Genomic DNA, 54,449 nt, shown 5'->3' with positions numbered 1-54,449 from the left:
TCGGCTGCGTCGATCCCGCTCGCCATGGAGAAGATGCTGCGCACCGGTCAGGTTCAGCCCGGCGCGACCGCGCTGCTGCTCGGATTCGGCGCCGGCCTGTCCTACGCAGGCCAGGTCGTCAAGATGCCTGCGCTGGCCGAGAGCTGATCGAGGCGGGGGATGCCCCCCGCACCCGGCCGAGGGGCATCCTCGCGCGAATCCGCGCTGGGGTGCCCCCTCACGGTTTGCCGGTCAGTTGCCGGTGGTCAGGACCATGCGGAAGCGGGCCTTGCCGGTGAGCATCCGGTCGAAGGCCTGTCCGGCCTCGGCGAGGGGGGCCTCCTCGATCCAGGCCCGCACCCCGGTCTGCGCGGCGAAGCGCATGGTCGCCTCGGTGTCGAGCGCGGTTCCGGATGCGTGACCATAGATCCGCTTGGTACCCGTGATGAACTGCAGCCCACTGATCCGCAGGACGTCCGCCGTCGCCCCCGCGACGATGAGCTCACCCCTGCGTCCCAACCCGTCGACGGTGGCGGTCATGGCGTCACCGTTCGTTACCGTGGCCAGCACGACCTTCGCGCCGCCGAGCGCCCGCAGTCCCCGTGCGACCTCCTCGGCGGTGCTGTCGATGTAGTGATCGGCCCCCAGTTCGCTTGCCAATGACGCCTTTTCCGAACCACGGGCGATCCCGACGGTGACAAAGCCCATCGCGGCGGCGAACTGGACCGCCAGATGGCCCAATCCGCCGAGCCCGAGGATCGCGACCACGTCGCCGGGCCTGGCGGCGCTCCGACGGAGGGCGTTGAACACGGTCACGCCGGCACACGCGAGAGGGGCGGCATCGACCGCCGCGAGCTCGTCGGGAATCGCCGCGAGGGCGACGGCGGGGACGACGAGCGAATCCGCATATCCGCCCTGGTACGCGACGCCGGGAATCTGCAACTGCGGGCAGTTGACCCCGTCGCCGTCGCGGCACGCGTCGCAGAACCCGCAGCTGCCGCCGTACCAGCCGACCGCCACCCGCTGGCCGACGCGCCACCCGGCCACGCCGTCGCCGACGGATTCGATCCGGCCCGCGATCTCGTGGCCGGTGGTGAGGGGGAACGTGGTTCCTGGCAGGTGCCCCCCGGTGACCAACGCGTCGGAATGGCAGACCCCGCACGCCTCGACCACGACGCGCACGTGACCGGGGCCGGGTTCCGCGGTGGCGATCATGGACTGAACGAAGGGTCCGCCCGGCTCACTGACCTGCATCGCCCGGATGGTTGAGGAAGTCATGACGTGTCCTAGGTCAGGGCGCGAACTTCCCGACGGCATCGAGGTTGGCGAACACCTCACCGGCGCTGACGAGGTTGGCGCCGGCAGCCTCGTTGAAGGTCTGCGCGAAATACGGGGAGAATCGGAACGGCCAATACGTTGGGCCGATCCCGCCACCGTGCGGCGTCATGAGCGTCGGCATCATCTCATTGATGTTGTAGGTGGCGACCATTCTCTCGCCCTGGGCGACCCCGTTGATCTTCACCGTCCCGTATGCGCCGTCCATCCGCAGCCAGATGTTCTCGACCGAAACAGAGTTCCCGGTCTTGCTGATGAATCTCGGTCCGCCCGGGTAGTACACGCCCATGCACGCGTCGATGTGGTTGGTATGAGAGCCGATTGGCAGATAGAGACCGGTCTTCGCGGCCTTGGCCTGGAACGGCGTGATGCCTTCGACCGCGATCTCGTTTTGGTTCAGCACCCCGACGAATCGCGGTGGGAAATCGAAGTTGGCATACCCGAACGGCGTGAAGTACGGCATTCTCATGCACTCGGCCTGGGCGGTCGCAAACGGCGCCTGAAGAGTTAGCGCCAGAACCAGGACGATCGCCCCGGCGACCGCTCCTACAAACGCACGAAAGATACGCATCTCTGCTCCAATCTTCGTGATTGTTCGGCGTGGCGCCGGGCGACAAATAGCGACAACTAGCGCCAAAAGCCTCACATGATAGGTTACGCGCCCCACATCTGGCATCAAATCGCCATTTTTCTCCAGACCGGCGCATCGGCCGGATCGCGAACAGGCCCGCAGGACGAGAAACGGCGGGTGCGTCACCGGAAGGCGACGCACCCGCCGTGGGGCGAGCGGTTCGATCAGGAGCCGAAGATGCTGCCCGCCGAGCCGCTACCGCCGCCGGGAGTGCCCACTGCGGTCACGTTGACCACGTGGGCGTCCGAGGTGGAGCCGAGGAAGCCCGCCGCGCCGCTGTAGACGGCGGTGATGCCGTGCGCGCCGACGGTGCCGAACGCGTGCGACAGCGTCGCGGTGCCGTTGGACACCGGCACCGGGGTGCCGATCGCGGTGATGCCGTCGAAGAACTGCACGGTGCCACCGGCCTGGCTCGGCGCCACGGTGGCGGTGAGCGTCACGGCCTGGTTCTGGGTGGCCGGGGTCGGGGCGTCCAGCGTGGTGGTGGTGGCCGCCTCGTTCGGCGCAGGCACGGAGACCGTGACGGTCTTGGCCGCCGCCGTCGAGGGAGCCGAGCCGGGTGCCCCGCTGAACGACGCGGTGATCGAGTGGCTGCCCGCGGAGTCGAAGGTGTGTGCCAGGGTGGCCACACCGCCTGAGACGGTCACCGGTGCGCCGATCGGGGCACCGCCGTCGAGGAACTGCACAGTGCCGCCGTTCGGCGCGGGTGCGACGGTCGCAGCCAGGCCGACCGACACCCCGGTCTTCGCGTGGCTCGGGGTGGTCAGCACCGTGGTCGTGTCGACGGTGGCGACGCTGACCTCGACCGAACGCGGCGCCGAGGTCGAGCCCGCGAACCCGGGTGCGCCGCTGTAGACCGCGGTGATGGCGTGCGCGCCCGCGGTGGCGAAGGCGTGGCTCAGCGTGGCAGTGGCGCCGCTGAGGGCGACCGGTCCGCCGATGTTGTCGTCGCCGTCCTTGAACTGGACAGTGCCGCCAGCGGGGGCGGGGCTGACGGTGGCCGTGAGGTCAACGGCCGCACCGGTGTTCGCGGTCGCAGGCGCGGCGACCGTGGTGGTGGTCGTCGCGTCCGGCGGGGCGGTCACGTTGATCGTGGCCAGCGGGCCCGCGCCCGCGTTGAGCGGGACGCCGCTGCCGGGGTCGGTGCCGTTCTTCGGCACGCACCGGGTAGCGGACCAGTAGGACACCGAGAACACCGGGTCCTTCTCGCGGACAAGAGAGGTGAAGAAGTTCTCGTCGGCCTTGTAGTTCGCGGCCGCGCCGGAGGTACGAACCTTCGGGGTGACCACGGATCCGGCCGGACCTGCCACTGCCGTCACCTCGATCGCCGGCAGTCGGTACGAGGTGTCACCGGAGCCGGCGGCGTTCACGACGATGCCGCCCTCGGCGCCGTCATTGGTGCTCGGGCCGTTGCCGACGGTCTCGTTGTTGCCGGACAGGCGCAGGATCGTGCCGGTGCCGGAGGGGCTGCCGTTCTCGGCCACCCGGGTGACCGTCGGCGCCGATCCGCCGAGGTTGACCCCGGTGCCGGGAACCACGGTGGCCGAGACGAACTGGGCGCCCGTGGGGATCTCGTAGTCGAACTTGATCCGGGACACACTCGAACGGATGCGGAGGTTCTCTCCGCTGCGCGCCAGCGTCATCGTCTCGGGCTGGAGGCGGTAGGTGAAGGTCTCGCCGGTGACGACACTGGCGGGGGCCTCGACGGTCACGCCGGTGCCGATCGACTTGTGGGTGTTGTCCAGCAGGCTCTTGAACTTGCCCCAGCACGCGGCATCGAAGCCGGTGGTGGTGGGCGCTGCGGAGGCCGGTGCGGCCAGTAGCAGTGCGCCCGCGGTCAATCCGGCGGCCGCGAGGGCCGCCGCGCCGCGGCGCAAGGGGGTGCGGGATGTCAAAACAACTCCTGAGGGGGTGGGTCTAGGGGGGTGTGATCAGGAACCGAACGGGCTGCCGGCCGATCCGCTGCCGCCAGGGGTTCCTGCGGCCGAGGCGGTCACCGCGAAGGTCGAGGACGTGGAGGCCACGAATCCCGGGGCTCCGCTGTAGACGGCGGTGATGCCGTGCTCGCCGGCCGCGGTGAAGGTGTGCGGCAGGATCGCGGTCCCGTTCACCACGGTGACCGGTCCGCCGATCGCGGTGGTGCCGTCCATGAACTGGACGGTGCCGCCCGCCGGGGAGGGCGTGACCGTCGCGGAGAGGTCGATCGGGGTGTTGAGGGTGGCCGTGCTCAGCGCGGTCACCTTGGTCACCGTTGCCACGTCGGTGGGAGCGGAGGCGTTGACATCGATGGTCTGCGAGGCGGAGTTCGACGCCAGGAATCCGGCGCTGCCGGAGTAGGAGGCGCTGATGTTGCGGTGTCCGGTGGTGGTGAAGGTGTGCGCCAGGGTGGCCACGCCGCCCACGACCTCGACGGGCGCGCCGATCGGGGTGTTGTCGTCCTTGAACTGGACGGTGCCGCCGGTCGGGGCGGGCGCGATCGTCGCGGACAGGCCGACAGCGGAGCCCGTGGTCGCGGTGGCGGGGACGGTCAGGGTGGCGGCGGTTGCGACGTCGACGGGGGGCGGGCCCTGGACGTCGACGGTCGCGGCCGCGGAGGTGGAACCGGTGAAGCCGGTCGCGCCGCTGTAGACCGCGGTGATGGCATGGGCGCCCGCGGTCGCGAAGGTGTGGCTGCGGGTGGCGGTGCCGCCGGTGAGGTTGACCGGTGCGCCGATGTTGGTGTCGCCGTCCTTGAACTGGACGGTGCCGCCGGTCGGGGCGGGCGCGACGGCCGCGGTGAGGTCGATCGCGGTGCCGGTGGTCGCGGTGGCGGGCGCGGTCAGGGTGGTGGCGGTGGCCACGGCGGCCGCGACGATGTTGACGGTGGCCAGCGGCCCGCCGCCGGCGTTGAGCGCTCCGCCGCTGCTGTCCTTGGGCACGCAGCGGGTGGGCGCCCACACGGTGCCGACGATCGGCGCGCTCGCCTTCGCCAGGGAGGTGCTGTAGTTCTCGTCGCTGTTGTAGCCGGCCGCGTTCCCGCCCACCCGAAGCTTCGGGGTGATGGTGCCCGCCGAACCGGCGACCACGGTGACGTCGACGGCGGGCAGCTGGAAGACGCTGTTGCCGCCGGAGTTGCTCGAGCCGTCGAGGTTCTTCTTGAGCTTGGGGGCGCGGATGCCGCCCTCGCTGCTGCCGCTGGTGGTCGGGCTGTTCCCGATCACCTCGTTGTTGCCCGACAGGCGCAGCAGCGAACCGTTCGCGTCGACGCTGCCGGAGGTATTGATCCGCAGCACGTTGGGCGGCACGTTGTCGAGGTTCGCGCCGGTGCCCGGCACGACGGTCGCGTTCACGAACGTCGAGTTCGCGGGGATCTCGAAGTCGAACTTGATTCGCGAGAGGTTCGTCGTGGTGCCGCCGGACTGCGAGTCCGGGTACGAGCCGGGGCCCGGCTGAATGCGGTACGTGAAGGTATCGCCGGGCGCGACCGTCGCGGGTGCGGTGACGGTGGCGGAGGCCGCGGCGACCTGGTGCTGCGGCCCGGCGAACTTGGACGGCGTGGCCTGGCAGGCAGTCTGGAAGTTGACGGTGCCTGCGTGCGCGGGCCCGCCGATGAGGGCGAGCCCGGCGGTCAGGGCGAGGACGCCGACGGGCGCCACGGAGCGGCGCAGGGTTGAGCGAGGCATGGTGACCCGGTCTTTCGGAGAGGGGGGTGAGCCAAAGATCCGAGTAGAGCACAGCCGGGGTGGTGAGGTTACGGGAATGGGGGAATTGACTGAACGCTTGTATTAGTCTCCAGATCGGGGATAGCGCCTGGTCGGGGCCTTTTCCGGAAACGCCGAAGGGCGCCTCCGTAAACGGAGACGCCCTTCGGAAGGTCTGACGGGTCGCGCCGTGTGGCGCGCGCCCGGAGACTAAGTCGCTTTAGACGGTGCGAACGCCGGTGGCCTGGGGGCCCTTCTGGCCCTGGCCGATCTCGAACTCCACGCGCTGGCCCTCGTCGAGGGACTTGAAGCCGCTGCCCTGGATCTCGGAGTAGTGAACGAACACGTCGGGTCCGTCACCGTCCTGCTCGATGAAGCCGAAACCCTTTTCGCCGTTGAACCACTTCACGGTGCCCTGTGCCACGTTATTACTCCTGTTACTGCGAGCCGGATCCTCAGGTCGAGAACCCTGGTCTCAGGGTAAGGATGCCACCTCGATGCCGTTGCGTCCACAGCGGGCTGTACTTTGTGGGGTTCAGGACGCTCCTAACGGGGTGCAGGACGCCTGCTTCCCACGAACTCCAGGGCCTCCCTGGCCAGCGAGAGCCACGTCAGGTCGTCGTCCACGATGACCGTCAGCCATTCCTTCATCGGCCGCCCCTTGCCTGCCTCGAACGTCCCGCCCATTCCGCTCCCGACCAGGGACTCGACCCGGGTCCTCGGCAGCTTCACCACCAGTCGACCGCCCGTGAGCATGGCGAAGATCGAGCCGTTGACCTTGAGTGCGCCCGATCCGAAGCCCCGCCGGGTGCACTGTTCGGGCACCGTTACGCCCGCGAGGCCGGCGAACTCGTCGACCAGCGAGGTGAAGCGCTCCTCGGGGTCCACGAATCAATTCGACCGCGTTCGGGTGTCCGGCGCAACCCTGCCCGGCGATGGCCGATTCGAGTAGTCGGCTACTCATGTGATATCGGTCGCCCGCCGGAAGACTGGGTGGTGAGCCCGCATGATCGAGGGCTGCTCCACACCGGAGACCCGCCGCTGCCAGGACAGGTTGTCCCTGGCGGGCAGGCGATGGCCGAGCTCCTGCCCCTCGAATCGTCACGTTGGGGTGCGAGCGAAAGGAATCGTGATGACCATCGTCACTCCTCGGCCCCGGGGAGAGCAGGACCGCGGCGCCGCCGCCGGATATACGGGGACATTCGACTGGGAACGGCAGCGACAAGCCGAGGCCGCCGCGCGGCGTGCGCGGGAGCGGGCCCCGCAACGGGGCGAGCACGTGAGCGTGCTCTCCGGGCCGGGCGGTGTCGCCGCGGCGGACACCCCCGAGCGCATCGCGAAGCGGCTGGATCGGCTGAGCCGGTACTACGCCGGTGAGGAGCCGTCCGCGCCACCGACGGCGGACCCGCCGGAGACCGTGGTCGAGGAGGCGCTGAACCGGATCAGTGACGTCGCCGACGTCGACGGCAGTCCCGAGATCGTGCTCGAAAAGATCATCAACACAGCGGATTTCGTCGGTGTGCGGTATCTCGACGCCGGTGTGGCGGCGTCACGCGCCGTCTGTCGGGTGGTGATTCGCGATGGGCGCGGGATCGACCAGGGCTTCGGGACCGGGTCGCTCGTGTCGCCCGCACTGATGCTGACCAATCATCACGTGCTGCCGAACGCGGACACGGCCCGCAACAGTGTGATCGAGTTCAACTTTCAGGACGGCATCGACGGCAAGGAACTGCCGAGGCAGACCTTCCCGCTCGACCCGGGAGCCTTCTTCGTCGCGGATCGGGAGCGGGACTTCGCCCTCGTCGCGGTTCGCGGCCTGCCCGAGTTGCTCGCACCGTTCGGCTTCAACCGGTTGATCGAGTCGGAGGGCAAGGCGATCATCGGTGACTTCGTCACGATCGTTCAGCACCCCGGCGGAGCCAAGAAGCAGATCGCCCTGCGTGAGAACCGGATCGTCGACATTCCGGAGCGGTTCCTGCACTACTCGGCGGATACGGAACCGGGATCGTCCGGATCGCCCGTCTTCAACGACCAGTGGGAAGTCGTCGCCCTGCATCACGCCAGCGTGCCGGCACCCGCACACGCCGAGCTCGGTGGGGTACTGAACGAGGGGGTTCGGGTCAGCCGGATCCTCCAGCACCTCCGCGGTCTGGAGCTGCCGCCCGCGTGGCGTCGACTCGCGGACGAGGTCTTCGCCGCCGAACAGGTGGAGCGGGTGACCCCGGCGGTGGACCGGCCCGCGCCCGACACCACGGGGCGGGCGCAGGAATCACGCGGGGGCGAGGTGACCGTGCAGATTCCGCTCGAGATCACGGTGCGCGTGGGCACATCCACGGGCGGCTCGCCGCTGTCCGTGACGGGTGGCGCGCCGCCGAGCGCCGTTGGTGACCGGCCGCCGGAGGTCGTGGCCGGCCCGCCGCAGGCAGCCGGAGCCGAGCCGGAGGCGATCTCCATCGACCCGGACTACCGGAACCGCGGCGGTTACGACGCGGGGTTCCTCGGCGTGCCGCTGCCGCTGCCGGAACACGGCGGGGCGTTGGAGGCGGTCGCATCCGCGGAGCTGCGCTATCACCATTTCAGCGTCGTCATGCATCGGACCAGGGCACTCGCCCTGTTCACCGCGGTGAACATCGACGGCAGGCAGTCGCAGGATCTGCGCCGCGAGAGCGATCGCTGGATCCTCGATCCCCGGTTGCCCGCGAACCAACAGACCGGTGAGGCGGTCTACCGAGACAATCCCCTCGACCGCGGGCACCTGGTGCGCCGGCTCGACCCGGCCTGGGGTCCGGCCGCGAAGGCCGCGAACGACGACACCTTCCATTTCACCAATTGCACTCCGCAGCATCACGATTTCAACGCGGGAAGCACGCTGTGGCTGGGGCTGGAGGACTACATCCTGAACAACTCCGACAATGCCGAGCTCGCGGTCACCGTCGTCACGGGCCCGGTGCTGGCGGCCGACGACCCTCGGTACCGCGGGGTGGCGCTGCCACGGCAGTTCTGGAAGACGGTGGCCATGGTCAAGCAGGACGGTGAGCTGTCCGTCACCGGGTACCTGCTCAGCCAGGCGGCGCTGCTCGACGAGTTCGCGGAGGGGGAGGAGTCGTTCTCCTTCGGCGCGTATCGCACCTACCAGGTCCCGGTCCGGCGGATCGCGGCGTTGACCGGGCTCGGCATGGGCACCTATTTCGCGGCCGACCCGCTCGAGCGCATCGAGGCCAGCGGCCTGGCCCGCGAACTGGTGCGTCCCCAGGACCTCATTCTCTGAAGATATACGGCTGCAAAGGAGTTCATCGCCATGACCAGCAACGACGCAAGCGTCGCGTTGCCGACTCGTCGCAAGTGCGGAGCGATGGAGGTGCACCGCCGGTTGCTGACCGAGTCGGAGTCCTACCGCATCGCGCGCTCCGAGATCGAGAATCAGACGATCGAGTTGGAATCGACCGGCGCGGCAGCGGCCCGCGGCCTCGCACGGATCCCGGTCGTCGTGCACGTGGTGGCGCACACGCAGGAGCAGAACATCTCCGATGCGCAGATCGCGAGCCAGATCGAGGTGCTCAACCGGGATTTCCGCGCCGTCAACGACGACCTGTCGACGGTGCCCGGCGTCTTCGAGGAGCTTATCGGTGACGCACAGCTCGAGTTCTTCCTCGCCACCGCCGATCCGCTGGGGCGGCCGTCGAACGGCATCACCCGGACGTCGACGAACGTCGCCGCCTTCGACCAGGGCGACGGCGTCAAGTTCGTCGAGAGCGGCGGGGCCACCGCGTGGCCCGCCGAGCGGTACCTGAACATCTGGGTCTGCCAGCTCTCCGGCGGGCTGCTCGGCTACGCGCAGTTCCCCGGCGGACCGGTCGCCACCGACGGGGTCGTCATCACGCATACCGGCTTCGGGACAGTCGGCACCGCCGCGGCCCCGTTCGACCTCGGCCGGACCACCACCCACGAGATCGGTCACTACCTCAACCTCTTCCACATCTGGGGTGACGACGGCACCGGCTGCCGAGGCAGCGACGAGGTCGACGACACGCCCAACCAGGCCGGTTCCAACGGCGGTGTCCCGGCCTTCCCCAGGATCACCTGCAACAACGGACCCAACGGGGACCTGTTCATGGACTACATGGACTACACCAACGACGCGGGGATGGTGATGTTCACCAAGGGGCAGGTCGCCCGGATGACGGCGTGCCTGGACGGCGTCCGCAGGCAGCTGTGGACCGAGCGGCACGCGCCCGAACCCGCGGTTCCCCGGGTGGAAGCCCCGCCTGCCATCGCCGGGGCCCCTGCGGTGGCAGGCGCGGTGTCCGTCATCGGTCAGCCGACCGTGGTCTCAACGGATTCCGGACGCATGGACGTGTTCGTGACGGGGGCGGACGGCGCCGTGCACCACAAGTGGTGGGACGGCTCAGGATGGCGCCCATCTCAGGAGGCCTGGGAATCGCTCGGCCGACCCGAAACCGCGGCACGCACCGAGTGGCACGCGGGCGACGGCGAGGTGGCGGCAACGCCGTCGGAAATGTCGGCCTCCGCGTAGATGCGGCGGAGCGCGGCGTGACGAAACTCTATGGGCGCTGGGGCCATTCGTTCGAGGAGGACCACGACGGAGTCCGGGTGTACCGGCCCGCCGGGTTCGACTTCCCGCGGGCGCGTGGTCGGGACGGGATCGAGTTCCGCCCGGACGGCTCCTACGTGGACTGGGCGACAGGCCGGGGCGACGCCAACGAAGCCCGCGACGGCACCTGGGTGTCGAGTGCTGAGAACGAGAGCCTCGAGTTGACCTCGGCGGCGGGCGAGCACCGCGTCGTTCGAGCGGTCCGGGTCGACAGGGACCGACTGGAGCTGGACATCGGTGATGCACGGTGATCGGGGCGGTTCGTGGAGGCAGCGGGACGCCTCGCCCCCCGCCGATCCGGTCCGTGACTGCCCTTGCGCCCGGCAGGGGCCGGGCGAAGGATTGAACCCGTAGTGGCCGCCACGCGGGCCGGGTGGTGCCCGCCGATCGGTGGACCGCGTCGGTCGGTCACCGTGATCCGTTGGGCCGGGGCCATGCTCCGGCTCGAGGAGGCAGAGATGTTCATCCAAGTCGTCCAAGGAAAGGTGTCCGACGAGGAGGGTCTACGCCGGTGCATGGACCGGTGGGCGGAAGAGCTGCAGCCGGGGGCGACCGGCTTTCTCGGGTCGACCCGCGGAATGTCCGAGGACGGGACGTTCATCGTGGTGGCACGGTTCGAGTCCGAGGAGGCGGCACGCCGCAACAGCGAGCGCCCGGAGCAGGGCGCATGGTGGGCCGAGACCGAGCGCTGCTTCGACGGTCCGGTCTCCTTCATGGACTGCCCCGAGGTGACCGAGTGGCTCGGTGGCGGCTCGGACGATGCCGGATTCGTGCAGATCATGGAGGGCCACACCAGCGACGCGGCCCGGATGCGCGAGGTGCTGACGCAGGCAGGCGACCAGGTGCACCAGCTGCGTCCGGAGATCGTCGGCGGAACCCTCGCCACCGATGGTGGTGGCGGGTACGTCGAGACCGTCTACTTCACGTCCGAGGCGGAGGCACGCGCCCACGAGAAGGTCGAGATCCCCGACGACCTGCGCTCGCTGTTCGAGGAAGAGGGTCGACTGATGGGGGAGGTGTCGTACTTCGACCTGCACGAACCGATGCTCGTCAGCGCGCGCCGGAACTGACGAATCCGAACCGCAGCGAAGCCTCCGGATCTGCCGGGGGCTTTCGTCTGAACCCGACCCGGCCGACCGGGAAAGCTGATACGGTCCTGTATTCGATGCACAAACGTATCGAATGACGCTGTCGGGAAGGAGCGGCCGATGCGAGCTGGCGGTCAGGCCGACCCCGCAGCGCCGAAGCGGGTGACGAAGCGCCGCATCCAGACGCGGGAGCGGCTGCTCGACGCCGCGCTGCTCGTCTTCGCCGAAGAGGGCTTCGGGCGCTCGACGGTGGAGCAGATCTGCGACCGCGCCGGCTACACCAGGGGCGCCTTCTACTCGAACTTTGCCTCCCTCGACGAGCTGTTCCTGGCGATGTGGGAGCAGCGATCGGCGCAGATGCTCGCCGACCTCCGCGAAGCGGTGTCGGGCGAGTACGCCGGGGAGCCGGGTGAGCTCGGTGTGGTGGAGTCCACCGCGCGGATTCTCGACGCGATCCCGATCGACGACCAGTGGTACCGGATCACCGCGGAATTCACGGCGCACGCCCTGCGAAATCCGTCGCTCAAGCGGGTGATGGCCGCAAGGGAAGAGGCCATCCTCGCCACGATCCTGCCGATCGTCGAAGCGGCACTGGCGCGGGCCGGGCGGCGGGCCACGGACCCGCAGGCCCTCGGCCGGGCGTTGGTGGCCGTGCACGACGGGACCACCGTCCAATGCCTGATGGAACCAGAAAGTGACACCGTCCGGCGGGCGCGCACGAACCTGTTCGTGAGCGTGCTGCGCAACTACAGCGAGGAAGTGTGAATGTGAACGCCGATGTCATCGTGGTGGGGGCGGGCCTGGCCGGACTGGTGGCCACCCATGAGCTCGTGAAGGCCGGACGCCGGGTGTTGGTGATCGACCAGGAGAATCGCAACAACCTTGGTGGGCAGGCCTTCTGGTCGCTCGGCGGCCTGTTCTTCGTCGATTCCCCCGAGCAGCGCAGGCTTGGGATCAAGGATTCCCACGAGCTGGCGCTGGCGGACTGGATGGGATCGGCCGGATTCGACCGCGAGCGCGAGGACCACTGGCCGCGCCAGTGGGCGCGCGCCTACGTCGACTTCGCCGCCACCGAGAAGCGGGAGTACCTGCGTGAGCTCGGGCTCAAGGTCGTGCCGACCGTCGGGTGGGCCGAGCGTGGCGGCGGAAGCGCGGCCGGGCACGGCAACTCGGTGCCCCGGTTCCACCTCACCTGGGGCACCGGGCCGGAGGTCGTGCGCATCTTCGCCGAGCCGGTTCTCGAGGGCGAGAAGCGGGGCCTGGTCAACTTCGAGTTCCGGCATCAGGTCGACGATCTGATCGTCGAGGACGGCGCGGTCGTCGGTGTCCGGGGAACCGTTCTGGAGCCGACGGATCTCGAGCGGGGCAAGGCGTCCTCGCGAACCGCCGTGGGCGAGTTCGAGTTCCGTGCCAAGGCGGTGATCGTCACGTCCGGTGGGATCGGCGGCAACCACGACCTGGTGCGCAAGAACTGGCCGACCGAGCGCGTCGGCCCGGCACCGGAGACGATGATCTCGGGCGTGCCCGCGCACGTGGACGGCCGGATGCTGGCCATCACCGAGAACGCGGGCGGCAACATCGTCAACCGAGATCGGATGTGGCACTACACCGAGGGCATCGTCAACTGGGACCCGATCTGGCCGAACCACGCCATCCGCATCATCCCGGGCCCGTCGTCGCTGTGGCTCGACGCCACCGGGCACCGGCTACCCGCGCCGAACTTCCCCGGCTTCGACACGAACCAGACGATGAAGGCGATCCTGGCGACCGGGCACGACTACTCCTGGTACATCCTCACCCAGTCGATCATCGAGAAGGAGTTCGCGCTGTCGGGCTCCGAGCAGAATCCCGACGTCACCGGCAAGGACGTCAAGCTGCTGCTGCGCAGCAGGCTGGCCAAGGGGGCGCCGGGCCCGGTGGAGGCCTTCAAGCAGCACGGCGTCGACTTCGTGGTGGCGGACAACCTGCGCGAGCTGGTGGACGGGATGAACAAGATCGCCCGCGGCCCCCAGCTCGAGTTCGATCAGGTCGAGGGTGAGGTCCTGGCCCGAGATCGCCAGTTCGACAACAAGTTCGGCAAGGACTTGCAGCGGATGGCGATCACCAACGCGCGGCAGTACCGCAGCGACAAGCTCACCAGGGTCGCCAAGCCGCACCGGCTTCTCGACCCCGAGCACGGACCGCTGATCGCGGTGCGACTGAACATCCTCACCCGCAAGACCCTCGGTGGGCTCGAGACCAACCTGGACTCGCAGGTGATCCGCGCGGACGGCGAGGCCTTCGAGGGGCTGTACGCGGCGGGCGAGGTCGCCGGGTTCGGCGGCGGCGGGGTGCACGGCTACAACGCCCTCGAGGGGACCTTCCTCGGCGGCTGCATCTTCTCCGGCCGCGCGGCGGGCCGGGCGCTGGCGCGGGAGCTCGCGTGACCGGTACGCGCACCGCACTGGTGACCGGGGCGTCCTCCGGCATCGGTGCGGCGGTGGCGAAAACTCTTGTCGGCCGGGGATACCGGGTGTTCGGCACCAGCAGGAACCCATCGTCGATCGGCGATCCCATCCCCGGCGTCGAGTACCTGGCCCTCGACCTGACCGACCCGGCGAGCATCGAGGCGTGCGCGGCCGCGGCGGGCGAGGTGGACGTCCTGGTCAACAACGCAGGGGAGAGTCAGAGCGGGCCGATCGAGGAGCTTCCGATGGAGGCGGTCGAGCGGCTCTTCCAGACCAACGTCTTCGGCGCGGTCCGGCTGACCCAGCTCGTGCTGCCTGGCATGCGTGCGCGCGGGTACGGGCGGGTCGTCATGGTCGGGTCGATGCTCGCGAGTTTCCCGCTGGCCTACCGGTCGTCCTATGTCGCCACGAAGGCGGCGATCAAGGGCTTCGCGACCGCGGCCAGGCGGGAGGTCGCGCCCTACGGCGTTGGCGTGACGACGGTGGAGCCGGGATCGATCAGCACCGGCATCGGCGAGCGCCGCACCCACTACCTCGACGAGGGTTCGCCGTACACGGACGAGTACCGGACCATGATCGCCGCTCTCGACGCCAACGAGCGCGCGGGCATCTCCGGGCAGAAGGTGGCCGAGACCGTCGTCAAGGCGATCGAGGCCGACCGTCCCAAGCAGCTCTACGCGGTGGGCAGCAACGCCCCGCTGACCTTCGCGCTGCGCCGGGCGCTCCCGCGGACGATGGTCGAGAAGCTGGTGGCGCGCCGCCACGGATTGCGCTGAGCCGCACACCGTCACGGCGGTTCGGCCGCCGTGACGGTGTGAGCGACGGTCCTAGCCCCGGACGTCGAGGATCGGCGCGGCCAGTTCGCGGGCGGAGGCCGCGGGGTCGGTGCCGGGCCGGGTGACCCCGGCCGCCAGCGTGCCGTCGACGAGCAGCGCGAACTGATCGGCCGCGTGTGCGGGCCGAGGGTGCCCGAGGGCGGCGAACTCCGCTTCGAGGAGCCGGTGCACGCGCTCGCGGTAGGCGCGGGTGACGGCATGCCCGGGATGGTCGGGGTCGGCCAGTGCGAGGTCGGCGGCGAGGTAGCGGCAGCCGCGGAATCCGGGCTGGGCGATGACCTCGGCGAGCCTGTCGAGGACGGCCAGCAGGCGATCGCGTGGGTTGTCACCCGCGGCGCGCATCGTCCGTTCGTAGTCGGCCTCGTCCTCTGCGGTGCTGCGCTCGAGCACCGCAGCGATCAGTCCGTCCTTGCCGCCGAAGTGCTCGTAGAGCGAACGCCGCGCCACGCTCGCCGCCTTGAGGAGCGTGTCGACGCCGACGCCCATGCCCTGGCTGTAGGTCAGCTCCTGGGCGGCGTCCAGCAGGCGCTCTCGTGGCCCGGGCATGGTGCGGGTGCTCATGGGGCCAGCCTTCCAGGTGTTGACGGGTAGATCAACCGTTCTATATATTTCGAGGAGACCGAACGTTCTATCTACTGATGGGATTGTCACCATGTCGCTCCGCACCACCACCGATGTCATCGACCTCTTCAACCGAGCCTTCACCGACGCCGACGCCGGCCTGCTCACCGATCTGATCGGCGAGGACTGTGTGATGGAGTCCGTCCAGCCTGCCCCGACCGGGGAGCGCGTCGAGGGCCGCGCGGCCTGCCTGGCCTGGTGGGGCGCGCTCGTGGCGGACCGCGCCACCCAGTTCCGTCCCCAGGAGGTGGTGGTGGCGGGGGACCGGGCGACGATCCGCTGGCGGTACCGCTTCGGCGACGGCCCGGCCGACTGGGTGGAGGGGGTGAACCTCATGCGGGTCCGGGACGGACTGATCGTCGAGGCCCTCGGCTACAGCAAGACCGCGGGCGAGGTTCCGCTGGCCACCGACGCCGACAGCGACACCGCGGCCGGAATCCGAAGGGAGAACGCCGATGCGTAGCTATCACGTCGACGAGGGCGCCGGGATCGACGGCCTGAGGATCCGGCAGCACGAGGTCCCGGTTCCCGGCCAGGGGCAGGTCCTGGTCGCGGTGCGCGCCGTCTCGCTCAGCTACCGCGAGCTGTTGGTGCTGCGCGGCACGTATGTGCTGCCCGTGAAGCCGGACGTGGTGCCGGTGTCGGACGGGGCGGGCGAGATCGTCGCGGTCGGGCCGGGGGTCCGCTCGGCCAGGATCGGCGACCGCGTGGCGGCCACCCTGTTCCCGAGCTGGCAGGACGGGCCGTTCGGGGCCGAACACCTGCCGCAGCGGGGCGGCTCGCTGGACGGCATGCTCACCGAGTTCGTGGTGCTCGGCGAGGACGAGTTCGTTCCGATCCCCGATCACCTGTCCTTCGAGGAGGCGGCGACACTGCCCTGCGTCGCGGTCACCGCATGGAACGCCCTGACCGGCGACGGGATCGGCCTGCGTGCCGGGGAGACCGTGGTCGTGCAGGGATCGGGCGGGGTGTCGCTGTTCGCGCTCCAGTTCGCGAAGGCGCTCGGCGCCAGGGTGATCGCCACCACCAGCAGCCCGGCCAAGGCCGCCCGCCTGGCCGAGTTCGGTGCCGACGCGGTCATCGACTACCGGGCAACGCCCGACTGGGCGAGCGAGGTCAGGGACCTGACCGACGGGCGAGGCGCCGACCGCGTCGTCGACGTGACCGGGTTCCTGGAGCAGTCACTCATGGCGGTGGCGACCGCGGGCCACGTCGCCTGCGTGGGCTTCGTCTCCGACAACGCACCGCCGCCCATCGACGCCAGGGTGTTGTTCGCCTCCGGTGCCACGGTGCGCGCCGTCGCGGTGGGCAGCCGCGCGCAGTTCCTCGCGATGAACCGCGTCATCGAGGCGAACCGGATCCGCCCGGTCATCGACAGCATGTTCGCCTTCGACGACGCCCCCGACGCCTATCGTCACTACGCCTCGGGCACGGCGCTGGGAAAGGTCGTGGTCACTGTGTGACCGCCACGGCGTCGATCCGATCCCATGCTCGCCGCCGGGACCGCGACGGTGCGGTAACGGGAGCCGGTCCCCGGCCGACAAACATACTGTCCATGTTGTTTCACACCTCTGAGAGGCAATCGACAATGAACCGCATGCTCCTTGCCGGGTCCTGCGCCCTGGCCATCGGTCTCGGAACCCTGCTGGCCCCGGCCGCTGCGGCCAGGGGTCAGACTGGGCCGGAGATGCATCCGTGCAGCGATCAATTCGTAGTGCCACTGGACCCGCAGGCCTGGACCACCGACAAGATGGTCGTCATCAGCCCGTACGGCACCGATCGCATCTCCTGCGGCTCGTGGCACGGGTTCTTCAATGTGGAGCAGGCCGATCCGCACGGCAAGGTGCACGCCCTGCAGAACCTGCTCGCCGCCATCGCGTTCATCGGCTCGGGCTCGGGCTCAGGCTCCGGGGCCGAGTACGGGGGCGGGTACGAGGCCGGCAAGGTCTACGTCTGGCAGCCGTAGCTCAATCTGTTGATCACGAACACATGTTCGAGTAAACTTCGAACATGGATCTCGACGAGATGCTCACCGCGCCACAGGATGTGGTCGCGTGGCAGCTCGCCGACACCGAACTCCTGCGGCTGATTCCCGAACTGTCACTGCGGATGCGGCAGCTCGAGGCGCTGCGGGTCCGGCTGATGCACCAGGTCGATCAACGCTGCGTCGCCGAGCAGGTCGGGGCCTCCTCGCCAGGCAACTGGCTCGCCGGGGCGGCCACCATGACGCCCGGCCAGGCGAACAAGATCGTCCGGCTCGGGCGGGAACTGGCAAAGCATCCGGAGGTGGCCGCCGCGTTCGACGCCGGCGACACCGATTACGACCAGATCCGCGTGATCGTCGAACTCCTGAACAAGGTGCCCGACCCCGATGCCCCGGCCCGCAACGACGACAACACCGCGACCGAGACCGAGACTGACAGTGAGAGCGACGGCGACAGTGAGGGTCGGGGCGAGGGCGACGGTGAGAATGTGTTCGACATCGTCGGAACCGACGCCACCCGAACACAAGCCTGCGCCCGCTACCTCCTCTACGCAGCCCGCACCGAAGACTCCACCACCCTCGCCCGCCGCGCCAAAGCACTCGAGCTGATCCTCAACGGCGACAAGAAGAACCCCGACTCCGAAAACCCCGAACTCAACGAATTCCACGCCTCACCCGGACTCGGTGGCCGCGTCCACCTCAAAGGACACCTCGACGCCGCCTCCGGCGAAGCCCTCCTCACCGCCCTCTCCGCCCTGTCCAAGCCCCGCCCCGGGGCCGAAAACCGGGACGGACACCCCGGCAGAGACCAACGCACCCCCGCCCAACGCCGCGCCGACGCCCTCACCCACGTCGTCGGCTCATACCTGGACTCCGGTCAGGCACCCACCGAAGGCGGCGAACGACCCCACATCAACGTCTTCGTCGACGCCGACGACCTCGCCACCGCCGACAACCACCACCAACGGGAACGCAACCAGGGCAGGCGGCGTGGACCGGCTTGGATGCCGTGGCTCGGACCGATAACCCTCGACCTCGCCGCCCAAATCGCGTGCGACGCCGACATCACCCCGATCACCATGGACGCCGACGGCAACCCCCTCGACGTCGGACGCACCACCCGTCTGATCCCCCGCAAACTCCGCCGCGCCCTGAACTCTCGTGACTGCGGCTGCGCCTTCCCCGGCTGCGGACGACCCGGTGCCTGGACCGAAGGCCACCCTCCCCCAAGCACTTCGTGCAGGGTGGTACCCCCATTCAGCATTGGTCCAACGGCGGGCCGACCAACCTGTCAAACCTGGTACTGCTCTGCCGCTTCCACCACACCACCATCCACCGCGGCGACTGGACCGTCCACATCAGCAAAGACGACGGACACCCATGGTTCACCCCACCACCATGGATCGACCCCCACCGAAAACCACTGCCGGCACACAACCGGCGCAACCAACTCCCCTTCGCCGCCTGAAGCGAAACCATCGGGCACCGCACTCGAAGGGTGAGAGCTGGTCAGACAGAACGCGGGGCGCCGAGTGCGGTGATTACGCTGCGTCCTCGGGTTCCCGCGTCCTGGGGCCGACCTCCCGCACGACCGTGTAGGTGGGGATCCCGCTCATGCGGGGCTCAGCCTTGCCCGTGATCGCCTTGAGCGCGGCGCCGATCGCCGACATCCGTCCCTCGGTGTCGGAGGTCTCGACGAAGTTGCGGTAGTCGGCCTCGCTGGCCCAGTGCACGATGTTGTACACCCGGGATCCGTCGGTGCTCACATGGAAGCGTGCCGATCGGTAGCCGGGATAGAAACTGACCCAACGGGTCTGGAGCTCGGCGAAGGCGTCGACGAGCTCGGTCTGGGTCCGTGGCCCATCGACGGTGTAGTCGATGATCGAGTAGAAGCCGGTATCGGTGCTCATGGTGGTCTCCCTTGTCGAGGCGCGGTGGATGCTGCGGGTTCAGGTCGTGGTCGGCGTGGTCTGCGCGGAGGCGATCCGCCAGCGGTCGCCGTCCTCGACCATCACGTAGGTGAGTTGCCCCGAGGTCGCGGGCAGGGCAGTGGCGGCGGAATCCCTTCCGTCGAAGACCCGTTTGACGCAGTCCACGATCGCCACGTCGTCGCGGAGGAATCGGATGTCCTCGATGTCGACCGTGGTGGTCACGTCCGCGAGTGGTGTCGCCAGGGCCTGCCGCATGGCCACGGTCAGCGCGTCCCGGCCCGTGACCCGGCGTCCGCCGAAGTTGACGATGGTCACCTCGGGTGAGTGCAGGGGGATGAATCGGTCCACGTCGTTCTGGAACTCCACGGCGTCGGCGACGACGCGTCGGATGGCGGCTAGTGCGGGTGAATCGGTGCTCATGTCGGTGCTCCCGGTCGAGGTCGAGGTCGAGGTCGAGGTCGTGGTCGAGGTCGTGGTGGTCAGGGCAGGTCCGTGCGGCCGTCCAGGTTGGCGACCATGCGCCGCAGGACGTTGACGGTCGCGACGTAGTCGGCGGTCGGCACACCCTCGCGCATCTGCCGGTGTGCGTTGGCGTTCCGCTCGTGGGCGCGCAGCCTCCCGGCCTCGCCGCGGTCGGTAAGGGTCAACGTGCCGTCGCTGCCGTCGACGCGCAGCCAGTCCCTGTTGGCCAGGTCGTCGAAGACGGCGCCGAAATCGGTTCCCTGGTCGGCGAATTCGTCGAGGCGCTGGGCCAGCGTCGTGCGGGTCCAGGTGCCGGGGGACCCGCTCACGTGGTTGAGGGTCCACCAATGTGGCTGGGTGAGCTGTTCGACCGCGAGCTGTCCGCGCAGGGCCCCGATGATCGCGCGGGCGGCCAGGTCGGTCCAGTAGCCCATCGGTTGGGCGGCGATCACGTCGTCGGGGTAGTCGATCATGGTCATGCCGTGTCCTCTCGGTGGTGGGGGCTAGATCAGTAGGCGGCGGTGAACCGGACCCGGTGATGCCGTGGCCGCTCCGCCTCGTCGAGCAGCGCCACCGCCAGGTCCTCCATGGAGAGCGCGGAGGCGCCGTCGGCATCGACCAGCAGGTCGTCCGTGCCCAGCCGGAACAGTCCGGTCCGCGTTCCCGGCTCGAGCAGTGCAGGCGGGCTGAGATACGACCACTGCGCCGCCGCGTCGGCACGGCACACCTCGAGCTGGTCGGCGCACGCCTGCGCGATGCCCCGCAACTCGGCGGGGAAGTCCGGTTCGTCCATCACGGTCACCCCGGCCGTGCCGGGCACGGTCAGGGTCGCGGCACCGCCGACGACCAGCAGTCGCACCCTGGTCCGGGCCAGCCCCGCGAGCAGTACCTTCGTGGTCGCGACCAGCTCGCTCTCCCGGCCCGGTGTCGGCCGGGTCGCGCTGATCACGAGGTCCTGGCCCACACTCAGGTCGATGACGTCCTCGATGTCGGCCGCGTCGCCGATGCGGACCTCGGCTCCCGCCGGCACCTCGTGTGCCCGAGTGGGGCTCCGGAGCACGGCGGTCACCTCGTGGCCGCGGTCGAGGGCCTCGGCCACCGCCCTGCTGCCCACCTGTCCTGCCGCTCCGAAAACTGTTATGCGCATGGTTGTCTCGTTTCTGTCCGGTTGTCGTCGATTGATGTCGGGCGGTCAGGCCGGGAGCGCGGGGCCACGCCTGGCGGTGCTCACGCGCTCGGCGGCCCAGACCAGGAAGGTGGCGAGGGCGAGCGCACCCCCGAGGGTGCTCACCCCGGCCCATCCGCCGCGCACCCAGGCGACGGCGGTCAGCGCCGAGCCCGCGGCGCCTCCGACGAAGAAGGCCGTCATGAACGCGGAGTTCAGCCGGTTGCGGATCTCGGGGGCAAGGGCATAGATGACGTTCTGGTTGCTGTTGAGCACCGACTGCTGCGCGATGGTCAGGGTGATCGCGCCTGCCAGCAGCCACACCAGCGATGTCGCCCCCGCGGCGATTGCCACCCAGGACACCGCGAGCAGTGCGGTGCCGACGCCGGACACCCACTGCACGTAGCCGCGGTCGGCGAGCCGGCCGGCAACCGGCGTGGCGATCGTCCCCGCGACGCCGACCAGGCCGAAGAGGCCGATCACCGCCTCCGACCACGAGTAGTGGTCCCCGACAAGCAGGAAGGTGACGGAGGTCCAGAACACGTTGAACGAGGCGAGCGAGAGCGCGGCGACAACCGCCCGCCACCGCAGCACTGGTTCGGTTCGGAACAGCACGACGGTCGAGCGCAGCAGCGAGGGGTAGGACATCCCGGCGGGAGTGTGCAGGCGGGGCAGGACGCGCCACAGCAACACCGCGACCACGGTCAGCAGCACCGCGTTGACCCAGTAGACCGTGCGCCAGCCACCGAACTCCGACAACGTTCCCGAGACGGTCCGCGCCAGCAGTCCGCCGAGCAGGAGCCCGCTCATCACGGTGCCCACAACCCGGCCGCGATGTTCCGGAGCGGCGAGCGCCACCGCGAAGGTCACCAGCACCTGCGCCGCCACCGAGGTGATGGCGGCGAATGCGGTGCCCGCCAGCAGGACCGCACCGTTGGGGGCGGCGGCCGACACCAGGAGGAACACCGCGGTGGCCCCGAACAGCACCACCGCGAGGCGGCGCCGCTCCAGGAGATCTCCGAGCGGCAGCAGCAGGATCAGCCCCAGGGCGTAGCCGGCCTGCGCGGCGGTGACGACCATCGCCGCCGTCGAGGTGCTGAGCTGGAGGTCCTGGCGGATCACATCCAGGAGCGGTTGTGCGAAGTAGTTGCCCGCCGCCACGAGTCCGGTCGAGACCGACATGAGAAGCAGCAGCCCTCGGCTCAGGCCGCCGGTGGCCTCGGGAGCGGCGGCACGCGGCGTGGTTCGCGTCATCACGTTTGTCATGACCGAAAGCCTGGCCAAAAAAGATCAATGAGTCCAACACATGTTTGTCACTCAAACGATCGTGATTCAAGATAGATGGATGGAGCTTCAACAGATGCGGTACGTCATCGCCGTCGCGGAGGAGATGAACTTCACGCGAGCGGCCGAACGCTGCCTGGTGGTCCAGTCCGCGCTGAGCCATCAGATCGCCCGACTGGAAAGAGAACTGGGCGCAAAGCTGTTCGACCGGACCAGTCGCCGGGTCGAGCTCACGGCCGCGGGCGAGGCGTTTCTCCCCGAGGCCCGGCAGAGCGTCGAGGCCGCGGAACGGGCCCGAGCGGAGGTCACCGCCGCCGCGGGCGAGGTCCGGGGTCGGCTCGCGATCGGTGCCATCCCGACGGTCGGTGCGGTCGACCTCGCCGCGTCGCTACGGGACTTCACGGCACGCCACCCGCAGGTGCAGATCAGTCTCCGGATGGGGGCGAGCGGCGATCACATCGACCAGATCCGCCAGGGCACACTGGATGTCGCCTTTCTCGGCCTGCCGCCCGGTGTGCAGCCGGCGGGTGTCCGGGGCGTCGAACTGGCGCGCGGAGAACTGGTCGCCTTGATGGCGCCGGGGCATCCCCTCGCCGAGGCGAGGGGTCTCGACCTGGAGGGGCTCGCCGACCAGCTGTTCGTCGATTTCCCGGCGGGCTCCGCCGGTCGAGCGCAATCGGATCAGGCATTCGCGGCGGTCGGTGTCCAGCGCCGCGTCGCCTTCGAGGTGATGGCGGTGGACTTCTTCGCTCGGCTGATCCGGCAGGGCCTGTGTATCGGATTGCTCCCGGCGTCCATCGTGTCGGAGTTCCCGGACCTGTGCGTCGTCGAGCTGGTCGATCCCCCGACCAGGGTCGAGCACCTGGTGTGGAGCCCGCGGCGACCAACGCCCGCGGCCGCGGCCTACCTCTCCGGGCTGGGGGTCGCCGACGAGCAGCGCGTCTCGTCGTCCAGCGGCCGGGCCGGCTAGTCGGCGCGAGCGGGGGTCACCGGGCCCGGGCCGACTCGATCAAGCGGGACCGATTGATGCCCAGAAGTTCCAATGTCCTTGCGGCGGTGCCGTGCTCGAGTTCCGCGACTGCTGCGACCACGTCCGCGCCCGAGATCGGCCTGCGCTCCGACTTGGCCAGCGCGGTCGCGCTCCTGAAGGCGGCCTGCGCGGGTTCGGTCAGTCGCAGCGGCCCGGTCCTCGGTCGCTCGAGTGCCTGCGCGCCCGAGCGACCGGCCTCACTCAAACCCGCTGCGGTGAGGGCTTCTTCGTGCACGCGAGCGATCGCGTCGCGGAGTGCGTCCCTCGATACCCCTTCGTTGTCGAAGAGGCGTTGTGCGGAACCGTCGGGTAGGGACAGGGCCGCGAGGAGCAGGTGCTCGGCTCCAGGGTTCTGATCGCCGAGACGGTCGGCCTCGGCCTCGGTCTCCGCGAAAAGCTGCTTCATGGTGCGCATGTCACGTAGCGCGCGAGCGATCCTCATCGACTACTCCTTGTCTGCGTGGCGGTTGAGTCGCCGAGCGCGTGGGGGGCCCAGTCGCTTGTGCGCGGCCTGGCCGGAAATGCCGAGCGCCAGCCCGATCTGGGCCCAGGTCCAGCCCGCCTCGAGCGCCTGTTCGACGGCTTCGATCTCGAGCTGATCGGCCCGTCGCCGAAGGGCGACCACGGACGCGAACGCCTGATCGGGACTCTGGCTCATGCCCATCAACTTAGGTTGATAGGCATGAGCTGTCAACCTTTGTTGATGGGGTGGGGTTCGCCGTCCGGGTCGTGCCACACGAACAGCAATTGGTCCCGCTCGAGGGTCGCCCAGGCGCGGGTGGGCGTCGGGTGCGGGGACCCGCCCGCGGCTTCGCCGGCGCCGTTCCAGCGCCAGCGGTGGATCGGGCAGTCGATCGTGTCGCCCACGACGGAGCCGTGGCTGAGGTCGCCACCCATGTGCGGGCAGCGGGCGTCCAGGACCCTGATCTCGCCCCGGCGGTCGGCGAAGGCGACGAGCTTGGTGCCGAATGCCTCGATGGCGTGCGGCCTGCCGTCGCGATAGTCCTCGGCCGGTCCGAGGCAGTGCCATCCGGTCTCGACAGCGGTCACGGTGCGTCCCTTCGTTCTTCTCGGACGCGCAACCGTGTCAATCCGAAGACGCGGCGTCAACCGGGTCGATCCGCTGGGCGGGAACGCGCGTGGGCCGGCGTCGAGCCGACGACGGCTCACCAGTCCCAGCGCGGCACCTCCTGGCAGGGGTGCAGTTCGACGTCGTCTGTCGCATGCGAGTTCTGCACGGCCACTTCGGTGCCGAAGCGGAGGTAGTCGAGCAACGCGGTGCGGAATGTCGTGTCGGAGGGCAGCCCCGCGTCGTCGGCGGCGGTGAGGAACAGGTCGACGAATCGTTGTCGTTGTTCCTCACTGATCTGCTTGCCGCGGTGCGCCTCGAGCAGCGCGGGGAATCCGCCCAACTGGTCGGTGTAGGTGGTGGGACCGCCGAACACCTCGGCGAGGAAATCCGTCAGGTGGTCGATGTGGCTGGGGCTGCCCGCGCCGAACAGCGGGTGCAGGAGCGGATCGGCGAGGACCCGCGGGTACCAGGTTGCGACGAGGCGATGCAGTCCTTCCCGGCCGCCGACATGCTCGAATAGGGATTCGGTGGTGTTCCTGTCCGCTGTCATGGCACTCCTCGGTGAGGGACGAGACCGGTGATTACATGATTACAGAATTACCGAGGTTCCGCCGGGGGATGGGGCCTCCGCCCCCTCACCAGCGAAACATGGGCAGCGGACTCCAGGGTCTGGTGAGTGCTCGCCTGCCGCCCAGCTCGAGCAATCGGCGATGGAAGCCGGCATCCGGGAACTCCTGCCGCAGTGCGCGGTAGTGCCCGCGCGGCAGGCCGAAATTGCGCAGGCCCAGCGAGACGTCGATCCAGTCGGCGCGGCGGAAGATCTCCACGGCGTCCCGCGCGGCCCCGGCCGCGGTCACCTTGTGATGCTGCTGAATCAGCGCGGTGACCAGATCCTTCTTGTCGGCGTGGTCGTGTTCGCGCAGCCACCCGACAGCGCGCGTCGTCGAGGGGTCCAGGTAGTCGAAGGTTCCGTCGCTCCAGATGCCGAGGTCGTGATAGACCGCCGCCACCCGGAACGCGACCGGATCGGGCAGCTCGCCGCCCGCGAGCGTCGCGCACAGGCGCAGCACGCGTTCGACGTGATTGCGGTAGGCGGTGCGGTCCTTGCCCAGGGCCTGGTTCCATGGCTCGAAGAGGCTGTCGAGGTCGATCGGGTCCATGACTGGGGCCTCCCGGGCTGGCGGCGGACTATGAGACCGAGCTCCTGTCCAAACGGTAGCGGTCGTGCCATGGCATGGCCGCCTCCAACATCGCCGCTGCGGCCAGCAGGTCCGCGTCGGCGCCCCACTTCGCCGAGATCATCACGCCGAGCGGGACCCCCTCGTCGGTCCAGCCCAGCGGCAGGCTGACGGATGGGAAGCCCGTCGCATTCGCGACGATGGTGTTGCCGGTGAAGGCCACCATGTCCGCGAGCTCGGTGGCCGGGTCGGCGTCGTTGCGCAGCTCGCCGAGGGCGACGGGCGGCCGGGTGACGGTCGGCGTGATCACCAGGTCCACGTCCTCGTGGTCGAGGCTCCAGCGACGCGACCACGCCTGCACCAGCCCCACCGCGGCCGCGAGGTCGCCCGACGACGTCTCCCGCGCCCGAATCCGCAGGTGTCGCACGATGGGCCGCAGCAGGTGCTCGTACTCCTCCGGGATGGGCTTGGTGCCCGCCAGGGACGAGAACATCGTGATGAACGCGTCCGAGAACGCCGTGTCGACGGTCTGCGGACGCTCGATCACGGTGTGCCCCAGCGACTCGAGGTCGGCGCCAACCCGCGCGACGGCGGCCGACACCAGCGGGTCCACGGGGCCTCGCGACACCGACCCCTGGGCCAACGCGACGGTCAGCCTCCGCGACGATCCGTCGGCGCCGCGTACGACGGCGTCCTCGAAGGAGTCCGGCCGCGGAGGGTGCACGGTCCCGGCACCGGGGCGGGTCGCGAGCACGTCGAGCAGCGCGGCGGCATCGCGCACCGTCCTGGCGATCGGGCCCTTGCTGGCGAAGCCGAAACCGTCGTGCCCGGCGTACCCCATGGTGAGCAGTCCCCGGCTCGGCTTCAGTCCGACCACGCCGCACGTACTCGCCGGTGACCGGAGCGAGCCCGCGGTGTCGCTGCCCTGTGCGATCGGGACGAGGCCCGCGCCGACGGCGGCCGCGGCGCCGCCGCTGCTCCCGGCGGCGCTCCGCGCGGGGTCGAACGGGCTGCGTGAGGGCGGGGCCACGTCCGGTTCGGTGTAGCAGGCGGCGCCGAACTCCGGGACGGTGGTCTTGCCGATGTCGACGAGCCCGCCGTCGCGGATCGCCTCGACGATCTCGTCGTCCACCTCGGGGACGAAATCGCGGAAGATGGCCGAGCCGAACGTTGTTCGGATCCCGCGAGTGGTTTCGAGGTCCTTGATCGCGGTGGGGACGCCGAAGAGCCGGGGCAGGCCCTCCTCGCCTGCATCGAGCCGGGCCTGCGCGCGATCGGCGAGCTCGAGTGCGTGTTCGGTCGCCACCGTGGTGAAGGCGCCGACGTCATCCTGCGTGGTCGCCCGGTCGAGGAAGTGGCGCGTCACCTCGGGAACGGAGAGCTGTCGACGGGCGATCGCCTCGGCGAGATCGACGGCGGAGAGCTGGTGCAGATCTGTCACGACGGCCACCCTTTGTCATTTCGTTACGCGTATCGATATGGTGGGATGCATGGTAGCCGAATCCGGGGACACCGCAAGGGCGGGACGCCGAAAAGCAGTGAGCCACAGACAAATTCTCGAGGCCGCGACCCAGATCGCCGATGACGAGGGGCTCGACGCCGTGTCGTTCCGGGTGCTCGCGGACCGGTTGGGGACCTCGCCGATGGCCGTGCATCGCACCACCGGCGGCATCGACGCGCTGCGCCGGGACCTGGTGTCCACCCTGGTGGGCGAGGCCGTCGCGGCCATCGAGTGGCCCGAGCAGTGGCGCGCGGTCGCGCGGACCTTCGCCGACACCCTGCACGACCTGCTCATGCGGCACCCGCTCGTCCTCGAGGCGCACCGGCAGGCCGCGCTGGAGGCGCCGGGCGCCGACGACACCTCGCATCGCGTGGTCCGCGCCTTCCGCGAGGCCGGGTTGGGAGACGAGCGGGCCACGTATGCCTACGCCACGCTGCACGACTTCGTGACCGGGCATGTCGCCATCCGGCTCAGCCGCGGGGACTTCGGCACCGTTCCCGCCGAGCGCCGGGCGGCCTCGGTCTACGCCGATCACCACGATTACGACCGCCGCTTCGCCGCGGGGGTGGGACTGATCCTCGACGGTGTCGCCGTCGCCGCTGGCGCGCAGGCCCGGCACTGACCGCGTGACGGTCAGCACCGGGCCTCGAGCCCGCGACACCGGATACCCGTGCGGCGCCCGGTGTCGTCGGAAGGACTAGCCGACCAGCTTCGCCTTCAACGCGGCGATGGTGTCCTGGCTCAGTCCGAGACCCTGGGTGAGGTAGCTGCTCACGCTGCCGTAGTCGGCGGTGATCTGCGCGAGGCCGGCCTCCAGGAAGCTCTGGTCGACACCGAGGACCGGGGTCAGGTTGGCGGCGGCCTGCGCGCCCATGGCCGCGGTGATCTGCGCCAGGGTCTTCTGGTTGGTCTCCGCGAGGTAGGTGTTGCTCAGCAGGTAGTCGTCCATGACGGTGGCGGCGGGGACCCCGGCGATCGACTGCAGCAGCATGGCGGTCCAGCCGGTGCGGTCCTTGCCCGAGGTGCAGTGGAAGAGCTGTGCGCCGTCACCGGTGGCGATGTCCGTCAGCACCTGTGCGAAGCCGGCCCGGCGCGCGGGGTCGGTGACGAAGCTGCGGTTGGTGTCGACCATGAACTGGCGGCCCTGTTCGGGCGACTGGATGGTCTGGGCGAGCTGGACCAGGTCCGCGAACTCGATCGGGATGCTCTTGTATGCCACGCCGTCGGGGAGCTTGTCCTGGCCGCCGACCAGCGGGTTGGCGATCTCGGCCGCGCCACGCAGGTCGTAGACGTCGGCCAGGCCGAGGGTGGTGAGGGTCGCCTTGTCGGCGTCGCTGGTCTTGGTGAGCGCGTTGGAGCGGTAGATGACGCCACGCTTGAGGTGCTTGCCGTCGGCGGTGGCGTAACCGGCGCCGTCGTTGCCCGCCACGTCGCGGAAGTTGGCCACGGACGCCAGCTTCGGCGTCGGGGCGAGGACCGGGTTGCTCGAGCCCGGGTCGAGCAACCCGCCGAGCGAACCGGTGTCGATCGAGCTCAGATCGAAGGCGCCCGCGGTGGCGGGAGCGGTGAACAGCAGGCCGCCTGCGACCAGTAAGGCGGCGGCCCGCGCGGTTCGGGTGGAGAGCGTTCGGGAGCGTGTGGACATGTGATGGAGCCTCTCTCTATCTGAGTGGAACGGACCGACCGAAGGGATTGACGGACGGCGGACGCACCCGGCGAGGGCCGGGCCGGTCAGGGGGCGACGTCACCGATCCCGGTGAACCCGTAGCGCTGGTGGGGACCGATCACCGCCACCTCGAAGAGGCCGGCCCCGGTGCGGGTCCCGCCGTCCTCTGAGACTGTGAACCGGGCGAGGTTGTCCACCGGGCACAGCATCTTCTTCCAGGGCTCGATCTCCGAGACCTTTTCCCGCAGTCCCTGGACCACCAGCTCGCCCTGCCACATCCCGTGGCGCCAGTCCTGCTCGAGGCCATAGCCGGTGCCGACGCCCAGATAGTGCGGCAGGACCGGTTCGCAGGTGACCGAGAGGATCCGGTCCGGCTCGCCGGGTGCGCCGGGGCGTCGGAAGTGCAGGGTTCCGGTGGCGACCTCCCTGGTGCCGGGAACGAAGGTCAGCTCGTGGTCGGGTCGGCCCAGCCACTCCGGTTCCCTGGTGCGGTCCGACCAGACCCGCGTCGCGTCCTCGACGATGCGGCGACCCTGCTGGTCCTCCTGGATTACCGAGACGATGGAGTAGTCGCCGAACTGCATGATCGCGTAGATCCAGAAGAAGTTCTGGCTCCCGGCGAGCGCCGGATCCGCCTTGCGCCCAGGCGGTTCCGCCTCGCCGACCGGGCGGACGCCCCACGAACGGTCACGGTTGCCGCGCCAGGTGTCCGGGGTGACGGGCATGACCTCGCCGTCGACGGTGAGGGAACCCGACCAGGTGCCGGTCTGCACGAACCGCTGGGTGTCGAACGTGACCCGTTCGAGCTGGCGGTGGAAGTGCCGGGCCTCGAGGTTGGCGGGCCCGTCGGACTCGAAGACGAGATCGAAGCTCAGGTCGGGCGCCTCGGGGCTCGGGTCCAGCACCACGCGCAGGCGGTGCAGGCCCTCGAGGATCTCGATCCGCAACGGACCCACGGACAGGTCCATGCGGTCGTCGCCGAGCGCGCGGGACGCCCGGAAGACGATGTGGTCGTCGCCGCGCCGCAACACCGCAAAGCCATCGCACACACCGAGATTGGGGTACTGGCCGAGTCCGATGATGAGGAACAGCGGCTCGCTGTCGCCGTCGACGCCGGCGTGGCAGTTGAAGTAGTAGCGGTCGTAGAAGTTGCGATCGGAGGTGCCGACGTGCCTGATCGTCTCGGCGATCTGGTGCACCGGGTAGTCGTCGAGCGGGGAGAGCGTCACTCGGTGCCTCCCTGCGCGACCGAGGCCCAGTACGTGCCGTCGAGCATGGCCTCGAGCGTCGCTCGGTGCAGGATCATCTCGTCCGGGTTCGCCGGCAGCTCGGCCTGGCCGAACGCGACGGCGCGGCTCTGCACGCGGAACATGATCACGGCGTGTCGCAGCGCGGCGTAGAGGGTGTAGAAGTCCAGGTCCGCCGCTCGATGTCCGGTCATCTCCATGTAGGTCGCGGCCACGTCCTCGCGGCGCAGGAAGTCGGGCATGCCGGGCAGACCCGCCATGCCTGCGAGGTCCTCGAAGAACCTGTGCAGGAAGATCATCCAGCTGAGGTCGAGTTCGCGCGGCCCGACCGTGGCCATCTCCCAGTCGAGCACCGCCGTCGGCTCGAAGTCCCGGAACATCATGTTGCCGATCCGGGAATCGCCCCAGCACAGCACCGCGGGCCCGGCCTCGGTGGGCAGGTTCGACTCGATCCAGTCGAGTCCCCGTTCGATCAGCGGGGACCGGGGACCGTCGGCGGTGGCCCACTCGTAGTAACGCCGTTGCCCCTCGACGTGCGCGCGCAGTGCGGCCGCACCGGTCTGTTCGGTGCCTGCGGCGACCAGGTTCGGGCAGGTCAGGTGCGGATCGGCCATGGCGTGCAGCTCGGCGAGCACCCGGACCGAGGCCTGCTGGAGCCGGGCCCGCTCCTCGGCGGAGGCCTCGGACAGCCAGGATCCGAACGTGTAGGGCATGACGTCGGGCGGGACCTCCCCGTCGAGCCGCTCCATCACGAAGAACTCGCCACCGAGCGCATCGGGTGCGCTCTCGGACCAGTACACCCTGGGGATCGGCACCGAGGTGTGGGCGGCCACGGCGCGCATGACCTGGAACTGCTTGTCCAGGTCGTAGGACGGGAAGAGGGGTGCCGCGCTTGCGGGCGGGGCGATCCGGGCGACCAGGCGGTGCTCGGACCGACGCCCGTCCTCGGTCCACGTCGCGTCGAACAGCACTGTCTCGTTGGACATGCCGTTCGCGGCCGGGATCTCGACTGCGGTCACTGCGGGTTCCGAGCCGGGCTCGAGCACGGTCGCGAGCCAGCGCTCGAGGCTCGCCCGCATCACAGCCGGGTCGTTGCGGGATTCGCCGGGGCGGGCGAGTTCGGCGTAATCGGGATCTACGCCGACAGTTTCAGAGGTCATCACCACTCCTCGTGGTTCGGGTGGCGCCGATGCGCACGTGGCGATAGTCGATACACTTTGTATCGACTAAAGTCGTGACAGAATGTAACGGCCATCACACGAGGACGCAAGGGGTTTGTAGAAAATGCCGAGGGAACCCGAGGTCAAGCACCGGCTCGGACCACAACGAAATCCGGCGATCGACGCGGCGGTGCTCGAAGCCACCAGGCAGCTGCTGGTGGAGAAGGGGTACGCGGGGACCTCGATCGACGCCATCGCCACCCTCGCGGGTGTCGGGCGACCGGCGATCTACCGGCGTTGGCCGTCGAAGGCACACATCGTCAACGAGGCGATCTATCCGGTGCTGGATGCTGAGGAGGGCGCTGACCTCGGCGCCGAGCTCGGAGCCGAGGTCACGATCGCAGACCAGGTCCGCGCGCTGGTCCAGGGGGCGGTCGCCCTCTTCGCATCCCCTGCCACCCGGGCCGCGGCCCCCGGACTGATGAGCGAGGTGCGGACCAACGGGGAGTTGCGTGAGGTCCTGGTGGTGCGACAGCTTGCCGGGGTCCGGGTGGAGTTGAAGCGACGACTCGAGGCGGCGAGGGAGCGGGGCGAGATCCGCGACGGGGTAGACGCGGACACCCTCCTCGACATCATGGCCGGCGCGGCCATCTTCGCGCTGTCCGTCCGCGATGTCGACGATCCAGGGCCGTTTGCCGACTCGCTGGCCGACATCGTCCTGCGCGGCATCCTTCCCCCGGGGCAGTAGGCGCGGATCCCGCCGGGGTGAGGTGGTCGCGGCTAGGGTCGAGGTATGTCACCCTCCGGCGCGGAACATCATCGGCTGAATTACGTGGAGTTGTCGGTCACGAGCCTCGATGAGGCAGAGGACTTCTACCGCAAGGCATTCGGCTGGGAGTTCAACGCGTACGGCCCGCGGTACGCGGGCATCGTCGGGTCGGACGGCGAGGAGGTCGGGGGACTGCTGCAGGTGTCTGAACGCAGGCCCGCAGGCGGGCCGCTGGTGCTGCTGTTCTCGGTCGACCTCGATGCGTCGGTCGAGGCCGTGCGCGCAGCAGGCGGCACGGTCGTCAACGGCCCCTACGATTTCCCGGGCGGGCGCCGCTTCCACTTCACCGACCCGAGCGGTAACGAGCTCGGGGTCTGGTCCTCGACCTAGGGTCGCGCGCCCCGGCACCGTCGGGTGCACTCCCGCTGACACGGTCGCACCCCTTCTGGCGCTGCGACGCGGGTGCGCTCCTTCAGAAGGCGTGCGCGACAGGGCCAGCATTCGGATCGGCCCGCTGCACGGAAACCCGGATTCACTCGGCGGGATGGTGAAGAATGGATCTGTACCTCGCGGGAAAGTGCGCCCCGGTCGCTGGCTCGGCGGCGTCGACATCCTGAACAGCAACGCCTGCGCGGCCACCGGCCTCACCGTAACGCCGTCGAAAAAGCTCGGCGCCGAGGGAGTTTCGCAACCTCCAACGACGGTGCGACACCACGACTCTCGTGATCTCCCGACTCGTGCGAGCGCAGGAACCTTCGTCGAAGGGGGCACGATGAGATTCACCCGATTCGCCCGGTCCGTTCTGCTGGTGCTGACACTGCTCGTCACCACGTTCGTGGCAGGTGTGGTGCCGGCGTCCGCCGCGCCGCGTCCGACGATCGTGCTGGTGCACGGCGCCTTCGCTGACACCACCAGTTGGGACGGCGTCGCGGCCGACCTGCGTGGGCGCGGCTACACCGTCGTCGTGCCCGACAATCCGCTGCGCGGACCCGGCTACGACTCCGCCGCGATCGAGAAGACACTGGCCGGGATCTCCGGCCCGGTCGTCCTCGTCGGTCATTCGTACGGCGGCGCGGTCATCACCAACGTCCAGAACCCGAACGTGAAGGCCCTGGTCTATACCGCGGCCTTCGCACCGGCGCAGGGCGAGCCGGTGCAGCTGTACCTCGACCCGATCCGGTTCCCCGGCAGCCAACTGCTTCCGCCTGCGCTGCAGGTGAAGCTCGTCGACGACGCCCAGGCGATCGGTGGGAAGAACCTCGACGGCTACATCGCCGACGACGCCTTCCATCGCGTCTTCGCACCCGACGTCAGTGACGCGACGGCCGCGACCATGCTGGCACACCAGCGCTCGATCGCGCTGTGGGCCAACCTCGAACCGTCCGGCCCGACCTCGTGGTCGGCCACACCGAGCTGGTACCTGGTCTCCGCGGGCGACACGGTCATCCCGCCGGCCGCGCAGCGATTCATGGCCAACCGGATCGGCGCACACACCAGCGAGGTCCAGGCCTCGCACGTCGCGCTGGTCTCCCAGCCACGGGTCGTGGCCGACACGATCGTCGCAGCTGCCGACGCAACCTAGACGGCCAGGCAGTCGAACGGGCGCCCGCCACCCGCTCGACTGCCCGTGGTCGCGCCGACTACCGGTTGCGGTAGTGCTCCTTGAGCCAGCGCGACTGCACCTTGACCTGGCGTGTCCGCTCGGCCTGCAGGCGTGCGTCGGTGCGCGCGGCCATCCACTCGTTCTCGCGTTGTAGCTTGCGGTAGCTGTCGAGCCGGCGCTGCGGCAGCTCATCGCGCTCGACCGCCCCGCGTACCGCGCAGCCCGGTTCGGCGGTGTGGTTGCAGTCGCCGAACCTGCACTGCTCGGCGAGGGCGTCGATCTCGCTGAACGCCCGGCCGATTCCGTCGGCCGCGTCCCACAGCCCGACACCGCGCAGCCCGGGTGTGTCGATGAGGGCGCCGCCGCCCGGCAGTGGCACCAGCTCGCGATGCGCGGTCACGTGGCGGCCCTTGTGGTCACCGTGCCGGACCTCACCGGTCGCGAACAGGTCCGCACCGAGCAGCGCGTTTGCCAACGTCGACTTGCCCGCGCCGGACTGCCCCACGAGCGCGACGGTGCCGTCGACAGCCGCGATCAGAACGTCGAGACCGTCGCCGGTCCTGGCGCTGACCGCGAGCACCGTGGCGCCCGGCGCGGTCGCCGCGACATCGGCGATGGTGTGGGAGACATCCAGGGCCGCATCGGATTTCGTCAATGCGACCACGGGAGTCGCCCCGCTCTCCCAGGCGAGGGCGAGAAAGCGCTCGATACGGCCGAGGTCTACGTCGGTGTCGAGCGCGGCCGCGATGACGACGGTGTCCACATTGGCGGCGAGCACCTGACTCTCGGAGCGGATCGACGCCGAGGCGCGCACGATGGCGCTGAGTCTGGGCAGGACGTCCACGACGGCCGAGCCGCCGACGGTGACCCAGTCGCCGGTGCAGACCGACTGGGCGCCGGTGCGCGCACGGACCTGTCCGGATTCGGTGACGACGTCGCATTCGCCGCGGTCGACGCGGACGACGCGACCGGGTTCGCAGAGGTCGAGTTCGAGGGTGCTGAAGGCATGGGAGACCGACTCGTTCCAGCCGAAGCGGACGAGGTGATGGGGAGTGAACATGGGTGTGATCCTTCGACGGGGGGCGCCGACCGGGTCACGTCACGTGAGGCGCCGGTCAGGCGAGAGGGCAGGGGAGCGAGACGGCGCACGCGGCGCCGAACGGCCAGGCGGCCATGCGGTTCCCCTCCCTGGAGTCGACTGTCGGATCGGACCAACCGATGGTGCAGCACGAGGCAGTTCTGCCGCAACCGATTTTCCGGTCCTGCGGTTCGCTCGCCTGTCCGGCGAGGGCGTCGAGCTCGTCAGCGTCGCGGGCCGGGAGCGTAGCGAAGGGCGGACGGGTAGGTCCTCAGCGGTCCTCGTCGTGATGGGCCGCAGGCTCTTTCGGCCGTGCGCGCACGTGGGCCCGCTCGCCCTGCGGGCCGAACAGGTGGAGGATCTCGACCGGCTGATCGCCCAGCGGGCCGAACCAGTGCGGCTCGCCGGTGTCGAACTCGGCCACCTCCCCGGGGCGCAACAGCACCTCGCGCTCGCCGAGGATCAGGCGCAGGTCACCCGCGAGGACGTAAAGCCACTCGTACCCGGCGTGGGTCACCAGCTTGGGCGTGCACGGCCCGATCACCTGCTTGAAGACCTGAACCCGGCCCGGGTAGTCGGTCAGCGATATGACGACGCTGCCGTTGCGGCGTCGCCGCGGTGTGAGGTGGACGCGCGGATCGCCGGTGGCCGGGGCTCCGACGAGCTGGTCGAGCGCCACCCGATGCACCCGACCAAGGGGCACAAGAAGATCCAGGGTCGGGCGTCGCTTGCCCGATTCGAGCCGCGACAGCGCACTGACGGAGATGCCGGTCGCTGCGGAGAGCGACTCGAGGGTCATGCCGCGATCGCGGCGGAGCGAGCGCAGTCGCGGTCCGACGTCGGCGAGCATCTGCTCGAGCTCGGTGTCCATGCCGCTCATCTTTGCAGTCTTCGCAAATTTTCTACCGGGTACGCGGGATCGACTGCGACGATCCCCCCGACGAATGGGGATCGGCGCAGCGGGGGATCCGCGCGCGGTCCGGACGAACCGACCGGAGGAAATCGATCGTGCGACCTCAGCCAGGAATCAGCACCACGCCGCCGCCGAATCCGCCATCGCAGCCGCGTCAGGGGCTCCCGACGGGGCCGGTCGATCCCGGGGGCAGCAGCGGCAGGAGGGGCTGGGTCGTGCTCGCCATCTGCTGCCTGAGCCTGTTCGTGGTCGGACTGGACACGACCATGGTCAACGTGGCCCTGCCTGCGATCGGGCAGGACCTGAACGTCGGCACTTCCGGCCTCGAGTGGACGGTCAACGCCTACACGCTGGTCCTGGCGAGCCTGCTGATCTCCTCAGGCGCGGTGGCCGATCGGGTCGGGCGGCGACGGGTCTTCCAGCTCGGGCTGATCGTGTTCGGTGTCGCGTCCGCCGCGTGCGCGCTGGCGCCGTCCGTCGGTCTCCTGATCGGCGCCAGAGTGGTGCAGGGCGTCGGCGGGTCGATGCTCAGCCCGGTCGCGTTGGCGATCGTGGTCAACGTGATCACCGATCCCAAGGAGCGGGCCCGGGCAATCGGCGTGTGGGCCGCGGTCTTCGGCGTCAGCATGGCCGCGGGGCCCGTGACCGGTGGCGCGCTCGTCGAGAGCCTCGGCTGGCGATCGGTGTTCTGGATCAACGTGCCGGTGGTCGTTGCCGTCCTGCTGTTGACCGCATTGTTCGTCCCGGAATCGAGAGGCCAACGGCCGAGAAGGCTCGACGTGCCCGGTCAGCTGCTCCTCATCGTCATGGTCGGTGGCGCGGTGGCGATGCTCATCGAGGGCCCGAGAATCGGATGGGTTTCCCCCGTCGCGCTGATCGGATACGCGGTGGTCGCCGCCGCCACGGCCGGTTTCGTGTGGGCCGAGTCCCGGCGACGCGAACCCCTCATGGATCTTCGGCTGTTCCGGCGAAAGTCGTTCACCGGGGCCGTGGTCGGCGCCGTCGTAGTGTTCGTGGCACTGAACGCCACGTTGCTGCTCGGCACGCTTTACCTCCAAGACGGGCGAGGAATGAGCGCCCTCGCCGCCGGCGCCGTCACCCTCCCGATGGCCCTCGGCGCCACGGTCTGCGCGCCGCTCTCCGGGATCCTCGTCGGACGTGTCGGCCCGCGGCGGCCCCTGCTGATCGCGGGGACCTTCACCACCCTCGGCGGCCTGTGCCTGGTGGCACTGGACGACGACACCAGCCTCCTGGTGTTGCTGCTGGCCTACCTGCTGCTCGGGGTCGGCTTCGGCTTCTCGAACGCCCCGATCACCAACACCGCGGTGAACGGCCTGCCAGCCGACCGTTCGGGGGTTGCGGGCGGGCTGACCTCCACCGCGCGTCAACTCGGCGCCGCCGTCGGCGTTGCCCTTGCGGGCGGCGTCATCGCCGCCACCGCCCCCGCCGACCTCGCGCACGCCTCCCGCCCCGGCTGGATGCTCGTCGCCTGCTGCGGACTGCTGGTGCTCCTCGTCGCCCGGGTGTCGCCGACGGCCGGGAAGCCGAGTTGACCGACCCCGCGCCGCCCGAACTTCGGATCGCCCGAAGAAAGTTCGTGACCGTGTCGATCCGCGACCTTTCCCGTTCGACCTATGGATGAGAGGGTCCGAGAGGGACCCGGACCACCGAGGGAGACAACGATGAAGTTCATGCTGATCATGCGCGCGACGGACGAGGCCTACGCGGGGATGGCGAACGCCGACATGACCGAGATGCTCGAGACCGTCGGCCGGTTCAACGACGAGCTGATCCGGGCCGGCGTGCTGGTCGCCGCGGAGGGGCTCGACGACGCCGCCGATGGTGTGGTCGTCGACTACTCCTCCGAGCCGCCGGTGGTCACCGATGGCCCGTATGGCGAGACCAAGGAGCTGTTCGGCGGCTTCTACCTTCTCGACGTGGCATCGAAGGAGGAGGCGATCGAGTGGGCCAAGCGGGTCCCGTCGGCGGGACCGGGCTTCAAGACCGAGATCCGTCGGGTCCCGTCCATCGACGAGTTCCCGCAGGACAACGAGTGGATCCAGAAGGAGCGGGCGTGGCGCGAGGCCACCGGCCAGCTCTGAGCGGCCGACAGGCGATGGCCGATCCCACCGGCCGTGAGGCCGTCGCCGCGGTCTGGCGGATCGAGTCGGCGCGGATCGTCGGCGCGCTCGCGCGGTACACCGGCGACTTCGCGCTGGCCGAGGACCTCGCCCAGGAGGCGCTCGCCGAGGCGCTGGTGAACTGGCCCCGCGATGGCGTGCCGCGCAACCCCGCGGGGTGGCTGCTCACCGTCGGCCGTCGCCGTGCCATCGACGCCTTTCGTCGGCGCTCCGCCCTCGACGAGAGGTACGCCGCCCTCGCCAACGACCTGGTCGAGGGCGGCGTCGTCGCGGGCGGCGCCCCCGCCGAACCGGCCCTGGTCGCCGAGGACGTGCTGTGGGATCCGGACCGGATCGACGACGACGTGCTCGCGTTGATGTTCATCTCCTGCCACCCCGTGCTGTCGCGGGAGGCGAGGGTGGCGCTGACCCTGCGGGTGGTCGGCGGCCTGACCAGTGACGAGATCGCCAGGGCGTTCATCGTGCCGACCGCGACCGTGCAGGCTCGGATCACCAGGGCGAAGAAGACCCTCGGCGCGGCCCGGGTGCCGTTCGAGGTGCCGCCTGCGCCGGAGCGCGCGGAGCGGCTCGGCTCGGTGCTCAGCGTGATCTACCTGATCTTCACCGAGGGCTCCTCGGCCAGCGCCGGTGGCGACCTGATCCGGCTCGATCTCGCGAGCGAGGCCCGGCGCCTCGCGCGGGTGCTGACCCGGCTGGTGCCGAACGAACCGGAGGCGCACGGACTACTGGCGCTGCTCGAGCTGACCGCGGCGCGCTTCCCCGCCCGTACCGGGCCGGACGGCGAGCCGGTGCTGCTCGAACATCAGGATCGCCGCCGCTGGGACCACGCGGCGATCCGCCGGGGGCGCGCCGCCCTTGCCCGTGCCGAGCGGGCCGGCCGGGGCCTCGGTGCCTACGGCCTGCAGGCGGCGATCGCCGAATGTCACGCCGTCGCACCGTCTGTCGACGCGACGGACTGGGAGCGGATCGTCCTCGTCTACGAGGCGCTGGGCAGGCTCGCGCCGTCGCCGGTGGTCGAGCTCAATCGCGCGGTGGCGGTCTCGATGGCCAAGGGTCCCGCCGCGGCGCTGCCGATCGTGAACGAGTTGGCGGCGGCAGGGGTGCTGTCGACCTCGCACCTGCTGCCGACCGTTCGAGGCGAGCTGCTCACCAGACTGGGTCGCACCGAGGAGGCGCGCACCGAGCTGGAACTCGCAGTTCGGTTGTGTGGCAATGAGCGCGAGCGCGCGGTGTTGGCACGCAAGCTCGTCGATCTGAACTAACGGATGAGATGTCCGGGAACCGCAGAACGGTTTCGCAGAACCGGCTAGCGGTCTAGTGTGAGGTGATGGCCGAGGCGGGACTGGCGGCGGGCACGGTGGACGGCGGGGTGCGCAGCATCGCCCGGGCAGTCGACGTGCTCCAGTTGTTCGACGTCGATCATCCGCACCGCACGCTGCGCGAGATCGTGTCGTTGACAGGCCTGCCGAAGACCACCGCTGTGCGGGTACTGGCCACCCTTGACGCTCTCGGACTGATCGTCGATCTACGCGACTCCAGCTACAGCCTGGGTGCGGGTTTCCTGCGCTGGGTCGATCTCGCGGGAACCTTGTGGGAAGTCGGTGCGGACGCGCGGCGCGTCATGACCCGTCTCGTCGACACGTGCGGTGAGACGGTCAACGTGTACATCCGCCTGGACCTCAGCCGGGTCTCGATCGCGCAGGTCGAGGGAACCGCCACCGTGCGGAGCGTGGTGAGGACCGGCGTCCCGTACGCCCTCGAAACCGGGGCTGCCGCGAAGATCCTCCTCGGGGGAGCGCCCGAGTCGGTGCTGCGCCAACTCGCCGCGGGCCGCCCCGATCTCGACCTCGACTCGCTTCGCAGCGAAGTGCTCGGCATCAGTCAGGCCGGATATGCGGTGACCCACGGCGAACGCGAACTCGGCGCATCGGCCGTCGCGGCACCCATCCTCGCTGCAGGCGGACGCGTGCTGGCGGCGCTGTCCATCGGTGGTCCCACCTCCCGATTCACCGCCGATCGGGTGGGGCGCTATGTCGACGCGGTCACCGAGTCCGCGGCAGAGATCAGCAGCATCGGTCTGGGAAGTGTGGAGGCATTCCTGTGAACGGAGAGCACGAACACGACATCGAGGGCAGGGGCTCGGACGCGAACGTCGGGCTGCTCGCAGGCGTCCGCGTCCTGGACATGACGAACGTCCTCGCGGGCCCGTTCGCCGGCTATCAACTCGCGCTCATGGGCGCCGACGTCATCAAGATCGAGACACCCGGGACCGGTGATCTCGCCCGCCAGCTCGGCGACAGCGCCGAGCTGAGCAGTGAGCGTCTGGGGACGTCCTTCCTGGCGCAGAACTCCGGAAAACGTTCTCTCACGGTCAACCTCAAGACGGCGGGCGGCAGGGAAGTGTTCGAGAAGCTGGTGGCGCGCGCCGACGTCCTGCTCGAGAACTTCCGGCCCGGAGTCCTCGAACGACTCGGATTCGGTTGGGACAGACTACGTTCCATCAATCCCCGACTCGTGTACTGCGCCGTCTCCGGATTCGGCGCCGACGGACCCATGCGGACGAGGCCCGCTTACGACCAGGTCGTCCAGGGGTTGTCGGGGATCATGTCGGTCACCGGCACTCGCGATACCGCGCCGCTGCGGGTCGGCTACCCGGTCTGCGACAGTTTCGGTGGGCTCGCCGCGGCCTTCGCCGTGTCCTCGGCCCTGGTGCGCCAACAGCGCACCGGGCAGGGTGCCTATCTGGACACCTCGATGCTCGACGCCGCCCTCACCTCGATGGGATGGGTGGTCTCCGATCACCTCATCGCCGGCCGCGAACCGACACCGATGGCGAACGAGAACATCACCTCGGCGCCGTCCGGCACCTTCCGCACCGCCGACGGAGCCCTCAATATCGCGGCGAACAAGCAGGAACAGTTCGAGATCCTGTGCCGAGTCCTCGACCGCCTCGAGCTTGTCGACGATCCGCGCTTCGCCACCCGGGAGGACCGCAAACTCAACAGGGACGTGCTGCGCGAGGAGCTCGAAACATCACTCAAGGCGAAGTCGGCCGCGGAATGGGACGAGATCTTCCTTGGCGCCGGTGTCCCCGCGGCCCCGGTGGTGTCGGTACCCCAGGCCCTGGGCTCGGAGCAGGTCGTCCGTCGCGGTCTGGTCGCCACCGTCGAGTCGCCTGCTGCCGGTGGCGGCACCCTGCGGGTCCTCGGGCTTCCCACACATGTCGACGGACATGCGGTGTCGCCGTCGTCGCCCGCGCCGAGATTGGGCGAGCACACCGACGAGATCCTCGCCGAGATCGGCTACGGTCGGCCCGAGATCGACCGTCTCCGTGAGGATCACGCGATATGAGCAGCGCGCGCGACGACGCGCTGTCCCGCACAGGAAGCCGGGACGTCGTCGACTGGTGGTCGACCGCGATCAGCGACATCGAGCCGGGCGTCATCCGTCTGCGTGGGTTCCCCGTCGAGCAGCTCATCGACGGGGTCGGATTCGTCGAGATGATCTGGCTCATGGTGCGGGGTGACCTACCGACGCGCGCGCAGGCGTCGCTGCTCGAGAAGGCACTGGTGTCTGCGGTCGACCATGGTCCGCAGGCGCCGTCGATCGCGGCGGCCCGCATGGCCGCGACCTGCGGGGTCGGCCTGCACGGCGCCATCTCCACGGGAGTGGGCCTGCTCGGCGACGACCACGGCGGCGCCGGGCAGCAATGCGTGGAGGTCCTCGACGGCATCCGCCGAGCCACCCTCGCCGGTGCGGACCTCGGGGAGGCCGTGCGGCGTTCCCTCGACGCGCTCGCCTCCGAGCGCCGCTACGTGCCCGGTTTCGGACACCGCTTCCACCCACGCGATCCCCGGCGCGACCCCCTGCTCGACGCGGTGCGGTGTCACGTGGACCTCGGCACGGTCCCCGGGAATCATCTCGTCATCGCCGAGGAGATCGAACGTCAACTCGCGCAACGGCATGCCCGCCCCGTGCCGATGAACATCGACGGCGCCACCGCGGTCATCTACGCGGAGCTCGGATTCGCACAGGAACTCGCCCGCGGCCTGTTCATCCTGTCCCGGTCGGTCGGGATCCTGGCGCACTCCTGGGAAGAGTACGAGGGAGGACGTCGGATCAAGGGGCCGATGCCGCCGCCACTACTCGCCGCCTACACCGGCCCTGCTCAACGAGACGTTGATCGCGGCCCGGATGCCGAACGCTCTGTGCCGGTGGGCGAATGACGACATCGGCCTCACCGTCGGCGCCTGAGCTGGTTAGCCTGGGTGGGTGGCCGAAAACCCAAGCTTTCGAATCACGCGTCTGCGCACGTTGATCGAGCACCCACGCATCGGCGACGGCGAACGGGCCGCCGCGCAGCGGATGCTCGATCGGATCCTGAAGAAGTCCGTCGGGAACGGCCCCGGTGACCGCGCCGACGGTGCGCGGCACGATCGAGTCGGCCGGCATGCGGGTCTCTCGCACATCGCGGACGCGATCCGCGACGACATCGCGTTCGCGAGAGTGGCCTTTGCGACGGCCACCGTGCCGGGGCAGCCGGCCGTGCACGATCCGATCCGCGATGCTCCTCCCGGGATCACCTACCTCGTCGAGACGCCGCACGATGCAGGCGTGGTCATCACGATCGATGACGTCCCCCGGGTTTGGGGGTGGGTGTCCGAGGACGGTATCGAGACCGTCAGCCCGGCGCTGCGGGCGCTCGCCGACGAGCTGGCCGGCATCATGGACGGCTACCACCGCGGCGGTGCGGATGCCGAGCGGCGGTTCTTCGGAAGTGTTCGCGTGAGCGGCGAGACGCTGGTGTGGGGTCACTGACGAGACCCTGCTCGACGGCTCGCCGCGAGCGATCAGCGAGATGCGGCTCGCACCGCCCGGACGAGATCCTCGACCGCTCGAGCGCAGTCGTCGCGTGCGTAGCCGAGCCGGGCAGTGACCTCCGGGGCCACCTCGTATGCCAGCGTGTTGCCGCGACCGCGCCGATGCCGGCGGCACCGCCCGTGACGACGGCGCGCCGTCCGGTCAGCATCGCGCCGGGAGTGAAGGCTGCTCGGGGTGAGATGCGCCCATCTCACACCTAGTGCCTCTCCGTGATCGCGAAAGCTCTCGATGAGTGAGAAGACCCTGGTCCGACCCCGGACGGGTGGTCGGGATGGGCGAGGGCCTCGTTGCCATTCGCCGATCCCCTTCGATTCACCCGGAAGGGGCCCCGGCAAGGTCCCGTCCCGGTGACCGGGAGACCTTTTCGCTTGGCGCGTTCCACTTTTGGGGTGGATGGCCGGTTGTCCGGGCGTTTGACAGAATGGGTGCCGCCACCCGGATTGGAGCCCCATGCAAACCGAAGATCTCGCCGGTATGCGGCCACCTGCTGGGACCAGCAGCGGCGACCCGTCGTACGCCGCGCGTTTGACTTTGATTCTCGGCGCGTTCGAGGGCCCGTCGTCGCACCTGCGTGCAGAGGATGTCGTGGCCAGGACGAGCCTGCCCCGGTCGACCACCCACCGCATCCTGGAGCAGCTGGCCCAGTTGCACTGGCTCACGCGCACGGGTCGGCTCTATCGGCTCGGCTGCCGGGCGCTCGCGTTGGGCGGTACAGGCGGGCGGGACGATCTGCGAGCGGCGGCCGCTCCGCACCTCCACGATCTCAATATGTCGACCAAGCTCATCGCCCATCTCGCCGTGCTGGAGGGAACGGACGTCGTGTATCTGGACAAGGTGGGCGGACGTTGCGCGCCCGCGATCCGCACCCGGGTCGGTGGGCGCGCGCCTGCGCATCAGACTCCGGAGGGCAGGGCGGTGCTCGCGACACTGCCGATCGAGAAGGTCGATGCGCTCTATGGCGGGCGGAGCGACCATGGTGTCGATCTCGGGGCGCTGCACGAGGAGCTCTTCACGATTCGTCGCCGAAACGGCGTGTCGCTGATGTTCGGACACCGCGAGCACCGCGAGTCGGCGGTCAGCGTGGCTGTTCGGGACGGCCATGGTGGCCCGGAGTCAATGGCCTGCGTTTCGCTCCGGGGTCATGTCGACCCGGTGCGGCTGCAGTCGCTCATCCCCGCCCTCGCGGTGGCAGTGCGGCGGATCAGGGATGCCCTCGGCTAGCAGGCCGGTCGACCGGCGGCCGGAGGTGATCAGCGGCCGCTGGAGTTCCAGCCCTTTCGGTGCAGCCGCTCGACACCGTCGAGCAGGAGGTCCAGGGTGAACTCGAACTCGAACTGGTCGTCGCAGCCCGTGCCTACCACCGAGGCCTCGTCGTGCGGGCGGCTGGCGGCGACGGCTGCGATGTGTGGGTAGGTCCCGGCCAGCTGCGCGGCCGCGGCCGACGGGATCTCCTGATCGGTGCTCGTTGGGTCGTCGTAGAGCTCTTGAGTGAACCCGAAGATGCGGCTCCCCAATGCGTGCATCACGTGATGGGTGAGATCGATGGAAAGGCCGCCTGCGCTGAACGTCGCGATGGTGGAATCCATGTAGGCCAGCACCGCCGGCGTCGGGGCGGTCCTCGATTCCATCACGCGTCGCGCCCACGGGTGCCGATGCAGCATCGCGCGGGCGGACAGGATGCGGGACCGGATCGCGTTTCGCCACGGGAGGTTTGGGTCCGGGGCGTCGATCTCGGCCACAACGGTGTCCACCATGGCGTCGAGGAGCTCGTCCTTGTTGGCCACGTGCTTGTAGAGCGCCATCGGGACCACACCCAGCTCCTGCGACAGCCGGCGCATGTTCACCGCCTCGATCCCGTCCGCGTCGGCCAGGGCGATGGCGGTGGCCAGCACGCGATCTCGGTTCAGGGGCGTGCGGCGGGTCTCGGCCTTGCTGCGCGCCATCGGCTCCGTCCTCTCACCTCAGTCACCCGCCAACGGTTGACAGGTGTACTTCGTACACCTTAGCGTTCCGTCCAATGGTGTACGTAGTACACCTCTGGATGTCTAGGGAGTGGCGCAATGACCTCAACAAGAAGGACCGCAGTGGCCGCCGGGGTGTTGTTCCTGATCACCGAGGTCTCGGCGATCGCCGGGCTGGCCCTCTATCAGCCCGCGCTCTCGGATCCCGGCTATGTCGGCGGCGCCGGTGCCGACGGCCGGGTGCTGCTCGGCGCATTCTGTGAGCTCATACTGATCGTGGCCATCATCGGCACCGCCGTCGCGCTGTACCCGGTGATCCGCAGGCAGGGCGAGGGTCTCGCCCTCGGTCACGTCGCCGGTCGCTTCCTCGAGGCCGCCATCATCGCCGTCGGCATCGTCAGCGTGCTGGCGCTGGTGACGCTGCGGCAGGACGGCGCGGCCTCGGGCGCGGATGAGGGTGCGCTCGTCGCGGTGGGGCAGTCACTGGTCGCCATTCACGACTGGACGTTTCTGCTCGGTCCCAGCGTGGCGCTGGGGGTGAACAGCCTGCTGCTGGCCTACCTGGTGTACCGGTCCGACCTGGCGCCCCGGCCCATCGCGTTGCTCGGACTCGTCGGTGGACCGCTCGTCACCGCCTCCGCGATTGCCGTGCTGTTCGGGCTCTACGGCCCTGCCGCCCACGCGATCTCCGCACTGCCGGTGTTCGCGTGGGAGGTCAGCTTCGCCGTCTACCTGATTGCGAAGGGCTTCAAGTCGATTCCCGTCGGCGACGGCGTTGTTGCCTCGGGCGACCTGCGTCCCGAGTCGTCCATGGCGTGAGTCCCGCGCCCGATCTGACTACGGGTTGCCCCCGGTCCGATTCGATCGCGTGCGCGAGGGGCTAGTTTATGGTTCAGTTGAGTGAATCATTTACGATGGTGATCGGAGTTGCTATGGACCTGTTGATGGCCGGGGTGACCGGCGGCACGGGGCAGTTGGCGTTGGAGCGGGCACTCGAAGCCGGGCATCGGGTGGTGGCGGTCGCCCGCCGGCCGGAGGCGGTGGCCGCCCGGCCGGGACTGCGGGTGATCGGGGGCGACGTGCTGCAGGGCGGGCAGTGGCGCTCGGAGGTCGGCGACTGTCGGGCAGTCCTGTCCTGCCTGGGCAGCACGGATCGCAAGCATCCGACCACCGTCTACTCGCAGGGGACCGCGAACCTGTTGGCGGCGCTCGCCGGCGGGCCGGAGCGGCGGCTCGTCTGCCTGTCCTCGGCGGGCCTGGGGATCGCGCCAGGCACCCCGTGGGCCCAGCGCATGGTGACCCGGCTGGTGATCCAGCCTCGGTTCCGGCACGGATACGCGGACATGGCCCGGATGGAGGAGTTCGTCGCGGCGCAGGACGTGCGGTGGACGATCATTCGGCCGCCGATGCTGACCGATGCCGCCGCGACGGGCGAGGCCAGGGCGGCCGTGAACCGGCACCTGGACGAGCCGCGGTCGATCAGCCGCGCCGCCCTGGCCGACTACGCGGTGCGGATCCTGGACGACCCCGCGACCTGGCGGGGGACGGTCGAGGTCTCGGCCTGACCGAATCGTCGACCCTGCGCCGCGCGACGCCTACCGTCGCGCGGCGCGAGCTCGTGAAGTCGATGTCGGCCCGTCAGGGCTGGCTGCGGTAGCCGGGGTGCACGTCCGGCTCGATGCCGTGGCTGCCCGCCACCTTCGCCAGCAACTCGCCGAGGGTGTGTCGCTCCTCGGCCGACAGCGCCTCGACCAGGTCGGCCTCGTGTGCCTCGCCGATCTCGCGCATCTGTGCCATCACCGCGCGGCCGCCCACCGACAGATGCAGTTCGTAGTTGCGACGATCCCGGGCGCTGCGTTGACGCTCCACCAGCCCCTTGGCCTGCAGTCCGTCGACCAGCGCCACCACCCGACTCGGCACCACGCCGAGCTTGGACGCCAGTGCCTGTTGGCTCATTCCGGGATCGGTCGCGATCAGTCGCAGCAGGCCGACGTCGCTGGGCTGCAGCTCCAGTGCGGACAGTCGCTCCGCGAATCGGGCGGTGGCGTACATGCCGAGCTGGGACAACAGGAAGCTCACCCGCTGCGCGGGCGGTCGGAACGGCTGCGCCGCGGGGTCGGTGGCCATGGCCGAACCATACCATTGACTCGGAATGATTCTGTGCTATGAATGATTGCATGACTGGAATCAATAAGTTCGACGGAGCCGACCTCACCGGTCGGGTGGCGTTGGTGACCGGCGCGTCCGGTTCGATCGGGGCGGCGGTCGGTCGCGCCCTCGCCGACCGCGGCGCGGCGGTGGCAGTGCACGGTCGAACCGAGAATCGGCTGACCGCACTGGTCCAGCAGATCCGCGAGTCCGGCGGCAGGGCCACCGCTCACCTCGGCGACGTGCGCGACCCCGAGCACCTGGCGGAGCTGACCAAACGGGTGTCCGCGGACCTCGGACCGATCGACATCGCGGTCCCGCTGGCGGGCGGCGCGGGCGCGCCGGAACCGTCGGCCGCGATGAGCGTGCAGCGCTGGCGGGAGGTCGTCGACCTCGACCTGACCTCGACGTTCCTCACCCTGCGGGCCGTCCTGCCGGGAATGGTCGAGCGCGGCGACGGGCGGATCGTCACCGTCGCCTCGAGCGCCGGACGCAGGGCGTCGCAGGCCAACGCTGCCTACGCCGCAGCCAAGGCTGGTGTGGTCATGCTGACCGAGCACCTGGCAAAGGAATACGCAGGCAACGGTATTCGGGTCAACTGTGTGGCGCCGTCCATCGTGGAGACCGACACACTGCGGCATCGAATGCCCGCCGCGCAGCTGGCTGCCATCGCCGGGTACGTGCCGCTGCGCCGCATCGGTCAACCCGCCGACATCGCCGAGACCGTCGCGTTTCTCGTCTCGGACGCGGCGGGATGGATCACCGGGAACACCATCGACATCACCGGAGGGATGACGCTGTGAACGAGAACGCGAGTGACACGAGGAGTGCCGTCGGCCCGCGACCGAGCGGATCGTCGGGCGGAATACAGACGCTCGACCGGGCGCCGGGCCCGGCGCCCGGGAGGCGGCGGCAGGACGGGCCGCCGTTGCCGCCGGTGGCGATCGCCGCCGTCGCCCTGTTCATGGCCTCGCTGGTGCTACCGATCGTGCTGGGCGGAGGGGCCGTCTACCCCTCACCGTTCGCGCAGGGGGAGGAGATCGTCGGCTACTTCCGGGACCACTCGAACCAGGTGCTGGTGGCGAGCCTGCTGCAGTTCGCCGCCTCGCTGCCGCTGGCCGTTTTCGCCGCGGTCGTATCGGTTCGGCTGGGCCGGCTCGGCGTACAGGCGCCCGGGCCGCGGATCGGTTTCGCGGGCGGCGTCCTGGCCGCGGTGTCGCTGGCGATGTCGGCAGGCTTCAGCTGGGCGATGACCCGGCCGGAGATCCTGGCGCACGACGAACTGATCCGGCTGCTGCACGACCTGGCCTTCATCACCGGCGGGGCCGGGTTCGTCGTGCCGCTGGGCCTGCTCGTGGCGGGCATCGCCGTGCCCGGGCTGCTGGCCCGGTTGCTGCCCGGCTGGCACGCCTGGGCGGGCCTGGTGATTGCGGCGGTGGCGATGGTCGCGACGCTGTCCGTCGCGTTGCCCGGCCTGTCGGTCCTGCTGCCGATCGCCCGGTTCCCGGCCTTCGCCTGGATCGTGTCGGCCGCCTTCTTGCTGCCGCGTCGGCGGGCCCGGCGTGGCGAAACCACTGCAAATCAAGGGAGTTCACGATGAGCAATCCGATGTTGGCCAAGCTGGTGCGGTTTCAGCGGCCGGACAGGGCGCTGCCATGGGCGCGGCCGGACCGGGCCACCGAGGCGGCGGTGTTCGGCACCGACCTGGGTGGATACGAGGCCGCGCTGGCCGATCTCGACCGCCGGCGGGACGAGGCCGTGGACCGGCTTGCCGCTGACGCGGGGGTGGCGGATCGGTTGCGTCGCCTGCCGTTCGCCGCGGGCGAGCGCATCGTGGCGATCGGCGAGAGCACCACCGCCGACCGGCTGTCCTGGTTCGAGGTGCTGCGCACGCTGATCGATCGGCACCGGCCCGACCTGGGGTTGGAGCTGACCAACCTCGCGGTGTCGGGGGCAACCACCACGGGGACGCTGGCCGGACTGGCCGGGATCCGCCGGTGGCCGGCCGATCGGGTGTTCGTCCTGTTGGGCGGCAACGATATCCAGCGGTGCGGTGTCGACGGTCCGCGGATCGTCAGCGAGGCCGAGACCGAGCGGAACCTGAGGCTGCTTCGCGAGCGAGCGTCCGGCGATGCGGCGCAGTGGATCTGGCTGACCCCGCCGCCGGTCGACGAGGCGGCAGTCGTCGCGTTCCCGTTCTTCGGTGGCGCCGGGCTGCACTGGTCCAACGACGACGTTCGACACACCGCCGGTGCGGTCCGCCGGATCGCGGGGGACAGGGACCTGGTGATCGATACGAGCCCGGCCGTCACGGGACCCGAATCGTTGCTCGAGGACGGGGTCCATCCCCAGGCCGCGACCCAGGCGGCGGTCGCGGGCCTGGTCTTGGAGGCATTGACCCGGTGACGGGGTAGTGGATGGGTCAGGATGGTCCGCATGCGTGAGATCACCCTCGACCTCGATGAGGTCCGGTTGCGGGCCCTGACCTGGGGGCCCGCAACCGGTCGGTTGGCGATACTGCTGCACGGCTTCCCGGACACCGCGCACACCTGGCGGCATCTGGGACCGGCACTGGCCGACGAGGGTTGGCGGGTGGTCGCACCGTTCACCCGCGGCTACGCCCCCTCGGGGGTGCCGCGGGACGGCAGCGGCCACATCGCGGCCCTGATGGACGACGCCGTCGCCATCCACGCCCGGCTCGGCGGCGGGTCCGACGCCGTGCTGGTCGGACACGACTGGGGAGCAGTCACCGCGAATGCACTGGCCGCCCATGCCGACAACCCCTTCGTCGCCGTGGCTGCGCTGTCGGTCCCCCCGTTCGCGGCCCTGCGGACGCCTGCCGTGCTCCGCGTGCTCCCGCGGCAGCTGCGCAACAGTTGGTACCTCCTGTTCAACCAGCTCCCGGTCCTGCCGGAACGCGTCGCGGAACCGCTCGTCCGTCGGTTGTGGGCCGACTGGTCGCCCGGGTACGACGCGAGCGAGGACCTGCCTGCCGTGCTGGACGCGATCCCCGATGGAACGCACCGCCGGGCCGTGTTCGGCTACTACCGGAATGTGGTCCGGCCATATCCTCGTCTGCCCGCGCGCTACCGGCACTGGGCCGGAGCCGAGATGCGGTCGCCGCGGATCCCGATGCTGTACCTCCACGGCGAAGACGACGGCTGTCTCGATCCGCGGCTCGCCGCACTGACGGGGCCGAGCCTCCCGGCGGGCAGCGAGGTCCACCTGATCGCGGGCGCGGGACACTTCCTCCAGCTCGAGCAGCCGGCGGTGGTCAACGCCCGCATCCTGGAGTTCCTCGCCCGGCGGTGAGGCCGGTCAACTCGCGACCGCGCGGCCTCACCGCCGCACGTGACGCGGTCCCGGCCACCGCGTGATCTACCGGGCGAAGTCGATCTGCCTGCGGCCGTTGTTGAGGACCGGCCTGAACAGGTCCACGGTCATCCGGGCCGGGACGAACCCTGCGGGACAGTGCGTTTCGAGACTCCGGGCGAGCAGGCCGCACACGGCGTGACCGCCCACCTGGGTCGGCGTCCAGTGACTCACCGCAAACTTTTCCGCCACGAACAGATCTTCATGTCTGGTGAAGAAACTGACCATCGCCGCCAAACCCCCCCTGTCGGATACACCTTGCGTATGTTGCCTAACTGCCTGCGGGCGAACGTGTCTGGGCGCTGATGGCCGTTCCCATCCAGCGCCGCAGGTAGCCCCGCAGCTCCTCCTCGCCGCGGGGCGGATTGCTGGGCGAGATGAAGAACGACTGCATCGTCCGCAGGGCGTACTCGACGAGTTCACGGAGCGATTCCTCGTCGTATCCGTATCCCTCCCAGTCGACGTCGAAGCGTCGGATCATCGTCATGCCGAAGGCGCGCGCCTCGTCCGATGTGAGCCCGTAGGCGCCGACATTCGTATGCGAGCCCGAGAGCATGATGCCCAGATGAGGAATGCGGTGTACCTCGTCCAGCGTGTAGATCACGCCCTCGGTCATCGCCTCGGCGGGATCCTTCAGACCGTGCACATGCTGTGTCAACCGGTCGAGGAAACCGTCGACGGAGGCGATGGCTGCGGCCCGCATGAGGGCCTCGGCGCTGGGGAAGTAGCGGTACACGGTTTGGCGGATCACGCCGAGCGACTCCGCGACATCGGCGATGCTGATCGCCGACCCGGTGCGCGAGATCACCTCGACCGCTGCCTCGACGATGCGGCGCGCGGCCTCCTCGTCGTCGACCGGCGGCCGGCCACCCCATCCACGTCTGCGTGCCACCGAGCGGACGGTACCAGCACCGCATCCGGCCGCGGCACGAACAGCGGTGGATTCGACCAAAGCGATCATACACAACTTCGATTATTTGTATGATCGCTGCGAATGCGACCCCACCTGCCCTGACGGGGGATCGCCGGCGGCTAACGGAAACGAGGAATCGCGCATGACAGATCTGAAACCCAGGAAGATGGACTTCGGGTTCGAGGACGAGGACGTCCCCTTCCTGTGGAACCCGGACAACCCGGCGTGGTCGAGCATGTCCAACGCGGTCTCGTTCCTGGCGATCGGCTTCGAGAAGATGATCGTCAAGCTGATCCTGCAGGCGAAGCCGCTGATCACCGATCCGGAGGTCGCGGCGGAGGCAGTCGCGTTCATGCGCCAGGAGGGCCACCACTCCACCGCCCACCGCCAGCACGTGAACGCGCTGATCCGGCGGTACCCCGGCCTGCAGAACACCCTCGACGCCGTGACCGGCGAGTTCGACCTCCTCACCGAGCGGACCTCGATCAACTACAGGCTGGCGTACACCGCCGACCTGGAGGCCACGTTCACTCCGGTGTTCAAGCTGATGCTCGACAACGAGGCCACCCTGTTCCGGCCCGGCGACGACCGGGTCGCGTCCCTGTTCCTCTGGCACTTCGTCGAGGAGGTCGAGCACCGGAGTTCGGCGTTGATCATCTACAACTCCGTCGTCGGCAACGAGCTCTACCGGATGCGGATGGCCGCGTCGATTTTCGCGCACGTGATGAAGTCGATCCGGATTGCGTGTGCCGGCTTCAACCAGCACGTTCCGCTGTCCGAGCGGAAGGTCGACTCGATGTCGATGTTCGCCCGGCACCGGGCCAAGCAGAAGGTGCTCACCGCCTTCGCGCCGTACCTGACCAAGGGGCCGATGCCGCGTGCGTTCGACGGCCTGCCGATCGGTGAGCAGCTCGCCGCCCTGTCCGGCGCCGTCCGCAGCCAGATGCCAGGGCACAAGCCCGAACACGAGAAACTGCCCGTCCTCGCCGACGAGTGGTTCACCCGTTACGACGCCGGCTACGACTGCACCCGCTGGTACACCGCGGGCTCGCAGAAGCCCGAGGCCGAGCCGGTCTCCGCGGGGGCGAACTGATGTCGGACCACTGTTCGCCCACCTTCTCGGATCTCGCGACCCGCCTTGGCTTCTCGTGCGAGGAGGCCGGTGGGCTGGTCGAGGTCCGCAACCCGTTCGCACTCGAGAACTGGACCCTGCCGGTTCTCGAGTTCACCATCGTCCTCGGGGCGGTGCTCGCGCTCGTCTACGCGATTCTGCGGCTGCGTCGGCACGGTGATCCCACCAACCTGGTGCTGTGGTTCGGAGCCACCGCGTTCCTGTTCGTGATCGAGCCGCCGATCTACTTCCCGGCCACGTTCGGCACCGAGGACTACCTGGGAACGATGTTCGCGCACAACGTGTTCACCGTGGACTTCCTGTGGGGTCGCCTGCCTCTGTACATCGTCGCGATCTACCCGTTGATGGCCACCATCGCGTTCGAGATCGTCCGGATGCTCGGCGTGTTCCGAAAGTACGGCGTGCTTCTCGGCGCGGTGTGCGTGGGCTTCGTGCACCACGCGTTCTACGAGATCTTCGACCAGCTCGGACCGCAGCTGCGCTGGTGGGAGTGGACGCTCGACAACAAGGTCAACCTGCCCTTCTTCGATTCGGTTCCGCTGCCGAGCGTCGTGGTGTTCGCGGCGCTGTGGCCGATGTCGTTGGCGCTGTGCGTCCAGTTCTTCGTCGGCAGGCACGTCGATGCGGGCAGGCACTTCTCCGGCCTTCAGTTGGTTTGGCGCACCGTCGTCATCGGTCTCACCGCCTCGGTCGGGGTGTTCGTGCTCCCGCTCCCGGCGACGGTCTTCGGCATGGGGAGCGACACGGTCCGCGGGGTCCTCTACGCCGCGGAGTTGGCCGTGCTCTCGGTCGTCGCGGTCGTGGTCCTGGTGCGGCAGTGGTCGCACCTGCGGCAGGAGCCGTCGGATGCGCCCGGGTACCGGGACGGCTTCGCTCAGTGGTACGCCATCGTGTATCTGGCCGTGATGGCGGTGTTGTGGATCTCCGCGCTACCCGCCTTCTTCGGCGCCGTCGACGGGTTCACCACGAACGGCGATCCGGTCGGGAACCTCTGGTACACCATCGCGTGCTTTGTCGTCGCGATCGCGTGCGTGGCCGCCACCTTCACCGTGCCGCGGGGCCGGTCGGCGGACGGAGGAGATCCGGTGTCCGGCGAGAGCGCGGTGACGCAGCCGGCCTAGGACCGTGTGATGCGCAGACACGACTCGAGGCCCGTCGCGTGTGACGGGCCTCGAGCCGTTTCCCTGGCCGTTCTCGGTCAGGCCGCGCACATCGCGGCGTCGACGACCTGCTGCGCCGCGTCGACCGAGTTCTCGCTCATCGGGATGTGATTGAGGGTGAGAGTGACCGCGCGGCCGTCGGTGTCCACGCCGCCGGAGGTGGCGAACCCGGGGATGCCCCCGCCGTGGCCCCAGATCTCCTTCCCGCAGGAGCTGTTCACGCGGACGAGCCCGAGGCCGTACTGGTCCTTCGGGCCACGGTCGAACGACACGGTGTGCTTCATCTCGGCGAGCCCGTCCTGCGAGACGAGGTCGCCACGAAGCAGTGCCGCGAAGAACGTGTTGAGATCGGCGCCGGTCGCGACCATGGCGCCTGCGGTATCCGCCCACGACACGTCGCCCTCGGTGACGTCCACCTGCTGCTCGCCGATCCGGTGATATCCACGCGCGTGCGGTCCGCGGATCTGTGTCTCTCCTGAACCCGGGAAGTAGGTGTCTTTCAGCTCGAGCGGATCGATGATGCGCGTAGTGATCTCCTCCGCGGCGGGGTGGCCCGTCACCTTCTCGATGAGCATCCCGAGCAAGACGTAGTTGGTGTTCGAGTAGACGGCCTCGTCCTTGGCGGCCGGGCCTGGCGGCAGGGACATCGCGATCGTCACGAGCTCGGCGGGCGTGTAGTGCCCCACGGGTTCCGCGCTCGTCGCGATCTGCAGCTGTCCGGGCTTGACGTCCTCCGGCTTCGCGCCGCCGGGTGCGAGGTAGTCCGTCAGTCCGCTGGTGTGCTGCAGGAGATCGCGGATGGTGACCCGGCTGCCGTCGTTCCCGTTGTCCGTCACGATCCCGGGTAGGTAGTGCTCGACGCTTGCGTCCGGGTCGACCCGTCCCTCGTCGACGAGCTGCATGACCGTGGTCGCCACGAACGCCTTTGTGTTGCTGCCGATCCGGGCCCGCGCATCGTCGGGGATGGGCTCGCCGGTGGCGGTGTTCCCCGTCCCCGCGCGCAGGACGCGTGTGTCGCGGCCGGGTTCGGTGATCACCAGCTGCGCGCCGGGTATCCCGCGTGCGGTGACGGCGTCGAGCTTCTGCTGGAGCGCGGCGTCGGGCGACGGGTCGGACTGTGCGGTGTCCCCGCAGGCAATGGCCCCCAACGCGAGGGCGGCGGCGGTGGTCACGGCGAGCACGGCGCGAAGTCGAGGGGCGGTCATCGGCACTTGGCCTCCTGGTCGATCGGATCTCGCGATGAGATCCGTACGACGAGAAGAGTATTGACGTAGGAGTGCGCTTCCCATGGTGCTGACCACCGTCTTTCTGGTGGACCGGTCTGGAGCCTCCGGGGGTATAGCGGGCTGTACCCCCTGGCGTTCCGGGGCCGGCCGGTCAGCGCGCGAGGAACCACAGGAATCTGCTCAGCGGCACCTGCACGGATGCCCCGCCACCGAGCCCGCGCCGTTTCGGGTAGCGGGCTCGGT

General features: G+C 69.5%; 61 protein-coding genes (1 of these 61 running past the window's edge). 33 read left to right on the top strand and 28 right to left on the bottom strand.

Annotated features, from left to right (window positions below):
• Positions 1-147 carry the end of a beta-ketoacyl-ACP synthase III gene (locus tag ACWFRB_RS13145; RefSeq protein ID WP_452641526.1) on the top strand. It extends 879 nt beyond the left edge of the window, so the window shows 147 of its 1,026 coding nt (coding positions 880-1,026); its start codon lies off the left edge, out of view; its stop codon occupies positions 145-147.
• Between the two features lie 84 nt (positions 148-231).
• On the opposite strand, the gene ACWFRB_RS13140 is transcribed toward ACWFRB_RS13145, so the two are convergent.
• The 6 genes from ACWFRB_RS13140 to ACWFRB_RS13115 form a co-directional block, all read right to left on the bottom strand.
• Positions 232-1,257: an alcohol dehydrogenase catalytic domain-containing protein gene (locus ACWFRB_RS13140; RefSeq protein WP_452641525.1), complete on the bottom strand. Its 1,026-nt coding sequence runs from the start codon at positions 1,255-1,257 to the stop codon at positions 232-234.
• A gap of 13 nt (positions 1,258-1,270) precedes the next feature.
• Positions 1,271-2,071, bottom strand: a complete 801-nt coding sequence (locus ACWFRB_RS13135) for a hypothetical protein (RefSeq protein ID WP_452641524.1) — start codon at positions 2,069-2,071, stop codon at positions 1,271-1,273.
• A gap of 38 nt (positions 2,072-2,109) precedes the next feature.
• On the bottom strand, positions 2,110-3,840 hold the full coding sequence (locus ACWFRB_RS13130; protein ID WP_452641523.1) for an Ig-like domain-containing protein: 1,731 nt from the start codon (positions 3,838-3,840) through the stop codon (positions 2,110-2,112).
• Positions 3,841-3,876: 36 nt separating this feature from the next.
• Positions 3,877-5,607 carry an Ig-like domain-containing protein gene (locus ACWFRB_RS13125; protein WP_452641521.1) on the bottom strand — a complete coding sequence of 577 codons (1,731 nt, stop codon included), beginning with the start codon at positions 5,605-5,607 and terminating at the stop codon, positions 3,877-3,879.
• A gap of 238 nt (positions 5,608-5,845) precedes the next feature.
• Positions 5,846-6,049: a cold-shock protein gene (locus tag ACWFRB_RS13120; protein WP_027502787.1), complete on the bottom strand. Its 204-nt coding sequence runs from the start codon at positions 6,047-6,049 to the stop codon at positions 5,846-5,848.
• A 122-nt stretch (positions 6,050-6,171) separates the two neighbouring features.
• Positions 6,172-6,513: a hypothetical protein gene (locus ACWFRB_RS13115; RefSeq protein ID WP_452641520.1), complete on the bottom strand. Its 342-nt coding sequence runs from the start codon at positions 6,511-6,513 to the stop codon at positions 6,172-6,174.
• A 244-nt stretch (positions 6,514-6,757) separates the two neighbouring features.
• On the opposite strand from ACWFRB_RS13115, the gene ACWFRB_RS13110 reads away from it, so the two are divergent.
• From ACWFRB_RS13110 to ACWFRB_RS13080, 7 genes are all read left to right on the top strand, one after another.
• Entirely contained in the window at positions 6,758-8,893 is a 2,136-nt protein-coding gene (locus ACWFRB_RS13110; protein WP_452641519.1) for a DNA/RNA non-specific endonuclease, read from the top strand.
• Positions 8,894-8,923: 30 nt separating this feature from the next.
• Entirely contained in the window at positions 8,924-10,159 is a 1,236-nt protein-coding gene (locus ACWFRB_RS13105) for a M43 family zinc metalloprotease (RefSeq protein ID WP_452641517.1), read from the top strand.
• A gap of 17 nt (positions 10,160-10,176) precedes the next feature.
• Positions 10,177-10,488: a hypothetical protein gene (locus ACWFRB_RS13100; protein ID WP_452641516.1), complete on the top strand. Its 312-nt coding sequence runs from the start codon at positions 10,177-10,179 to the stop codon at positions 10,486-10,488.
• 207 nt (positions 10,489-10,695) lie between these two features.
• Positions 10,696-11,307: a hypothetical protein gene (locus ACWFRB_RS13095; RefSeq protein WP_452641515.1), complete on the top strand. Its 612-nt coding sequence runs from the start codon at positions 10,696-10,698 to the stop codon at positions 11,305-11,307.
• A gap of 138 nt (positions 11,308-11,445) precedes the next feature.
• Positions 11,446-12,090: a TetR/AcrR family transcriptional regulator gene (locus tag ACWFRB_RS13090; protein WP_452641513.1), complete on the top strand. Its 645-nt coding sequence runs from the start codon at positions 11,446-11,448 to the stop codon at positions 12,088-12,090.
• 2 nt (positions 12,091-12,092) lie between these two features.
• A complete protein-coding gene (locus ACWFRB_RS13085; protein WP_452641512.1) occupies positions 12,093-13,751 on the top strand; it encodes an FAD-binding dehydrogenase in 1,659 nt (552 codons plus the stop codon).
• Entirely contained in the window at positions 13,748-14,548 is an 801-nt protein-coding gene (locus ACWFRB_RS13080; protein WP_452641510.1) for an SDR family oxidoreductase, read from the top strand. Before ACWFRB_RS13085 ends, ACWFRB_RS13080 begins: the two co-directional genes overlap by 4 nt.
• 51 nt (positions 14,549-14,599) lie before the next feature.
• Here the strand turns inward: ACWFRB_RS13080 and ACWFRB_RS13075 are convergent, their stop codons facing one another.
• A complete protein-coding gene (locus tag ACWFRB_RS13075; protein WP_452641509.1) occupies positions 14,600-15,169 on the bottom strand; it encodes a TetR/AcrR family transcriptional regulator in 570 nt (189 codons plus the stop codon).
• A 91-nt stretch (positions 15,170-15,260) separates the two neighbouring features.
• Here ACWFRB_RS13075 and ACWFRB_RS13070 point away from each other — a divergent pair, with 91 nt between their 5' ends.
• The 4 genes from ACWFRB_RS13070 (at position 15,261) to ACWFRB_RS13055 (ending at position 18,715) form a co-directional block, all read left to right on the top strand.
• Positions 15,261-15,692, top strand: a complete 432-nt coding sequence (locus tag ACWFRB_RS13070) for a nuclear transport factor 2 family protein (RefSeq protein WP_452641508.1) — start codon at positions 15,261-15,263, stop codon at positions 15,690-15,692.
• Positions 15,685-16,692 carry a zinc-dependent alcohol dehydrogenase family protein gene (locus ACWFRB_RS13065; RefSeq protein WP_452641506.1) on the top strand — a complete coding sequence of 336 codons (1,008 nt, stop codon included), beginning with the start codon at positions 15,685-15,687 and terminating at the stop codon, positions 16,690-16,692. Before ACWFRB_RS13070 ends, ACWFRB_RS13065 begins: the two co-directional genes overlap by 8 nt.
• A 134-nt stretch (positions 16,693-16,826) precedes the next feature.
• A complete protein-coding gene (locus ACWFRB_RS13060; protein ID WP_452641505.1) occupies positions 16,827-17,195 on the top strand; it encodes a hypothetical protein in 369 nt (122 codons plus the stop codon).
• A 44-nt stretch (positions 17,196-17,239) separates the two neighbouring features.
• The gene (locus ACWFRB_RS13055) at positions 17,240-18,715 is read left to right on the top strand and encodes a DUF222 domain-containing protein (protein WP_452641504.1); all 1,476 of its coding nucleotides are present in this window, start codon (positions 17,240-17,242) and stop codon (positions 18,713-18,715) included.
• A 39-nt stretch (positions 18,716-18,754) separates the two neighbouring features.
• Here ACWFRB_RS13055 and ACWFRB_RS13050 read toward each other — a convergent pair whose 3' ends face one another.
• From ACWFRB_RS13050 to ACWFRB_RS13030, 5 genes are read right to left on the bottom strand one after another with little or no spacing between them, the layout of a single operon-like run.
• Complete coding sequence (locus ACWFRB_RS13050) at positions 18,755-19,123, bottom strand: antibiotic biosynthesis monooxygenase family protein (protein WP_452641502.1); 369 nt, start codon at positions 19,121-19,123, stop codon at positions 18,755-18,757.
• A gap of 39 nt (positions 19,124-19,162) precedes the next feature.
• Entirely contained in the window at positions 19,163-19,564 is a 402-nt protein-coding gene (locus tag ACWFRB_RS13045; RefSeq protein WP_452641500.1) for an SgcJ/EcaC family oxidoreductase, read from the bottom strand.
• A 59-nt stretch (positions 19,565-19,623) separates the two neighbouring features.
• Complete coding sequence (locus ACWFRB_RS13040; protein WP_452641499.1) at positions 19,624-20,085, bottom strand: hypothetical protein; 462 nt, start codon at positions 20,083-20,085, stop codon at positions 19,624-19,626.
• A 29-nt stretch (positions 20,086-20,114) separates the two neighbouring features.
• Entirely contained in the window at positions 20,115-20,753 is a 639-nt protein-coding gene (locus tag ACWFRB_RS13035) for an NAD(P)-dependent oxidoreductase (protein ID WP_452641497.1), read from the bottom strand.
• Between the two features lie 45 nt (positions 20,754-20,798).
• The gene (locus ACWFRB_RS13030; protein ID WP_452641496.1) at positions 20,799-22,037 is read right to left on the bottom strand and encodes an MFS transporter; all 1,239 of its coding nucleotides are present in this window, start codon (positions 22,035-22,037) and stop codon (positions 20,799-20,801) included.
• Between the two features lie 79 nt (positions 22,038-22,116).
• Here ACWFRB_RS13030 and ACWFRB_RS13025 point away from each other — a divergent pair, with 79 nt between their 5' ends.
• Positions 22,117-23,025, top strand: coding sequence for a LysR family transcriptional regulator (locus tag ACWFRB_RS13025; RefSeq protein WP_452641495.1), 909 nt, complete (start codon positions 22,117-22,119; stop codon positions 23,023-23,025).
• Between the two features lie 16 nt (positions 23,026-23,041).
• On the opposite strand, the gene ACWFRB_RS13020 is transcribed toward ACWFRB_RS13025, so the two are convergent.
• The 6 genes from ACWFRB_RS13020 to ACWFRB_RS12995 all read right to left on the bottom strand — a co-directional run bounded on the left by ACWFRB_RS13020 (position 23,042) and on the right by ACWFRB_RS12995 (position 26,776).
• Positions 23,042-23,527 (bottom strand): Clp protease N-terminal domain-containing protein, encoded by a 486-nt coding sequence (locus tag ACWFRB_RS13020; protein ID WP_452641493.1) that lies wholly within the window; start codon positions 23,525-23,527, stop codon positions 23,042-23,044.
• A gap of 3 nt (positions 23,528-23,530) precedes the next feature.
• Entirely contained in the window at positions 23,531-23,743 is a 213-nt protein-coding gene (locus ACWFRB_RS13015) for a hypothetical protein (RefSeq protein WP_452641492.1), read from the bottom strand.
• A gap of 32 nt (positions 23,744-23,775) precedes the next feature.
• Positions 23,776-24,135: a Rieske 2Fe-2S domain-containing protein gene (locus tag ACWFRB_RS13010; RefSeq protein ID WP_452641491.1), complete on the bottom strand. Its 360-nt coding sequence runs from the start codon at positions 24,133-24,135 to the stop codon at positions 23,776-23,778.
• Positions 24,136-24,251: 116 nt separating this feature from the next.
• Entirely contained in the window at positions 24,252-24,707 is a 456-nt protein-coding gene (locus tag ACWFRB_RS13005) for a group II truncated hemoglobin (protein ID WP_452641490.1), read from the bottom strand.
• Positions 24,708-24,792: 85 nt separating this feature from the next.
• Positions 24,793-25,317 carry a hypothetical protein gene (locus tag ACWFRB_RS13000; RefSeq protein WP_452641488.1) on the bottom strand — a complete coding sequence of 175 codons (525 nt, stop codon included), beginning with the start codon at positions 25,315-25,317 and terminating at the stop codon, positions 24,793-24,795.
• A 28-nt stretch (positions 25,318-25,345) separates the two neighbouring features.
• Positions 25,346-26,776, bottom strand: a complete 1,431-nt coding sequence (locus tag ACWFRB_RS12995) for an amidase (protein ID WP_452641487.1) — start codon at positions 26,774-26,776, stop codon at positions 25,346-25,348.
• Between the two features lie 49 nt (positions 26,777-26,825).
• Here ACWFRB_RS12995 and ACWFRB_RS12990 point away from each other — a divergent pair, with 49 nt between their 5' ends.
• Positions 26,826-27,458: a TetR/AcrR family transcriptional regulator gene (locus ACWFRB_RS12990; protein ID WP_452641485.1), complete on the top strand. Its 633-nt coding sequence runs from the start codon at positions 26,826-26,828 to the stop codon at positions 27,456-27,458.
• Between the two features lie 75 nt (positions 27,459-27,533).
• Here the strand turns inward: ACWFRB_RS12990 and ACWFRB_RS12985 are convergent, their stop codons facing one another.
• The 3 genes from ACWFRB_RS12985 to ACWFRB_RS12975 all read right to left on the bottom strand — a co-directional run bounded on the left by ACWFRB_RS12985 (position 27,534) and on the right by ACWFRB_RS12975 (position 30,909).
• Positions 27,534-28,481: a tyrosine-protein phosphatase gene (locus ACWFRB_RS12985; RefSeq protein ID WP_452641484.1), complete on the bottom strand. Its 948-nt coding sequence runs from the start codon at positions 28,479-28,481 to the stop codon at positions 27,534-27,536.
• Between the two features lie 86 nt (positions 28,482-28,567).
• Positions 28,568-29,731, bottom strand: a complete 1,164-nt coding sequence (locus ACWFRB_RS12980; protein WP_452641482.1) for a hypothetical protein — start codon at positions 29,729-29,731, stop codon at positions 28,568-28,570.
• The gene (locus tag ACWFRB_RS12975) at positions 29,728-30,909 is read right to left on the bottom strand and encodes a phosphotransferase family protein (protein ID WP_452641480.1); all 1,182 of its coding nucleotides are present in this window, start codon (positions 30,907-30,909) and stop codon (positions 29,728-29,730) included. Before ACWFRB_RS12975 ends, ACWFRB_RS12980 begins: the two co-directional genes overlap by 4 nt.
• A 124-nt stretch (positions 30,910-31,033) precedes the next feature.
• On the opposite strand from ACWFRB_RS12975, the gene ACWFRB_RS12970 reads away from it, so the two are divergent.
• From ACWFRB_RS12970 to ACWFRB_RS12960, 3 genes are all read left to right on the top strand, one after another.
• Positions 31,034-31,657 carry a TetR/AcrR family transcriptional regulator gene (locus tag ACWFRB_RS12970; RefSeq protein WP_452641478.1) on the top strand — a complete coding sequence of 208 codons (624 nt, stop codon included), beginning with the start codon at positions 31,034-31,036 and terminating at the stop codon, positions 31,655-31,657.
• Between the two features lie 45 nt (positions 31,658-31,702).
• On the top strand, positions 31,703-32,068 hold the full coding sequence (locus ACWFRB_RS12965; RefSeq protein ID WP_452641477.1) for a VOC family protein: 366 nt from the start codon (positions 31,703-31,705) through the stop codon (positions 32,066-32,068).
• 382 nt (positions 32,069-32,450) lie between these two features.
• Entirely contained in the window at positions 32,451-33,260 is an 810-nt protein-coding gene (locus ACWFRB_RS12960) for an alpha/beta fold hydrolase (protein ID WP_452641475.1), read from the top strand.
• A gap of 58 nt (positions 33,261-33,318) precedes the next feature.
• Here ACWFRB_RS12960 and rsgA read toward each other — a convergent pair whose 3' ends face one another.
• Complete coding sequence (rsgA, locus tag ACWFRB_RS12955) at positions 33,319-34,341, bottom strand: ribosome small subunit-dependent GTPase A (protein ID WP_452641474.1); 1,023 nt, start codon at positions 34,339-34,341, stop codon at positions 33,319-33,321.
• 289 nt (positions 34,342-34,630) lie between these two features.
• Positions 34,631-35,239: a cupin domain-containing protein gene (locus ACWFRB_RS12950; protein ID WP_452641472.1), complete on the bottom strand. Its 609-nt coding sequence runs from the start codon at positions 35,237-35,239 to the stop codon at positions 34,631-34,633.
• Between the two features lie 128 nt (positions 35,240-35,367).
• On the opposite strand from ACWFRB_RS12950, the gene ACWFRB_RS12945 reads away from it, so the two are divergent.
• The 8 genes from ACWFRB_RS12945 (at position 35,368) to ACWFRB_RS12910 (ending at position 43,515) form a co-directional block, all read left to right on the top strand.
• On the top strand, positions 35,368-36,825 hold the full coding sequence (locus ACWFRB_RS12945) for an MFS transporter (RefSeq protein WP_452641470.1): 1,458 nt from the start codon (positions 35,368-35,370) through the stop codon (positions 36,823-36,825).
• A 129-nt stretch (positions 36,826-36,954) separates the two neighbouring features.
• On the top strand, positions 36,955-37,374 hold the full coding sequence (locus ACWFRB_RS12940; RefSeq protein ID WP_452641469.1) for a YciI family protein: 420 nt from the start codon (positions 36,955-36,957) through the stop codon (positions 37,372-37,374).
• Positions 37,375-37,388: 14 nt separating this feature from the next.
• On the top strand, positions 37,389-38,675 hold the full coding sequence (locus ACWFRB_RS12935; protein WP_452641544.1) for an RNA polymerase sigma factor: 1,287 nt from the start codon (positions 37,389-37,391) through the stop codon (positions 38,673-38,675).
• 65 nt (positions 38,676-38,740) lie between these two features.
• Positions 38,741-39,517: an IclR family transcriptional regulator gene (locus tag ACWFRB_RS12930; RefSeq protein WP_452641467.1), complete on the top strand. Its 777-nt coding sequence runs from the start codon at positions 38,741-38,743 to the stop codon at positions 39,515-39,517.
• Positions 39,514-40,764: a CaiB/BaiF CoA transferase family protein gene (locus tag ACWFRB_RS12925; protein ID WP_452641465.1), complete on the top strand. Its 1,251-nt coding sequence runs from the start codon at positions 39,514-39,516 to the stop codon at positions 40,762-40,764. Before ACWFRB_RS12930 ends, ACWFRB_RS12925 begins: the two co-directional genes overlap by 4 nt.
• Positions 40,761-41,639 carry a citryl-CoA lyase gene (locus tag ACWFRB_RS12920; RefSeq protein WP_452641463.1) on the top strand — a complete coding sequence of 293 codons (879 nt, stop codon included), beginning with the start codon at positions 40,761-40,763 and terminating at the stop codon, positions 41,637-41,639. The genes ACWFRB_RS12925 and ACWFRB_RS12920 overlap by 4 nt, the downstream gene beginning before the upstream one ends.
• Positions 41,640-41,685: 46 nt before the next feature.
• Positions 41,686-42,231: a hypothetical protein gene (locus ACWFRB_RS12915; RefSeq protein WP_452641461.1), complete on the top strand. Its 546-nt coding sequence runs from the start codon at positions 41,686-41,688 to the stop codon at positions 42,229-42,231.
• Positions 42,232-42,744: 513 nt separating this feature from the next.
• A complete protein-coding gene (locus ACWFRB_RS12910; protein WP_452641459.1) occupies positions 42,745-43,515 on the top strand; it encodes an IclR family transcriptional regulator in 771 nt (256 codons plus the stop codon).
• A gap of 29 nt (positions 43,516-43,544) precedes the next feature.
• Here ACWFRB_RS12910 and ACWFRB_RS12905 read toward each other — a convergent pair whose 3' ends face one another.
• Positions 43,545-44,237 carry a TetR/AcrR family transcriptional regulator gene (locus ACWFRB_RS12905; protein ID WP_452641457.1) on the bottom strand — a complete coding sequence of 231 codons (693 nt, stop codon included), beginning with the start codon at positions 44,235-44,237 and terminating at the stop codon, positions 43,545-43,547.
• Positions 44,238-44,354: 117 nt separating this feature from the next.
• On the opposite strand from ACWFRB_RS12905, the gene ACWFRB_RS12900 reads away from it, so the two are divergent.
• Together ACWFRB_RS12900 and ACWFRB_RS12895 are read left to right on the top strand one after the other, a co-directional pair.
• Positions 44,355-45,074: a DUF4386 domain-containing protein gene (locus ACWFRB_RS12900; RefSeq protein WP_452641455.1), complete on the top strand. Its 720-nt coding sequence runs from the start codon at positions 44,355-44,357 to the stop codon at positions 45,072-45,074.
• Between the two features lie 113 nt (positions 45,075-45,187).
• Entirely contained in the window at positions 45,188-45,820 is a 633-nt protein-coding gene (locus ACWFRB_RS12895) for an NAD(P)-dependent oxidoreductase (protein ID WP_452641453.1), read from the top strand.
• A 73-nt stretch (positions 45,821-45,893) separates the two neighbouring features.
• On the opposite strand, the gene ACWFRB_RS12890 is transcribed toward ACWFRB_RS12895, so the two are convergent.
• Entirely contained in the window at positions 45,894-46,382 is a 489-nt protein-coding gene (locus tag ACWFRB_RS12890; RefSeq protein ID WP_452641451.1) for a MarR family winged helix-turn-helix transcriptional regulator, read from the bottom strand.
• Between the two features lie 50 nt (positions 46,383-46,432).
• On the opposite strand from ACWFRB_RS12890, the gene ACWFRB_RS12885 reads away from it, so the two are divergent.
• From ACWFRB_RS12885 to ACWFRB_RS12870, 4 genes are read left to right on the top strand one after another with little or no spacing between them, the layout of a single operon-like run.
• On the top strand, positions 46,433-47,206 hold the full coding sequence (locus tag ACWFRB_RS12885; protein ID WP_452641449.1) for an SDR family NAD(P)-dependent oxidoreductase: 774 nt from the start codon (positions 46,433-46,435) through the stop codon (positions 47,204-47,206).
• Positions 47,203-48,003: a hypothetical protein gene (locus ACWFRB_RS12880; protein ID WP_452641447.1), complete on the top strand. Its 801-nt coding sequence runs from the start codon at positions 47,203-47,205 to the stop codon at positions 48,001-48,003. Before ACWFRB_RS12885 ends, ACWFRB_RS12880 begins: the two co-directional genes overlap by 4 nt.
• Positions 48,000-48,809: an SGNH/GDSL hydrolase family protein gene (locus ACWFRB_RS12875; RefSeq protein WP_452641444.1), complete on the top strand. Its 810-nt coding sequence runs from the start codon at positions 48,000-48,002 to the stop codon at positions 48,807-48,809. Before ACWFRB_RS12880 ends, ACWFRB_RS12875 begins: the two co-directional genes overlap by 4 nt.
• 30 nt (positions 48,810-48,839) lie before the next feature.
• Complete coding sequence (locus ACWFRB_RS12870) at positions 48,840-49,715, top strand: alpha/beta fold hydrolase (RefSeq protein WP_452641443.1); 876 nt, start codon at positions 48,840-48,842, stop codon at positions 49,713-49,715.
• Positions 49,716-49,781: 66 nt separating this feature from the next.
• On the opposite strand, the gene ACWFRB_RS12865 is transcribed toward ACWFRB_RS12870, so the two are convergent.
• Both ACWFRB_RS12865 and ACWFRB_RS12860 read right to left on the bottom strand, forming a co-directional pair.
• Positions 49,782-49,967, bottom strand: coding sequence for a hypothetical protein (locus ACWFRB_RS12865; protein ID WP_452641441.1), 186 nt, complete (start codon positions 49,965-49,967; stop codon positions 49,782-49,784).
• Between the two features lie 79 nt (positions 49,968-50,046).
• Positions 50,047-50,667, bottom strand: coding sequence for a TetR/AcrR family transcriptional regulator (locus ACWFRB_RS12860; RefSeq protein WP_452641439.1), 621 nt, complete (start codon positions 50,665-50,667; stop codon positions 50,047-50,049).
• 163 nt (positions 50,668-50,830) lie between these two features.
• Between ACWFRB_RS12860 and ACWFRB_RS12855 the strand changes: the two genes are divergently transcribed.
• On the top strand, positions 50,831-51,781 hold the full coding sequence (locus tag ACWFRB_RS12855) for a metal-dependent hydrolase (protein WP_452641438.1): 951 nt from the start codon (positions 50,831-50,833) through the stop codon (positions 51,779-51,781).
• A complete protein-coding gene (locus ACWFRB_RS12850) occupies positions 51,781-52,941 on the top strand; it encodes a hypothetical protein (protein ID WP_452641437.1) in 1,161 nt (386 codons plus the stop codon). The genes ACWFRB_RS12855 and ACWFRB_RS12850 overlap by 1 nt, the downstream gene beginning before the upstream one ends.
• 77 nt (positions 52,942-53,018) lie before the next feature.
• Here ACWFRB_RS12850 and ACWFRB_RS12845 read toward each other — a convergent pair whose 3' ends face one another.
• A complete protein-coding gene (locus tag ACWFRB_RS12845; RefSeq protein ID WP_452641435.1) occupies positions 53,019-54,185 on the bottom strand; it encodes a serine hydrolase domain-containing protein in 1,167 nt (388 codons plus the stop codon).
• Positions 54,186-54,449: the final 264 nt, after the last annotated feature.

It is taken from the genome of Rhodococcus sp. NPDC055112 (assembly GCF_053607505.1).
Note: the sequence above shows the minus strand (reverse complement) of the source record. Positions and strands in the feature narration are given on the sequence as shown.

What these genes read in the sequence shown, in the direction of transcription:
- ACWFRB_RS13140 (WP_452641525.1), bottom strand. Translation starts at nt 1,257, where the DNA reads ATGACTTCCTCAACCATCCGGGCGATGCAGGTCAGTGAGCCGGGCGGA.
- ACWFRB_RS13125 (WP_452641521.1), bottom strand. Translation starts at nt 5,607, where the DNA reads ATGCCTCGCTCAACCCTGCGCCGCTCCGTGGCGCCCGTCGGCGTCCTC.
- ACWFRB_RS13110 (WP_452641519.1), top strand. Translation starts at nt 6,758, where the DNA reads ATGACCATCGTCACTCCTCGGCCCCGGGGAGAGCAGGACCGCGGCGCC.
- ACWFRB_RS13105 (WP_452641517.1), top strand. Translation starts at nt 8,924, where the DNA reads ATGACCAGCAACGACGCAAGCGTCGCGTTGCCGACTCGTCGCAAGTGC.
- ACWFRB_RS13095 (WP_452641515.1), top strand. Translation starts at nt 10,696, where the DNA reads ATGTTCATCCAAGTCGTCCAAGGAAAGGTGTCCGACGAGGAGGGTCTA.
- ACWFRB_RS13090 (WP_452641513.1), top strand. Translation starts at nt 11,446, where the DNA reads ATGCGAGCTGGCGGTCAGGCCGACCCCGCAGCGCCGAAGCGGGTGACG.
- ACWFRB_RS13075 (WP_452641509.1), bottom strand. Translation starts at nt 15,169, where the DNA reads ATGAGCACCCGCACCATGCCCGGGCCACGAGAGCGCCTGCTGGACGCC.
- ACWFRB_RS13070 (WP_452641508.1), top strand. Translation starts at nt 15,261, where the DNA reads ATGTCGCTCCGCACCACCACCGATGTCATCGACCTCTTCAACCGAGCC.
- ACWFRB_RS13065 (WP_452641506.1), top strand. Translation starts at nt 15,685, where the DNA reads ATGCGTAGCTATCACGTCGACGAGGGCGCCGGGATCGACGGCCTGAGG.
- ACWFRB_RS13060 (WP_452641505.1), top strand. Translation starts at nt 16,827, where the DNA reads ATGCTCCTTGCCGGGTCCTGCGCCCTGGCCATCGGTCTCGGAACCCTG.
- ACWFRB_RS13055 (WP_452641504.1), top strand. Translation starts at nt 17,240, where the DNA reads ATGGATCTCGACGAGATGCTCACCGCGCCACAGGATGTGGTCGCGTGG.
- ACWFRB_RS13050 (WP_452641502.1), bottom strand. Translation starts at nt 19,123, where the DNA reads ATGAGCACCGATACCGGCTTCTACTCGATCATCGACTACACCGTCGAT.
- ACWFRB_RS13045 (WP_452641500.1), bottom strand. Translation starts at nt 19,564, where the DNA reads ATGAGCACCGATTCACCCGCACTAGCCGCCATCCGACGCGTCGTCGCC.
- ACWFRB_RS13040 (WP_452641499.1), bottom strand. Translation starts at nt 20,085, where the DNA reads ATGACCATGATCGACTACCCCGACGACGTGATCGCCGCCCAACCGATG.
- ACWFRB_RS13035 (WP_452641497.1), bottom strand. Translation starts at nt 20,753, where the DNA reads ATGCGCATAACAGTTTTCGGAGCGGCAGGACAGGTGGGCAGCAGGGCG.
- ACWFRB_RS13030 (WP_452641496.1), bottom strand. Translation starts at nt 22,037, where the DNA reads ATGACAAACGTGATGACGCGAACCACGCCGCGTGCCGCCGCTCCCGAG.
- ACWFRB_RS13025 (WP_452641495.1), top strand. Translation starts at nt 22,117, where the DNA reads ATGGAGCTTCAACAGATGCGGTACGTCATCGCCGTCGCGGAGGAGATG.
- ACWFRB_RS13020 (WP_452641493.1), bottom strand. Translation starts at nt 23,527, where the DNA reads ATGAGGATCGCTCGCGCGCTACGTGACATGCGCACCATGAAGCAGCTT.
- ACWFRB_RS13015 (WP_452641492.1), bottom strand. Translation starts at nt 23,743, where the DNA reads ATGAGCCAGAGTCCCGATCAGGCGTTCGCGTCCGTGGTCGCCCTTCGG.
- ACWFRB_RS13005 (WP_452641490.1), bottom strand. Translation starts at nt 24,707, where the DNA reads ATGACAGCGGACAGGAACACCACCGAATCCCTATTCGAGCATGTCGGC.
- ACWFRB_RS13000 (WP_452641488.1), bottom strand. Translation starts at nt 25,317, where the DNA reads ATGGACCCGATCGACCTCGACAGCCTCTTCGAGCCATGGAACCAGGCC.
- ACWFRB_RS12990 (WP_452641485.1), top strand. Translation starts at nt 26,826, where the DNA reads ATGGTAGCCGAATCCGGGGACACCGCAAGGGCGGGACGCCGAAAAGCA.
- ACWFRB_RS12985 (WP_452641484.1), bottom strand. Translation starts at nt 28,481, where the DNA reads ATGTCCACACGCTCCCGAACGCTCTCCACCCGAACCGCGCGGGCCGCC.
- ACWFRB_RS12975 (WP_452641480.1), bottom strand. Translation starts at nt 30,909, where the DNA reads ATGACCTCTGAAACTGTCGGCGTAGATCCCGATTACGCCGAACTCGCC.
- ACWFRB_RS12970 (WP_452641478.1), top strand. Translation starts at nt 31,034, where the DNA reads ATGCCGAGGGAACCCGAGGTCAAGCACCGGCTCGGACCACAACGAAAT.
- ACWFRB_RS12965 (WP_452641477.1), top strand. Translation starts at nt 31,703, where the DNA reads ATGTCACCCTCCGGCGCGGAACATCATCGGCTGAATTACGTGGAGTTG.
- ACWFRB_RS12960 (WP_452641475.1), top strand. Translation starts at nt 32,451, where the DNA reads ATGAGATTCACCCGATTCGCCCGGTCCGTTCTGCTGGTGCTGACACTG.
- rsgA (WP_452641474.1), bottom strand. Translation starts at nt 34,341, where the DNA reads ATGTTCACTCCCCATCACCTCGTCCGCTTCGGCTGGAACGAGTCGGTC.
- ACWFRB_RS12950 (WP_452641472.1), bottom strand. Translation starts at nt 35,239, where the DNA reads ATGAGCGGCATGGACACCGAGCTCGAGCAGATGCTCGCCGACGTCGGA.
- ACWFRB_RS12940 (WP_452641469.1), top strand. Translation starts at nt 36,955, where the DNA reads ATGAAGTTCATGCTGATCATGCGCGCGACGGACGAGGCCTACGCGGGG.
- ACWFRB_RS12935 (WP_452641544.1), top strand. Translation starts at nt 37,389, where the DNA reads ATGGCCGATCCCACCGGCCGTGAGGCCGTCGCCGCGGTCTGGCGGATC.
- ACWFRB_RS12930 (WP_452641467.1), top strand. Translation starts at nt 38,741, where the DNA reads ATGGCCGAGGCGGGACTGGCGGCGGGCACGGTGGACGGCGGGGTGCGC.
- ACWFRB_RS12920 (WP_452641463.1), top strand. Translation starts at nt 40,761, where the DNA reads ATGAGCAGCGCGCGCGACGACGCGCTGTCCCGCACAGGAAGCCGGGAC.
- ACWFRB_RS12910 (WP_452641459.1), top strand. Translation starts at nt 42,745, where the DNA reads ATGCAAACCGAAGATCTCGCCGGTATGCGGCCACCTGCTGGGACCAGC.
- ACWFRB_RS12905 (WP_452641457.1), bottom strand. Translation starts at nt 44,237, where the DNA reads ATGGCGCGCAGCAAGGCCGAGACCCGCCGCACGCCCCTGAACCGAGAT.
- ACWFRB_RS12900 (WP_452641455.1), top strand. Translation starts at nt 44,355, where the DNA reads ATGACCTCAACAAGAAGGACCGCAGTGGCCGCCGGGGTGTTGTTCCTG.
- ACWFRB_RS12895 (WP_452641453.1), top strand. Translation starts at nt 45,188, where the DNA reads ATGGACCTGTTGATGGCCGGGGTGACCGGCGGCACGGGGCAGTTGGCG.
- ACWFRB_RS12890 (WP_452641451.1), bottom strand. Translation starts at nt 46,382, where the DNA reads ATGGCCACCGACCCCGCGGCGCAGCCGTTCCGACCGCCCGCGCAGCGG.
- ACWFRB_RS12885 (WP_452641449.1), top strand. Translation starts at nt 46,433, where the DNA reads ATGACTGGAATCAATAAGTTCGACGGAGCCGACCTCACCGGTCGGGTG.
- ACWFRB_RS12875 (WP_452641444.1), top strand. Translation starts at nt 48,000, where the DNA reads ATGAGCAATCCGATGTTGGCCAAGCTGGTGCGGTTTCAGCGGCCGGAC.
- ACWFRB_RS12870 (WP_452641443.1), top strand. Translation starts at nt 48,840, where the DNA reads ATGCGTGAGATCACCCTCGACCTCGATGAGGTCCGGTTGCGGGCCCTG.
- ACWFRB_RS12855 (WP_452641438.1), top strand. Translation starts at nt 50,831, where the DNA reads ATGACAGATCTGAAACCCAGGAAGATGGACTTCGGGTTCGAGGACGAG.
- ACWFRB_RS12850 (WP_452641437.1), top strand. Translation starts at nt 51,781, where the DNA reads ATGTCGGACCACTGTTCGCCCACCTTCTCGGATCTCGCGACCCGCCTT.
- ACWFRB_RS12845 (WP_452641435.1), bottom strand. Translation starts at nt 54,185, where the DNA reads ATGACCGCCCCTCGACTTCGCGCCGTGCTCGCCGTGACCACCGCCGCC.